At 37.3% G+C, this 57671-nt stretch carries 60 protein-coding genes and 1 tRNA gene (2 of these 61 running past the window's edge); 41 read left to right on the top strand and 20 right to left on the bottom strand.

The features are described from left to right. Together I5776_RS02135 and I5776_RS02140 are read left to right on the top strand one after the other, a co-directional pair. Positions 1 to 145 carry the 3' portion of an SOS response-associated peptidase gene (locus tag I5776_RS02135; protein WP_066227521.1) on the top strand. It extends 521 nt beyond the left edge of the window, so 145 of the gene's 666 nt are visible here — the last part of the coding sequence; its start codon lies beyond the left edge, outside the window; it ends in the stop codon at positions 143 to 145. A 15-nt stretch (positions 146 to 160) separates the two neighbouring features. Continuing rightward, positions 161 to 565 carry a VanZ family protein gene (locus I5776_RS02140; RefSeq protein WP_066227518.1) on the top strand — a complete coding sequence of 135 codons (405 nt, stop codon included), beginning with the start codon at positions 161 to 163 and terminating at the stop codon, positions 563 to 565. Positions 566 to 592: 27 nt separating this feature from the next. Here the strand turns inward: I5776_RS02140 and I5776_RS02145 are convergent, their stop codons facing one another. From I5776_RS02145 to I5776_RS02155, 3 genes are read right to left on the bottom strand one after another with little or no spacing between them, the layout of a single operon-like run. Further along, entirely contained in the window at positions 593 to 1456 is an 864-nt protein-coding gene (locus tag I5776_RS02145; protein ID WP_202778759.1) for a hypothetical protein, read from the bottom strand. Between the two features lie 24 nt (positions 1457 to 1480). Further along, positions 1481 to 1894, bottom strand: coding sequence for a DUF6114 domain-containing protein (locus I5776_RS02150; RefSeq protein ID WP_246483882.1), 414 nt, complete (start codon positions 1892 to 1894; stop codon positions 1481 to 1483). 30 nt (positions 1895 to 1924) lie between these two features. After that, a complete protein-coding gene (locus tag I5776_RS02155; protein ID WP_202778760.1) occupies positions 1925 to 2530 on the bottom strand; it encodes a DUF6230 family protein in 606 nt (201 codons plus the stop codon). Between the two features lie 332 nt (positions 2531 to 2862). Between I5776_RS02155 and I5776_RS02160 the strand changes: the two genes are divergently transcribed. The 6 genes from I5776_RS02160 (at position 2863) to I5776_RS02185 (ending at position 7275) form a co-directional block, all read left to right on the top strand. Then, positions 2863 to 4359: a LuxR C-terminal-related transcriptional regulator gene (locus I5776_RS02160; RefSeq protein WP_425490323.1), complete on the top strand. Its 1497-nt coding sequence runs from the start codon at positions 2863 to 2865 to the stop codon at positions 4357 to 4359. Between the two features lie 96 nt (positions 4360 to 4455). Beyond that, on the top strand, positions 4456 to 4674 hold the full coding sequence (locus tag I5776_RS02165) for a DUF1659 domain-containing protein (protein WP_107957908.1): 219 nt from the start codon (positions 4456 to 4458) through the stop codon (positions 4672 to 4674). Positions 4675 to 4873: 199 nt separating this feature from the next. Then, positions 4874 to 5089, top strand: a complete 216-nt coding sequence (locus tag I5776_RS02170; RefSeq protein WP_107957910.1) for a DUF2922 domain-containing protein — start codon at positions 4874 to 4876, stop codon at positions 5087 to 5089. Between the two features lie 92 nt (positions 5090 to 5181). Continuing rightward, positions 5182 to 5325, top strand: a complete 144-nt coding sequence (locus I5776_RS02175; protein ID WP_107957912.1) for a YvrJ family protein — start codon at positions 5182 to 5184, stop codon at positions 5323 to 5325. Positions 5326 to 5521: 196 nt separating this feature from the next. Further along, positions 5522 to 6790 (top strand): metal-dependent hydrolase family protein, encoded by a 1269-nt coding sequence (locus I5776_RS02180; protein WP_202778762.1) that lies wholly within the window; start codon positions 5522 to 5524, stop codon positions 6788 to 6790. A 59-nt stretch (positions 6791 to 6849) separates the two neighbouring features. Beyond that, complete coding sequence (locus I5776_RS02185) at positions 6850 to 7275, top strand: hypothetical protein (RefSeq protein ID WP_202778763.1); 426 nt, start codon at positions 6850 to 6852, stop codon at positions 7273 to 7275. An 85-nt stretch (positions 7276 to 7360) separates the two neighbouring features. Here the strand turns inward: I5776_RS02185 and nagE are convergent, their stop codons facing one another. After that, entirely contained in the window at positions 7361 to 9322 is a 1962-nt protein-coding gene (gene nagE / locus I5776_RS02190; protein WP_202778764.1) for an N-acetylglucosamine-specific PTS transporter subunit IIBC, read from the bottom strand. A gap of 122 nt (positions 9323 to 9444) precedes the next feature. Beyond that, the gene (locus I5776_RS02195; RefSeq protein WP_202778765.1) at positions 9445 to 9618 is read right to left on the bottom strand and encodes a hypothetical protein; all 174 of its coding nucleotides are present in this window, start codon (positions 9616 to 9618) and stop codon (positions 9445 to 9447) included. A 141-nt stretch (positions 9619 to 9759) separates the two neighbouring features. Between I5776_RS02195 and I5776_RS02200 the strand changes: the two genes are divergently transcribed. Together I5776_RS02200 and I5776_RS02205 are read left to right on the top strand one after the other, a co-directional pair. Next, a tRNA-Ser gene (locus tag I5776_RS02200) sits at positions 9760 to 9849 on the top strand. Positions 9850 to 10173: 324 nt separating this feature from the next. Continuing rightward, a complete protein-coding gene (locus tag I5776_RS02205) occupies positions 10174 to 10929 on the top strand; it encodes a GTP pyrophosphokinase (protein WP_202778766.1) in 756 nt (251 codons plus the stop codon). Positions 10930 to 11021: 92 nt separating this feature from the next. On the opposite strand, the gene I5776_RS02210 is transcribed toward I5776_RS02205, so the two are convergent. After that, positions 11022 to 12191 (bottom strand): hypothetical protein, encoded by a 1170-nt coding sequence (locus I5776_RS02210; protein ID WP_202778767.1) that lies wholly within the window; start codon positions 12189 to 12191, stop codon positions 11022 to 11024. Positions 12192 to 12478: 287 nt separating this feature from the next. Between I5776_RS02210 and I5776_RS02215 the strand changes: the two genes are divergently transcribed. Both I5776_RS02215 and I5776_RS02220 read left to right on the top strand, forming a co-directional pair. Then, positions 12479 to 12826: a lmo0954 family membrane protein gene (locus I5776_RS02215; RefSeq protein ID WP_202778768.1), complete on the top strand. Its 348-nt coding sequence runs from the start codon at positions 12479 to 12481 to the stop codon at positions 12824 to 12826. Between the two features lie 20 nt (positions 12827 to 12846). Beyond that, positions 12847 to 13479, top strand: coding sequence for a PspA/IM30 family protein (locus I5776_RS02220; RefSeq protein WP_202778769.1), 633 nt, complete (start codon positions 12847 to 12849; stop codon positions 13477 to 13479). Between the two features lie 35 nt (positions 13480 to 13514). Here I5776_RS02220 and I5776_RS02225 read toward each other — a convergent pair whose 3' ends face one another. Then, on the bottom strand, positions 13515 to 13967 hold the full coding sequence (locus I5776_RS02225; protein WP_202778770.1) for a zinc metalloprotease: 453 nt from the start codon (positions 13965 to 13967) through the stop codon (positions 13515 to 13517). Between the two features lie 159 nt (positions 13968 to 14126). On the opposite strand from I5776_RS02225, the gene I5776_RS02230 reads away from it, so the two are divergent. The 5 genes from I5776_RS02230 (at position 14127) to I5776_RS02250 (ending at position 19148) form a co-directional block, all read left to right on the top strand. Continuing rightward, a complete protein-coding gene (locus I5776_RS02230) occupies positions 14127 to 15263 on the top strand; it encodes an acyl-CoA dehydrogenase family protein (RefSeq protein WP_202778771.1) in 1137 nt (378 codons plus the stop codon). 181 nt (positions 15264 to 15444) lie between these two features. Next, the gene (locus I5776_RS02235) at positions 15445 to 15534 is read left to right on the top strand and encodes a YjcZ family sporulation protein (protein ID WP_084347325.1); all 90 of its coding nucleotides are present in this window, start codon (positions 15445 to 15447) and stop codon (positions 15532 to 15534) included. 30 nt (positions 15535 to 15564) lie between these two features. Beyond that, positions 15565 to 15720 carry a YjcZ family sporulation protein gene (locus I5776_RS02240; protein ID WP_202778772.1) on the top strand — a complete coding sequence of 52 codons (156 nt, stop codon included), beginning with the start codon at positions 15565 to 15567 and terminating at the stop codon, positions 15718 to 15720. A 148-nt stretch (positions 15721 to 15868) separates the two neighbouring features. Next, positions 15869 to 16051 (top strand): cold-shock protein, encoded by a 183-nt coding sequence (locus tag I5776_RS02245; protein ID WP_066225803.1) that lies wholly within the window; start codon positions 15869 to 15871, stop codon positions 16049 to 16051. 457 nt (positions 16052 to 16508) lie between these two features. Then, positions 16509 to 19148 (top strand): DUF5689 domain-containing protein, encoded by a 2640-nt coding sequence (locus I5776_RS02250; RefSeq protein WP_202778773.1) that lies wholly within the window; start codon positions 16509 to 16511, stop codon positions 19146 to 19148. Positions 19149 to 19314: 166 nt separating this feature from the next. On the opposite strand, the gene I5776_RS21340 is transcribed toward I5776_RS02250, so the two are convergent. Both I5776_RS21340 and I5776_RS02255 read right to left on the bottom strand, forming a co-directional pair. Further along, positions 19315 to 19440, bottom strand: a complete 126-nt coding sequence (locus I5776_RS21340) for a DUF6254 family protein (RefSeq protein ID WP_246483883.1) — start codon at positions 19438 to 19440, stop codon at positions 19315 to 19317. Next, a complete protein-coding gene (locus I5776_RS02255; RefSeq protein WP_202778774.1) occupies positions 19437 to 19667 on the bottom strand; it encodes a hypothetical protein in 231 nt (76 codons plus the stop codon). The genes I5776_RS21340 and I5776_RS02255 overlap by 4 nt, the downstream gene beginning before the upstream one ends. Before the next feature lie 125 nt (positions 19668 to 19792). Here I5776_RS02255 and I5776_RS02260 point away from each other — a divergent pair, with 125 nt between their 5' ends. Beyond that, complete coding sequence (locus I5776_RS02260) at positions 19793 to 20650, top strand: CvfB family protein (protein WP_202778775.1); 858 nt, start codon at positions 19793 to 19795, stop codon at positions 20648 to 20650. A gap of 164 nt (positions 20651 to 20814) precedes the next feature. After that, positions 20815 to 22599 carry an oligoendopeptidase F gene (pepF, locus tag I5776_RS02265; protein WP_202778776.1) on the top strand — a complete coding sequence of 595 codons (1785 nt, stop codon included), beginning with the start codon at positions 20815 to 20817 and terminating at the stop codon, positions 22597 to 22599. 265 nt (positions 22600 to 22864) lie between these two features. Here the strand turns inward: pepF and I5776_RS02270 are convergent, their stop codons facing one another. Further along, the gene (locus tag I5776_RS02270) at positions 22865 to 23641 is read right to left on the bottom strand and encodes a class I SAM-dependent methyltransferase (protein ID WP_202778777.1); all 777 of its coding nucleotides are present in this window, start codon (positions 23639 to 23641) and stop codon (positions 22865 to 22867) included. Positions 23642 to 23964: 323 nt separating this feature from the next. Here I5776_RS02270 and katA point away from each other — a divergent pair, with 323 nt between their 5' ends. Next, on the top strand, positions 23965 to 25356 hold the full coding sequence (gene katA, locus I5776_RS02275; protein ID WP_425490367.1) for a catalase KatA: 1392 nt from the start codon (positions 23965 to 23967) through the stop codon (positions 25354 to 25356). 423 nt (positions 25357 to 25779) lie between these two features. Then, the gene (megL, locus tag I5776_RS02280) at positions 25780 to 26961 is read left to right on the top strand and encodes a methionine gamma-lyase (protein WP_202778779.1); all 1182 of its coding nucleotides are present in this window, start codon (positions 25780 to 25782) and stop codon (positions 26959 to 26961) included. Between the two features lie 864 nt (positions 26962 to 27825). Here the strand turns inward: megL and I5776_RS02285 are convergent. Then, entirely contained in the window at positions 27826 to 28665 is an 840-nt protein-coding gene (locus I5776_RS02285) for an aldo/keto reductase (protein WP_202778780.1), read from the bottom strand. A 49-nt stretch (positions 28666 to 28714) separates the two neighbouring features. Beyond that, entirely contained in the window at positions 28715 to 29914 is a 1200-nt protein-coding gene (locus I5776_RS02290) for an MFS transporter (protein WP_202778781.1), read from the bottom strand. A 186-nt stretch (positions 29915 to 30100) separates the two neighbouring features. On the opposite strand from I5776_RS02290, the gene I5776_RS02295 reads away from it, so the two are divergent. The 4 genes from I5776_RS02295 (at position 30101) to liaG (ending at position 33037) form a co-directional block, all read left to right on the top strand. Then, the gene (locus tag I5776_RS02295; protein WP_202778782.1) at positions 30101 to 30472 is read left to right on the top strand and encodes a winged helix-turn-helix transcriptional regulator; all 372 of its coding nucleotides are present in this window, start codon (positions 30101 to 30103) and stop codon (positions 30470 to 30472) included. Between the two features lie 61 nt (positions 30473 to 30533). After that, on the top strand, positions 30534 to 31502 hold the full coding sequence (locus I5776_RS02300) for a 2-hydroxyacid dehydrogenase (RefSeq protein WP_202778783.1): 969 nt from the start codon (positions 30534 to 30536) through the stop codon (positions 31500 to 31502). Between the two features lie 12 nt (positions 31503 to 31514). Further along, positions 31515 to 31979 (top strand): NUDIX hydrolase, encoded by a 465-nt coding sequence (locus I5776_RS02305; protein ID WP_202778784.1) that lies wholly within the window; start codon positions 31515 to 31517, stop codon positions 31977 to 31979. Between the two features lie 200 nt (positions 31980 to 32179). Next, entirely contained in the window at positions 32180 to 33037 is an 858-nt protein-coding gene (liaG, locus tag I5776_RS02310; protein WP_202778785.1) for a LiaG family protein, read from the top strand. A gap of 74 nt (positions 33038 to 33111) precedes the next feature. Here liaG and I5776_RS02315 read toward each other — a convergent pair whose 3' ends face one another. Continuing rightward, complete coding sequence (locus I5776_RS02315; RefSeq protein ID WP_202778786.1) at positions 33112 to 34578, bottom strand: MDR family MFS transporter; 1467 nt, start codon at positions 34576 to 34578, stop codon at positions 33112 to 33114. Positions 34579 to 35227: 649 nt separating this feature from the next. Between I5776_RS02315 and I5776_RS02320 the strand changes: the two genes are divergently transcribed. Both I5776_RS02320 and hflX read left to right on the top strand, forming a co-directional pair. Then, on the top strand, positions 35228 to 39589 hold the full coding sequence (locus I5776_RS02320) for a S8 family serine peptidase (RefSeq protein ID WP_202778787.1): 4362 nt from the start codon (positions 35228 to 35230) through the stop codon (positions 39587 to 39589). Positions 39590 to 40051: 462 nt separating this feature from the next. Beyond that, positions 40052 to 41308, top strand: a complete 1257-nt coding sequence (gene hflX, locus I5776_RS02325) for a GTPase HflX (RefSeq protein WP_425490324.1) — start codon at positions 40052 to 40054, stop codon at positions 41306 to 41308. Between the two features lie 315 nt (positions 41309 to 41623). On the opposite strand, the gene I5776_RS02330 is transcribed toward hflX, so the two are convergent. The 3 genes from I5776_RS02330 to I5776_RS02340 all read right to left on the bottom strand — a co-directional run bounded on the left by I5776_RS02330 (position 41624) and on the right by I5776_RS02340 (position 43999). Then, on the bottom strand, positions 41624 to 42319 hold the full coding sequence (locus I5776_RS02330; RefSeq protein WP_202778788.1) for a hypothetical protein: 696 nt from the start codon (positions 42317 to 42319) through the stop codon (positions 41624 to 41626). A gap of 27 nt (positions 42320 to 42346) precedes the next feature. After that, positions 42347 to 42724 (bottom strand): DUF4440 domain-containing protein, encoded by a 378-nt coding sequence (locus tag I5776_RS02335; protein WP_202778789.1) that lies wholly within the window; start codon positions 42722 to 42724, stop codon positions 42347 to 42349. A 231-nt stretch (positions 42725 to 42955) separates the two neighbouring features. Continuing rightward, positions 42956 to 43999, bottom strand: a complete 1044-nt coding sequence (locus I5776_RS02340) for a YeiH family protein (RefSeq protein WP_246483884.1) — start codon at positions 43997 to 43999, stop codon at positions 42956 to 42958. A 116-nt stretch (positions 44000 to 44115) separates the two neighbouring features. Between I5776_RS02340 and I5776_RS02345 the strand changes: the two genes are divergently transcribed. Beyond that, positions 44116 to 45021, top strand: a complete 906-nt coding sequence (locus I5776_RS02345) for a LysR family transcriptional regulator (protein ID WP_202778790.1) — start codon at positions 44116 to 44118, stop codon at positions 45019 to 45021. 405 nt (positions 45022 to 45426) lie between these two features. On the opposite strand, the gene cyoE is transcribed toward I5776_RS02345, so the two are convergent. Then, a complete protein-coding gene (gene cyoE / locus I5776_RS02350) occupies positions 45427 to 46368 on the bottom strand; it encodes a heme o synthase (protein WP_202778791.1) in 942 nt (313 codons plus the stop codon). Positions 46369 to 46624: 256 nt separating this feature from the next. On the opposite strand from cyoE, the gene I5776_RS02355 reads away from it, so the two are divergent. The 5 genes from I5776_RS02355 (at position 46625) to I5776_RS02375 (ending at position 49028) form a co-directional block, all read left to right on the top strand. Next, on the top strand, positions 46625 to 46900 hold the full coding sequence (locus tag I5776_RS02355; RefSeq protein ID WP_202778792.1) for a DnaA N-terminal domain-containing protein: 276 nt from the start codon (positions 46625 to 46627) through the stop codon (positions 46898 to 46900). A gap of 31 nt (positions 46901 to 46931) precedes the next feature. Beyond that, the gene (locus tag I5776_RS02360; RefSeq protein ID WP_202778793.1) at positions 46932 to 47396 is read left to right on the top strand and encodes a GNAT family N-acetyltransferase; all 465 of its coding nucleotides are present in this window, start codon (positions 46932 to 46934) and stop codon (positions 47394 to 47396) included. Positions 47397 to 47554: 158 nt separating this feature from the next. Next, positions 47555 to 48040 (top strand): tetratricopeptide repeat protein, encoded by a 486-nt coding sequence (locus I5776_RS02365; RefSeq protein ID WP_202778794.1) that lies wholly within the window; start codon positions 47555 to 47557, stop codon positions 48038 to 48040. A gap of 13 nt (positions 48041 to 48053) precedes the next feature. Next, positions 48054 to 48680 carry a class I SAM-dependent methyltransferase gene (locus tag I5776_RS02370; RefSeq protein WP_202778795.1) on the top strand — a complete coding sequence of 209 codons (627 nt, stop codon included), beginning with the start codon at positions 48054 to 48056 and terminating at the stop codon, positions 48678 to 48680. 24 nt (positions 48681 to 48704) lie between these two features. Then, positions 48705 to 49028, top strand: a complete 324-nt coding sequence (locus I5776_RS02375; protein ID WP_202778796.1) for an NIPSNAP family protein — start codon at positions 48705 to 48707, stop codon at positions 49026 to 49028. 29 nt (positions 49029 to 49057) lie between these two features. On the opposite strand, the gene I5776_RS02380 is transcribed toward I5776_RS02375, so the two are convergent. Further along, on the bottom strand, positions 49058 to 49453 hold the full coding sequence (locus I5776_RS02380) for a DUF3888 domain-containing protein (protein WP_202778797.1): 396 nt from the start codon (positions 49451 to 49453) through the stop codon (positions 49058 to 49060). Positions 49454 to 49522: 69 nt separating this feature from the next. On the opposite strand from I5776_RS02380, the gene I5776_RS02385 reads away from it, so the two are divergent. After that, a complete protein-coding gene (locus I5776_RS02385; protein ID WP_202778798.1) occupies positions 49523 to 50533 on the top strand; it encodes a S66 family peptidase in 1011 nt (336 codons plus the stop codon). 247 nt (positions 50534 to 50780) lie between these two features. Here I5776_RS02385 and I5776_RS02390 read toward each other — a convergent pair whose 3' ends face one another. After that, on the bottom strand, positions 50781 to 50957 hold the full coding sequence (locus tag I5776_RS02390; protein ID WP_246483885.1) for a DUF4083 family protein: 177 nt from the start codon (positions 50955 to 50957) through the stop codon (positions 50781 to 50783). A gap of 127 nt (positions 50958 to 51084) precedes the next feature. Here I5776_RS02390 and I5776_RS02395 point away from each other — a divergent pair, with 127 nt between their 5' ends. The 6 genes from I5776_RS02395 (at position 51085) to I5776_RS02420 (ending at position 55692) form a co-directional block, all read left to right on the top strand. Next, positions 51085 to 51909 carry an aminoglycoside adenylyltransferase domain-containing protein gene (locus I5776_RS02395; protein ID WP_202778800.1) on the top strand — a complete coding sequence of 275 codons (825 nt, stop codon included), beginning with the start codon at positions 51085 to 51087 and terminating at the stop codon, positions 51907 to 51909. 296 nt (positions 51910 to 52205) lie between these two features. Next, positions 52206 to 53339 carry a cation:proton antiporter gene (locus I5776_RS02400; RefSeq protein WP_202778801.1) on the top strand — a complete coding sequence of 378 codons (1134 nt, stop codon included), beginning with the start codon at positions 52206 to 52208 and terminating at the stop codon, positions 53337 to 53339. A 201-nt stretch (positions 53340 to 53540) separates the two neighbouring features. Then, positions 53541 to 54590 carry an LLM class flavin-dependent oxidoreductase gene (locus tag I5776_RS02405; protein ID WP_202778802.1) on the top strand — a complete coding sequence of 350 codons (1050 nt, stop codon included), beginning with the start codon at positions 53541 to 53543 and terminating at the stop codon, positions 54588 to 54590. A gap of 116 nt (positions 54591 to 54706) precedes the next feature. Beyond that, positions 54707 to 54979, top strand: coding sequence for a hypothetical protein (locus I5776_RS02410; RefSeq protein ID WP_213085693.1), 273 nt, complete (start codon positions 54707 to 54709; stop codon positions 54977 to 54979). 39 nt (positions 54980 to 55018) lie between these two features. Further along, the gene (locus I5776_RS02415) at positions 55019 to 55504 is read left to right on the top strand and encodes a GNAT family N-acetyltransferase (protein ID WP_202778804.1); all 486 of its coding nucleotides are present in this window, start codon (positions 55019 to 55021) and stop codon (positions 55502 to 55504) included. Between the two features lie 50 nt (positions 55505 to 55554). Next, entirely contained in the window at positions 55555 to 55692 is a 138-nt protein-coding gene (locus I5776_RS02420) for a DUF3951 domain-containing protein (RefSeq protein WP_202778805.1), read from the top strand. A gap of 102 nt (positions 55693 to 55794) precedes the next feature. On the opposite strand, the gene I5776_RS02425 is transcribed toward I5776_RS02420, so the two are convergent. After that, positions 55795 to 56592, bottom strand: a complete 798-nt coding sequence (locus tag I5776_RS02425) for an HAD-IIB family hydrolase (protein WP_202778806.1) — start codon at positions 56590 to 56592, stop codon at positions 55795 to 55797. A gap of 518 nt (positions 56593 to 57110) precedes the next feature. Here I5776_RS02425 and I5776_RS02430 point away from each other — a divergent pair. Beyond that, a protein-coding gene (locus I5776_RS02430; protein WP_202778807.1) for a pentapeptide repeat-containing protein crosses the window boundary here: on the top strand, positions 57111 to 57671 show its 5' portion. The gene runs 267 nt beyond the window's last position; the window shows 561 of its 828 coding nt (coding positions 1-561); the start codon lies at positions 57111 to 57113; the stop codon falls past the right edge of the window.

Here is a 57671-nt window from a genome sequence, read left to right on the forward strand (position 1 = left end):
CTGGCTGGACCGGTCCCTTCAAGATGAAAAACAACTCAAATCCCTTTTAGTACCGTTTGCTCCAACATTAATGGAGGCCAACACCATATCAGAACTAGTAAATAGTCCAAAGAATGATGGGGCGAAAATACTAAATTCACTATAAGAAAAGGTTGATAGAATGAAAAAACAAACAATTTGGTGGGTATTAGCCATCATCATGTGTATCATAATTTATAATTTTACGGCTGCACCGGAATCTACTGGCTCCAACACCTTGAAGATAATTGAAAGAATAACGGGATTAAAAGGTGAAGCAGCAGGCGTATTGAATTTTATTATTCGAAAGCTTGCCCATATTAGTGTATTTGGATTATTGGGGATCTTTTTATATAATGCCTTTCGCAAAAATAAGATATTCTTTGCATGGTTTTTGACGACGCTTTATGCAGCAAGCGATGAGTACCATCAATCACTTGTTCCAAATCGTACGGCTTCCGTCTGTGATGTATTATTGGATTCTGGTGGGGCATTACTAGCCATGCTAATTATTCGGGCAATTTTTAAAGGAAAACAAAAGGAGTAGTTCATGACGAATCTACTCCAAAAGTGATTATGGATTGTTACTCGGGTCAGTTACAATTGTGTTATTATCATCTGTTCCGCCATTTTTAGGGTTATCCGTCTGCTGACTTTTTTCATCGCTATTTTGTGTGCCATCCGTTGGGGGATCCTCGTCTTGTTGTGAATCCTCTTTTGGCTGATCGGCGGCATCATCCTTTTGAGAATTATCCTCATTTTTTTCCTTGGGTTCTTCCTTTTTGCTGTTATCTTCTGTTTTTGTTTCATCCTTTTGTGTATCTTTGTTCGGATCATTTGTTTCTTCACCTTCCGGATCTTTCTTTCCATTTAGAAGATCATCCATCGTAATTGGAAAGGTGTGCTGATCCGGATTTTCTTTAAGAAGTGCTGTTAATTTTTCATTCAACAGTTTTAAATGTTCTTCACTGTCTGAAGTTGTTTGGAAGTTATTTTGGGCAAATCGTACATCCAAATTTGGTAAAGAAGCAAGATCTGCTGTTTGCTTATGTGCGACAAGTCGGATATTTTTGAGGCCAACTTCACCAACACGGGGAATATAAATTTCATCAAATGTCAGCTTCGTCACGTCTGCACACATTTTACTTAACTCATCAGGTCCATTTGATGTCATTTGCATAGTAATACCGGCGTTTATCTTTGTTAATCTCATCCCGTAAATCGTCGATTTCTCAAAGCAAAGGCGTAGCATGACTTTTTTCGGAGAATGGGATGTCTCACCGGTGACAATACTAGGCAAGCTTATGATACCTTCAACACGGTCCGCCTCAATGATAAAACCCTCTGAAGATGTCGATTCAGCAATAGATGGATGTATCCAAGTTGCATTAAAAACGATATAAAGGATAAGTATAAAAGGGAGTGTTCTCTTTAACATAGCTATCACCAAATTTCAAATGATTCATTTACTTGCCGCAATTTCTTGAATTGTTTGATCCTCTTCTATTTGTTCTTTATTTGTTGAAACCGGTACAATTCTCCAGGCGATAGATAAGGAACCGCCAATAATTCCTAGAATCGTCCCGATGAAAAAACCGCCTAATGCTCCCATAATAGATAAAACAGATAAAAAAATGGTTAAAATTCCAAATACGATATGAAATTTCGGAAAAATGAAGCCTAAAATCCCTAAAAGGACAACTAAGCCTCCGAAAATTATTCCAATTACTACTAAATTACCAGGGGCAAATGCGATTTGAATTAACTGTAAAGGTACATATAAAATAATGAGTCCAGAAAGGAGCGACAAAGTCGCCCCCCAAAATGGTCGGCTCATTCTCCAATTTTTAAAACGTTGTCTAATCGTTTGTTTCATTCACTTTCAACTCCTAATCAGAGCCAATGATTATTTGCCTTTTTTTATAAACTCAACTTTCAATCCAGGCAGTTTTGCTACTTGTTGGAAAAGATAATGTGTCTCAAGACTGCCGTCCTTAATAGTGACTGTTGTTGCCCCTTGAGTAAAAGCTTTGCTGGCAGCTTCCGGGTCACTTGCTTCAACATAATTCTCGCTAATATTCATATCTGTAAATTGAGCATTTCCTTGAACAAGCGCTGCTTTTTGGATAAGACCAGTTAATTCAACAGGAACACTACCGTTACCAGCAGTAATCATAACCGTGTAATCACCGAGAAGTGGGAGTGAGACTTCTTTTGAAATTTTTAAACCTTTAATGGTGACTTCTTTGATATCATTTACAAATACTGGTTTCACATGATCGGCACCTTTGCTTGGATCACCGTATAGGGATCCATACAATTTAAATCCTTTCCCTTGCATCTCATCAAACGATACATTGAACTTTCCGATACCACCCATCGGCATTGCATAGGCAACACCTGTTGCTCCAAACACTGTTAGTAGTGTCCCAAGAAATAAAAAACCCGCTAATAGTGCAATTAAGAAATGCTTTTTTGATGTTTTCCCCTGTAAGACCATTGCCTCATTCATTTAGATCTTCACCCCTTCTTCGTGTTTAACGTATTAACTGGATAATCAGGTCTCTGTTTTGGTAAACACCCCCTTTGCAAGCGGTTTCACACCTTTTTTCTTAAATTTTATTCAAAAAAGTGTGAATACTGAATTCCTATATATGTAGGAAAATCAATTTTTCATTCCCTACAAATGTCGTGTTCCAGTTAATGACAATTTTCGAGAAGTTATGTCAAATTTAATCTAATTTTCGTGTAAGAAAAAGGACTTAAGTAAGGAACGTTATGATACTATAAAATATAGACGGAATGTTCAAAAAATATATCGATGCAGGAAAGTAAGGGGAGAGAATGGTGAATCTCACACTAAATAATCATATGAAACTAGTGTTGAAGAATGGCGTTGAACTTTTATGTGATCATCAAGACCAAATTATTAAAGAATGGGCAGGCATTTTGGAATACATGAAAATTCATCATAAAAAATCTGCGCACGCATTTGAGTTCGCTTTTTCATTCTTTTCTCAATTCCTAAAAATGAGTGAACAAAATATCGACCATTTAATTAGTGATATACGGACCGAGTGGTTTCAACAATTTCATAGACCGCCAGAACCAAATTTATTAATTTTTATTTTGTCACTATTAGAAAATGCTGTACATAAAGTAATTAAATTAAATACGACCCGTTCATTTCATTTGCATCCTTCTGTCCAGTTTTTGTTTTCAAAAATTTGCGAAGAAATGCTTGCATCTACAAAACATGACAAGTTTCATATCGATTCACTATGTGAACAGATGGTTCGATCAGAGCAATTAGATATTGAATGGATAGCTAGAGTGGAGCATGTGGAAAATGGGTATCAATTAAAAAAAATTACAGGTTTATCAATGAAAACAAAATTCCAAGTAATAGCATCATCATGGTTCCAAATCACTGAAGAAATATTGCAAAAAACAGGAGGGAAAAAGGGAAGAAGCGATGTTTTTCCTATCCCTTGGAAAAATGAAACTTTGCTCTTTTGTATCAATAATCATGATGGATCGTCTATCGTTCCGTTTTTGACATATGCAATGCATGTGCTGCAAATTGAAGAAGAAAACTATCAAATACATTGGAAAGATGCGGTTATTTTATTTAATGAATGGATAATGCGTTCGAAAAATTTGGATGAGGCAATTAAAAATATTGCCTACGGATATGCACATTATTTGCCATTTGAGAGATGTGCAATTTTTCGCTATTCAAACATCGAAGAAAAAGGACAGGGACTCTTCGGCTATCATTTTAATGATGAAGAAATTCGGAGTATTAAAGAAAATATTGATAATTTTCCTTCATTATATAAAAGTTTAGCACGATTAAATCCTGCAAATGAAGCATTAAAGAATTTTCAGCCCATGTATTTTTCACATGCATCGGAGGAATTTCCTTATCGCTATGTTCAAACGTTCCAACTAGAATCCGTGGTTGTTGCACCGATTTATGTCCCCGCTGATGGTAAGCTTATTGGTGCTGCTTTTTTAGATAGAGGCCCAGGAAAGTTTTTTGATGTTGACAGCAATACATTTGCGGCATTATTAAAATTTGGTCAAGGTGCAGGAGAACTTTTATCAAAATTTACTGAACCTGAACATTGGCCATCAAAAGATCCATTGCTATCTTCAAGGGAAATTAGTGTGTTGGAATTACTTGCGGAAGGAGCCTCCACAACGGAAGCCGCGGAGGCACTTCATTTAAGTGAATATACGGTACGTGATTATGTATCAAATATTATGAAGCGATTAAATGCTAGAAATAGAACGGAAGCTGCTGTTAAGGCAATTCGATTAGGAATTATAAAGTAGAAGTTAAAAACTCATCAATTTTGGTGAGTTTTTTTGTGCAGGGGTGCCTTATTTTCCCTTTCATTTATATATATAAGGTGAAAGGAGGTGAGGCACATGGCAGATATCCTTTTAAAGGGTTCAAGTTTAAGACTTGTATTTAATAACGGTGTAGATGATAATGGCAAGCCGGTGTTTAAAACAAAAACATTCAATAATATCCGTCTGGAGGCAACGCCGGAGGAAATGTTGAAGGTCGCACAAGCAATTGACTCATTATCTCAAAAAGACTTATTTAATGTAGAGCGAAACGATAGCTCTGATGTAAAGGCGTAAGTTATTTTAACAGGTAAGAAAGTATAAATTTTGCAGAATTAATCTTTCTAATAAATATCTGCTTTGTCTAGCTCCAGCGCCTATCGACTAGAAAACTTCAGAACTTTTCCCTACGATAAGTCAAAGTCCCTTCAGTTTTTACGTCGATGAGCAAGGCGCTTGCGCTTTTCTTATAATTCATTGCTAAGGAGGTGAAAAGATGAAAACATTGGAGCTTCAATTTACTACATCCGAAAATAAAACAGCTCGAATTTCCATCGAGGAGCCAATCGAACCGGTGGATACGAACAAAGTAAAAGCAGCGATGGAAGAAATTATTGCATCAAACGTGTTCATTAGTTCAACTGGCTCCGCCTATACCGAAATAAAAGGTGTAAGGCTGATCGAAAATAATGTAACAGAGTATAATCTATAACAATCTTTAGTTTTCATATAAGGGAAAGGCCTGAATTCCGCTAGGAAAGGCCTTTCGTGTTTCACAATTAATGTAATGGAGGAGGGAAGAAAATGGATCAGCTATTACCCTTCATTAGTGAAGTCGGCTTTCCTATTATTGTTACGCTGTACCTACTCTATCGTATTGAAACGAAATTAGATGCAGTTGTACAATCAATCGTAAGCTTGCCCGAGCGTTTGAAGAGAATAGAGTAGAGAAAAAAGCTTGAGAGGGAAAAGACAACCTTTCAAGCTTTTCTGCTATAGTTTACCGCGTTTTTGAATTAATTTTTTATTGGTATAAAGGAAAGTTTAGATTTACGAAAAAAAATGAAATTTTAAGAAGGATTTTCTTTTATTTTTATTGAATATTATAAATGTTAATAAAATTTAAAAGACTGGAGTGCTTATGATGACTTACATACTAGTGAAAAACGGAACGCTTATCGATGGAAAAGGCGGGCAACCCATTCAAAATGCTGCAGTACTGATTAAAGACAATAAAATTGTCCAAGTAGGAAAACTTGAAGATATTAATCTTCCTACTGAAGAAGTAGATGTAGTTGATGCGGAAAATGGATACATTCTTCCGGGCTTAATTGATACACATGTCCATTTAATGATGGAATTTACCGATATAAGAAAATCTTTAGCTACACCATTTGCATATAAGTTTTATCAAGCAATTGGATATATGAAAAAGACCATTGATGCAGGGATAACTACTGTTCGTGATGCGGGATTCACAGATCTAGGGGTGAAACAGGCAGTGGAGGACGGACTTGTACTTGGACCACGTATGCAAGTAAGTATTAATCCACTAACGATTACCGGTGGTCATGGGGATAACTGGACACGCTCGGGAATTGATACAACTAGTCTTTCCTACCCTGGAATGCCAAGCGGATTTTGTGATGGTCCTGAACAAGTACGTCAAAAAGTAAGAGAAATGTTGCGAGCGGGTGCTGATATCATAAAGGTTCATGCAACAGGTGGAGTAATGAGCCCAACAGATCATCCGGAGTTTACACAATTTTCGCAAGAGGAACTAAGGATTATCGTTGAAGAGGCAAGATTCCGTCGTGGCATTAAAGTAATGGCTCATGCACAAGGTGCAGAAGGAATCAAAAATGCTGTCCGCGCTGGAATTCATTCCATTGAGCATGGAATTTACCTAGATGATGAAGCGATTGAATTGATGTTGAAACATGGAACTTACCTAGTTCCAACTTTACTAGCACCGGTCGCGGTATTAGAGCAAGGAAAAAATAGTGACAATATGCCAGAGCATGCCATCCAAAAGTCGTTAGAAGTGGTAGATATACACCATGAAAGTGTTTCGAAGGCATTTAAAGCTGGTGTGAAAATCGCAATGGGTACTGATGCAGGGGTGATGCCGCACGGAAGTAATCTTCGTGAATTAAATCTGATGTGCAGCATTGGTATGACTCCTATGGAATCAATCGTTGCGACGACAAAAGTAGCTGCGGAATGCCTTGGCTGGGAAGATAAGCTCGGCACAGTTGAGGAAGGAAAACTAGCAGATCTCGTCATTACCAAAGTGGACCCACTTGCAAATATTTCTTCACTTGAAGATCAAACGAATATTGTTACTGTAATGAAAGATGGACAAATAGTGAAAGATTTAAGAGTGGGAACATCGAATTTAGTCACTCAGTAATATTAATATCAATTTTACTTATGAGAGGTCCTTTATTATTATAAAGGGCTTTTTCATACATGAATTATGTAAAAATATATAACGCTTATTCTACACCCTTCGTTAACTATGAAGGGTTTTTTGATCCATACAATTCGGAATTAGTTATCGATGGCTATAAGGATGGAACCAGTCAAAAAAAGAAGGGAACCGATCAAAAAGAAGAAGGGAACCAATCAAAAAAAGAAGAAGACCGATCAAATCAAGCGGAACCGATCAAAAAGAAGAAGAGACCGATCAAAAAAAGAGGGGAACCAATCAAAAAAGGAAGAAGACCGATCAAATCAAGCGGAACCGATCAAAAAGAAGAAGAGACCGATCAAAAAAAGAAAGGAACCAATCAAAAAAAGAAGAAGACCGATCAAATCAAGCAAAACCGATCAAAAAGAAGAAGACCGATCAAAAAAAGAACTACCAGTACCGTGCGCAAGTTATCTATTTTTTGAATAGCTAGATATACTTAAGTTGATGCTTTTTTTTCAATCCATAAACGATATAAAAAAGCAAAAGCATTTGCTTTTGCTGTTCTCATTATACGATTTCAAAGAAGTTCGTATCACCGTGTTGGATTTTTCCTTCTTTTAATAATTTTACACTTTGTCCTTCTTTCAAGTTTGTAAAGATAATAGGTGTGACTAAAGATGGTACTTTACCTTTGATGGCGTCAATATCAATGACAGCGATTTTCTGTCCTAAAGAAATTTTATCGCCACTGTTTACTAGGACATCAAAGCCCTCTCCTTTTAGGTTAACCGTATCAAGTCCCATATGAATTAATACCTCTAGACCATCTTCCGTTTCTAATCCAATTGCATGTTTTGTTGGGAAAACGGATGTTACTACTCCGTTGAATGGTGCAAAAACTTCACCATTTTGTGGGTCAATTCCAAAACCGTCACCCATCATTTTTTGTGAGAAAACTTGGTCAGGTACGTTATTGATCGTCATTAGTAATCCCGTTAATGGAGCGGCAAATTCAATACTATCAATATTTTTATTTGTACTTTCAGATTTCTGTGTAGCATGACTAGGTGCAGCTGTTGTCGGAACGGGTGGATGATCCATAGTGTATAACTTTTTTAACGCATTTGCGGCAAATTCAACATCAGGACCGACAATAATTTGAACACTCGATTTACTAGTCTTCATAACACCGCGTGCGCCAAATCGTTTAATCATGCTTTCATCAATTGTTGCACTATCTTTAACATCTAGTCGTAAGCGAGTTGCACAATTATCGATATTTGTTAAATTGGCTTTTCCGCCTAATCCTGCTAGGAAACCAGAAGCCATACGAGTATATTTATCATCTCCGGATACTGTTTCATCGTCTGCATCCATCTCATCTTCATCTTCACGTCCAGGCGTTTTCAAGTCACGCCATTTAATAAAGAAATAGAAGACAACGAAATATATGACTGCATAAATCACACCGACTAAAAGTAATAGAATCGGCTTTTGGGCGATTCCAAAGTTTAAGATATAATCGATTAAGCTTGCTGAGAAACTAAACGATGTATGAATGCCTAACAAATACGTAATGGCAAACGATGATGCTGTGAGTAAAGCGTGAATGGCATAGAGCAATGGTGAAATGAACATAAATGAAAATTCAATTGGTTCTGTTACACCAGTTACAAAAGATGTTAACGCCATTCCAAGTAATAATCCTGCCACTTTTTTGCGGCGATCACTTTTTGAAGCCATAATCATTGCAATACAAGCTGCAGGTAATCCAAACATCATAATTGGGAAGAAACCAGTCGTAAAGACTCCTGCTGTCTTATCTCCGTGAAGGAATCGAGTGATATCCCCATGATAAACGGCTCCAGCTGCATCTGTAAAGGTTCCAAAATCAAACCATACTAATGTATTAATAATATGATGTAAACCTAATGGAATAAGAAGACGGTTCAAGAAACCAAATACTCCGTATCCGAAAGCACCGCTACTCGTAATCCAGTGAGCCAAGGCATCAATTCCATCTTGTACATATGGCCATACGTATCCGAAAACAATACCTATAATAACGCTTACTAGAGCGGTTACAATTGGGATGAACCTTCGTCCGCCAAAGAATGCCAGCCATGTCGGCATCTTAATATCATGAAAACGGTTGTAAAGTAACCCAGCAGCAATACCGGAAATAATTCCACCGAGAACACCCATATTAACCGCTGGATTAATCGCATGCGTTGTAAAAACTAAAACCATATAACCAATGGCACCTGCGAGTGCGGCGGCCCCATTATTATCCTTTGCAAAGCCGATAGATACGCCAATGGCAAATAGTAATGCAAGATTACTAAAGACTGCCCCTGGATCATGGGCTGCATCTAGTGTCATACTACCGAAAAATGCATTTCCCGCTTCTGCAATAAATTTAATATTTAGTAAATCTGGTTGTCCAAGTCGCAGGAGCAAACCAGCCGCAGGTAACACAGCAATCGGAAGCATTAGTGATTTACCGATTTTTTGTAAAAATGAAAGCATAACGCCCCTCCTAAAATTAAGCTAATTACTATTTTAGATTAGTACAGAGTCATTAAGATGTCTATACCAATTGTTTATAATAAATTATTTTAATATAATATAAAAGGTAAATAAAATGGGAGCTACTCTTTCTTAGGCTCCCGTTTATCCATTTCTTGAATAATATCGATTAAGTCTCCAATTGCACGTTCTCGTATATAATCATGATTCTCCTCTAATTGTACCGCAACACTAATTAACATTCTTTTAATATATGTCCAGTCTTCTTTAAAGGATAGAAAATCGATATTTTCCATCTAGGATTCCTCCTTTTAATATGTAATGTAATTAACGATAATGTAACCGAAATATTGATTTACTATTCCAATAAAAAATATCGGAAGTTTAAGTATTTCGTTTGTCATAGGCTTCGGTTTTCCTATATAATAAAAGTAAATGGAGGAGTACCCAAGAGGCTGAAGGGGACGCACTCGAAATGCGTTAGGGGTTAACCGCCTGCGTGGGTTCAAATCCCACCTTCTCCGCCATGCAAATTACAATGTAATCTCAAATAACAATAAAAGTTATTAAACCTACTATTTCATTTAGTAAGGTTTATTTTTTTGCTCAAAATGAAATGACACTGTGTCATGATAGCTGTTGACAAATGACATTGTGTCATCTATTATAAAAATATACTACAGTGACACTGTGTCATATGAGTGGATTAATGATGAAGGAAAAGTCAATTTACCTAAAAAATTTAAAAAAACTCATAGCTAAACTACAGAAACAAGGAATAAATGTCACATTGTGTAAAAAACCGGTTAGAACCTAATACTTGCGACAACATGGAAAAAGGGGAAATAGAAATGGAGCTAGTCGAAACCAACAATTTAAATGGAATGGAATCCTTGAAAAGGGAAATCCTTCGCTTCATGATGGGATATAAATTTGCTTTAGATGAAGTAAATACGAAAATTGATATATTAAAGCAAGAATTTCAATTAATACATGATTATAATCCAATCGAGCATGTGAAATCACGGATAAAATCCCCAAAAAGCATCTTGAGAAAGGTGCAGAAAAAAGGGTATGATTTTTCGTTGCCTATAATTAAAGAAAAAATCCGTGATATTGCTGGGATTCGTATTACATGTTCGTTTATATCGGATATATATGAAATTAGCAATATGCTACAAAAACAAAGAGATGTAGAAGTGATTGAAGTAAAAGATTATATAAAGAATTCTAAAGAAAATGGCTATCAAAGCCTCCATTTAATTATCAAAATTCCAATCTTTATGTCGGATAGGGAAGAACATGTATATGTTGAAATTCAAATTCGAACGATTGCAATGGATTTTTGGGCAAGTTTGGAGCATAAAATTTACTATAAATATAATAAAGAGGTTCCGCAAAAAATTAAAGACGATTTAAAGGAAGCAGCAATATCTGCTACCATATTAGATAAGAAAATGGAAAGTATCCATAAGGAAATGGATCAAATTAAACAAAGCGCCAAAGAAGAGGAAGATTTGCAGGAATTATTGATAAATAATGAAAGATTCCATCTCCCATATGACTTTTTAACAGCGGATATTATGGGGAAAAGAAAAGACAATTAATGAACATGCCAAAATCGCTAGACGATGGACAATCTATTGAAAAATAAGGTAAAAAGGACAACCTTTCTGTGTGAAAAGGTTGTCCTTTCGTATTATAAGGTTCCCATTAATACACTTGCAAGTATAACCGAAGCCACGGTTACGGTTGTAAATCCGCCTATTAATAGCGGAGTAAGGATTTGGGAAAAGATCCATTTCTCCTCTTGTTTATTTCGAGCAATGGAACGACTAATTTCCTCACAAATCATATAGTCACCTGGAAAACCGAATAATGCTGTTAAAGCGACGGGAATCCCTAAGTATTTATCCCACTTAAAGATTTTCGAACCAACAATGCCTCCAATAATAATCCCAATGGCTCCGACGAGTAAAATAAGAAGAACAGCAGGTAAGTTTTTGATAAAAATAGATAAGGTAACTGAGTTTAATGATGGCAAGAGGACAAAGATTAATCCGGCTGTGGCGATTCCAAAGGAGTTTGCCCTTTGCATCATGTTTTCTCGGAAAAATCCAGTTAGTATTCCGATAAACCCGATAGCTAATGCCCATAAACTATAGTGAATGCCTGTCCAATTTCCGAGTAAAACAGCTAATCCTCCACCAATAAATAATTGAAATAATAAAACGATTGGTGTGGCATATTTTTCGGAAACCCATGATTTAGCGGCAGGTTCTGCCTGCTCCACCGTAGCTGCAGTTTCTTTCAATACTTCTTCCGATGGCCTCTCATCACGTAATTTCAACGCATATTTTCGAAGGAAATTTGATGCAAGTGGCAACCCTATTAAGCTTTGTACAGCAAGAACGAGAGCGGGAATCACGATAATTGATGTTAGTCCAATTTCTTGAAGCTTTTCCGAGGTAATAACAAATGCAATGAGCCCTCCTGTTAATGGCCCAATTCCCGAAACTGCCGTTTGATAACCAAGAATAGGTGCAACAACTAATAAGATTAAGATAGTAGCAAAAATAATTCCAATAATGGATACGACGACAGATTTATATTGTGTTTTTAATGTTTTTAATGGAATAAGAGTCCCCATATGAACGATTAAAGGAGCAATCAATATCCCTCCTACAGCAGTTAAAGGAGTTTTTTCTAAAATGTTGTTTGGAAAAATGCCTGTCCAAAGGGCGATTAAGTAACCGAAAAAGACAACAAACAACATCGGAATTCTCGCTCGACTAGCAATTGAAATTAATTCACCGATAATGAGCAAAGCGAGTACAAACACAGTTGCAATAATAGGTTCATTTAGCATGCAAATCCTCCACTCTTTCTTGTTGTTCGTTAAGTAATATTGGTCAATTTAAAGAACGCAACACCTCTCTGTTTCTGTTAATTTTGAATTAATAAATAATTTTGAAATTAAATTTATTTTATATTCTTCAAAGAAAAAGTCAACCCTTTCGGAAATAAAAATATAAAGAAATTTCTGAAAACGTTTCCACCAATTAAGCCTTAAGTCCGATAAAAAAATAAAGCTCTGGATTGTTAATTGATTGAGAGGATTTCATTATCATTAAAGTATCGAAAGGGGAAATGAAAATGAAAAAAATCTTGATGTTTATTTTAGCAGGTGTGTTAGGCATTGTCGCTTTAACTAGTATAGGAAATATTATCGGATTAGTAATTAGTGTGGCGATTGCCTACTTTTCACTCAAGCAATTTCTTAAATCCGATTCATTTGGAGGGAAATTGTTATGGGCGATTATTGGGGTAGTTGCTATAGGAGCTACTTTTTCAAATTTACCAGCACTTGCGGGGATATTAGCTTTGTACCTTCTTTATGTAGGGTATAAAAATTGGAAAAAGGAAGAGAAGCCCACCCAATCATCGAAAGACCCGTTTACAAGCTTTGATCAACAATGGAATGACATTAAAGGAAAATTTTAATACAGAAGGAGATTATAAAAATGACAACATTATTTGAAAAAATTAAAAATACCGTATTAGCTGATATTAACGCAGTAATGGATAAGAAGGAAGAGAAAAATCCAATCGCATTATTAAATCAGTATCTTCGCGAAAGTGAAAACGAAACAAATAAAGTGGGTAAATTAATTGAAAGACAGTATATATTGAAAGAAGAATTCTACCGTGAATTACAACAAGCTGAATTTATGGAGGAAAAAAGAAAGAAACAAGCGGCAATCGCATTAGCGGCGAATGAAGAATCCCTTTATGAAACAGCGATTCATGAAGAAGCGATGTATAAAGATCAAGTCATTCGTTTAAAAGAGGCTTACACTCAAGTGACCATCCAATTAGAAGACCTTGAAAAGAGACATCGTGAAATGAAGCTGAAATTAAAGGATATGCATTTTAAACGGATGGAATTGATGGGAAAAGAAAATACGATGAAGGCGAACGCGAAAGTAAACACAGTTCTTGATCAATCAGTTGTTGGTAAATCTACCAATCGTTTCGAGGAAACAGAACGGTACATGGAGCAACTTGAAACCAAAATCAATACGGGATACGAACAAAGTATGTTCGATGCGAGAATCCAAGAGTTAGAAAAAGCAGCTGAAAAGCAAGAAATGTAAGTAAAAAGGTTGATTGACGGCATGAATGAATGTTGTTAATCAACCTTTTTTGTTAGTAGTTTTTGCAAAATTGTATAACCATCTGATTGTTTTCCGCCGATCTTGAAAGGGATAAGATTAACTAAAAATAACCATAAGTTAAATAAAGCAAAAAGCTGCCAAATATTTTGAGAGTGTATTGGTATCCACCACTGAAAAATAAACCAAACGACACCATTAAGTAATGGTCCGAAAGCGGTAATAACTATTTGCTCCAATTTTGAGAAATAAGGCTCCCGTTCACTAAATGTATGTGCCCCAAGTATATATAGAAGATAAACATTTATTGTCCATTTATAACAGTGGATGGAATAGATTTTCCTGCCGGAACCTATATTCATTTCAATTTTATCTGCCCTCATTAGTAATGAACCGAGTGCATGTCCAAACTCGTGAATGAATATGGTGATAGGAGCAGCGATAAATAAGAATAAAAATAGTAGGACCATGTTAAACTCCCTTCTTTATTTTATTTTATCATTATACAAACGGATAACTTGAAAACTATTTGTCTATTTAATAATTTATTAATTCCGACCTATTCAGTAGAAATTGAATTTAAGAATCGTTAAAATAAAGATATAGTCTTGATGAGAGAGGTGTAGTCAATGGATTTACTAGCTTTACAAACGATAGATGAACGGTTGATTGCAATTAGGGAATTCATACCCATTTTTAAAAAGCGGGCAGCAAAAAATGATCAAGAAGGACGCTTTCCATTCGAAAATATCCGTGACTTAAAGAGAATCAAATATACACAACTTACGGCACCTAAGATGTATGGCGGGGGAGAGATCCCTTTATATGATTTTGTGCGATTTCAAGAAGAAATCGCCATTGGTGATGGAGCAACTGCTTTATCGATAGGCTGGCATATGGGACTAATGATGAATTTAGCGAAAAACCGTCCATGGGAGGAAAAGCTATTTTCCTATATTTGTCGGAAAGTGAGTGAGGGAGAGTTACTTAATGTGTGTGCAACAGAGGAGCAAACGGGAAGTCCGACAAGAGGGGGTAAACCGCTCACAACCGCGGTTCAGCTTGGCGATCAATGGATAATTAATGGAAGAAAGACATTTTCAACGATGTCGCCAATGCTTGATTTTTTTGTTGTTTCTGCAACTATTGAGGAAACAAATGATGTTGCCTTCTTTTTAATCCCTCGTGACTTAGATGGCGTTTTCATTGAGGAAACATGGGACAGTGTAGCCATGCGAGCATCAGGTAGTCATGATTTAGTGTTAGATAATGTGAAAATTCCATTAAACTACTTAACTGAAAAACTTTCGAATCGTAAAAAGGCAGTAACGGGATACCTGCTTCATATTCCCGCCTGTTATTTAGGAATAGCAGAAGCGGCAAAACGTGAGGCAGTTTTTTTCGCAAAAAATTACACTCCGAATAGTTTGTCGCACCCCATTTTTGAGTTACCTGCCATCCAACAGAAGATTGGAGAAATTGAACTGCAACTTATGCAATCGCGTCATTTTCTATATTCGGTAGCGAAAATGTGGGATGAATCATCTCCAGAAATACAAAACCAAATGGCACCGGAACTCGGGGCAGTTAAATTAGCAGTGACGAATCATGCTGTGGAAATCGTTGATCTAGCGATGCGAATTGTCGGTGCAAGAAGTTTATCAGAAAAAAGTCCCCTGCAACGATATTATCGAGATGTTAGAGCGGGACTACATAATCCGCCAATGGATGATATGACCTTGTTGATGTTAGCAAAAAGGGTCTAAAAAAATACAAAACAGGGCAGTTTTCCTATGGAAGGCTGTCCATTTTTTTTATCGATTGTTCCTACTTCTAATTGGCGTTTTTAAAGGTAGCCTAAATTTTTAAAAAATGGTCATATCCCCAATCGCACGGAGTCATTTTTCCATAGTCTATAAGTGTAAAGGAAAGGGGAGGTGGTTATAAATGGGTGGAGCAGGATTTGGAACAGGATTTGCATTGCTCGTCGTCCTATTTATTTTGTTAATAATTGTTGGAGCAGCGTATCTGTACTAACAAAATTATGTTAAAGGAGTGGATCGATTGATGTTTGGTTACGGAGGCTTCGGTGGCGGTTGTGGCTGCGGCGGTTATGGAGGAGCTGGATATGGCTACGGTGGTGGATTCGGAAGAGGTGGCGGATTCGCGCTAATCGTTGTGTTATTCATCCTACTTATTATTGTTGGAGCAGCTTGGCTATAAACGTAGAGAAAATTAAGGGAAGTCGGCGAAAACGCCGATTTCCTTTTTGCTTTACACTTTTTAGCAAAGTTCAAAAAGAATTCAATAATATATCTTAAATTTCTTAAATAGGATATACTAATAGTAGTACATAGAAGGGAGAATCGTTATGGCATATTTTAAAGGCCAGAAAGAGCCTGTTCCCGAAGTCGAAACAAATGTTTGGTCCTGTACAAGTGATAGCTGCCAGGGATGGATGAGAGAAGCATTCAGTTTAGATGAAAAACCGAAATGCCCGCTTTGTCATTCAGACATGGACAAAGAAACAAGAATTCTGCCGGTTATTGAGTAAGGCTATTTTCGTAAAACATTTTGCATTTGAATGAAAGAAGTGATACTTAATTTGGATGTTAAGGGAGTTTACGAAAATATGCCCTGAAGACAAACAATATTAGGATTTATCATTCAATACGAAATAACGATAAGAAATAATCGGGTTTAGGATTATTTCTTTTTGAGAAAACAGTCCTTAATAACAATTTTTCAATTAGCATAATAGCACATACAATAACGGAAAAGAAAAACAGTCTCGTTTACAAAATGAGACTGTTTTTTTTGTGTGTTCCAGTATAGTTTTCTCAGACCTATTATAATAGACCTAGCAATTAATCGAATCTTTACGTTTTTCAGGCGTTTTGCCCTATATGTGAATGAAAAAAATGTTGATAAAGTAGTCTTAGGTATGTCACATTTCTATGATTCTAGTAGAAAAATGTGTCATATTACTAAATTCCTATGGGAGGTAACATATGAAGAAGGTAAAAAGCCTGTTTTTAAAGGTTGTCATGGCAATTCTTGTAGTAGGAACTTTGCCATCCCTGTCCGGGTTACAAGCTGTACATGCTGAGGGTCCGAATGATCCAGCACCGGAGATTAAACCTACAAATGATAATGGGAAAAAGGTATTGTTTGATAATACCCACGGTCAAACAGCTGGGGCAGCTGACTGGGTCATAGATGGGGGATTTTCTGATTTTGGAAATGCCATTGCAAAAAAAGGTTACTCTGTAAAAGAACTTCGTAAGACGACACCAATTACGTATGATGATTTGAAAACATATGATGTATTTGTGATTGGAGAAGCAAATATTCCGTATAAAAAATCTGAACAAAATGCAATGATTCAATATGTACAAGCAGGCGGAAGTATTTTCTTTATTGCTGATCACTACAATGCGGATCGTAACAAAAACCGTTGGGATGCTTCTGAGGTGTTCAATGGATATCGTCGTGGTGCCTTCGAAAATCCTGCCAAAGGAATGACGACTGAAGAAGCTAACTCACAAGCCATGCAAGGTGTAGAAAGCTCTGATTGGTTATCTGATAACTTTGGGCTTCGTTTTCGCTATAATGCGGTCGGTGATGTAAATGCAACAACAATCGTTTCTCCTAATAATACTTTCGGTATTACAAGTGGCGTTGATTCTGTTGCAGTACATGCAGGTTCCACCGTAGCTATTACAGATCCGACACGTGCAAAAGGTCTAGTTTACCTTCCATCATTATCTTCTAAAGATAAATGGAATAATGCTGTTGATCAAGGTGTATATTTTGGCGGCGGTGTGGATGAGGGCGCCTATGCAGCGATTTCAAAACTTGGAAAAGGAAAAGCTGCATTTATTGGTGATTCTTCCCCAGTTGAGGATGCTACTCCAAAATATGTACGTGAAGAAAACGGTTCAAAGAAAACAACGTATGATGGTTTTAAAGAACAAGATGATGCTGTTCTTTTAACAAATATAATTGACTGGTTAGCTGTAGATGAAGATTATACAAGTTTCGAAGGGAAAATTCCCTTAGATAAAGAATCTCCAATATTAGATATGGAAATTCCGAGTCAGTCTACAGAACCGCAGGCAGAGCCTTGGTCTCCTCCTGCCGCAGGTTATAAATGGTATGATTCTAGCACATTTGCTGCAGGATCTTATGGATCATCTAAGCCTGCTGAAGTAAATGCAGAATATTCATTTGTTCATCAAGCTGTGTTGCCAAATCAACAAGAATTCCAAATTCGTGTATCCGTTGATCATTTGGCTCCAGGACAAACTGTTTCTGGGTTAAAGGCGGGAATTTATTTAACCGGTGGAGAGCAAATTGCGAAATTCCAAAATGAGGACGGCACGTGGCCAACTTCTTATAATTATAGCTCGGAATTTTCCGTTACAGCTGATAAAACGGGCCATGCAAGTAAAGATTTAACTGTAAAAATCAATCCTGCTAAATCAGGTGCTGCTAGCTTACGATTAAAAAGTGGCAGCAAGAATATCATTACAGAAGCGGTAACGGTTGATAATGTGAATGCTGAGCCGCTTCCGGATGATAAGCCGAACTTACCAGAAAAAGTTTCAATTCAAGATGCAAGAACTGCACAGGTAGGAAAAACGGTGACGATTGAAGGTGTTGTTACTTCTAAACCGGGTGCCTTTGGGGGACAAGGGTTCTATTTACAGGATGACACTGCTGGAATTTATGTTTTCCAAAATGAAGCGGGCTATCAAGTAGGTGATGTTCTAAAAATCACAGCATCAACAGAAGTGTTTAATAATGAACTTGAGCTATCGAATCCAGTAGCGATAGAAAAAACAGGGACAAAGCCTGTACCTAAAGCCAAAATTGTGGCCGAATTAGAAGACGCAAATCAAGGACAACTTGTGCAATTAGAAAATGTCAAAATCGCAAATTTAGCGGTTGCCGGTCGTGCATTTGAATTCGATGCAACTAAGGATGGAAAGACAACGCGAATTCGTGTAGATGAGCGTACAGGTGTTACCTATGATGAGTTTTCGAAAAAATATAAGAATGGCGATGTGCTCAATATAACAGGTATTTCATCCGTTTTTAAAGATTTATATCAGCTAAAACCATTAAGTTTTGATCATTTTACAAGTGCTGATGTTACCGGGCCTGTAATTAAAGATATCGATCCATTAAGCATCTATTCGTACGAATCTTTTGAACAAACTATAGATGTAACAGACGAAGGCAGCGGTGTAGCTAATGTTACAATTACATTGGATGGAAATGAAGTGTCGAATCCAGTTAAAGTTGAACCTTTCACATTAGCACGTGGAAATCATACGATCGTTGTAAAAGCAGTCGATCAAGCGGGTAATGAAAGTGTTAAGGAATTTACGTTAGTTGTACAGATGGATTTGAATCATTTAGACGAATATCTTGATACAGGATATGAAAAAGGATTCATTACTAATAAAGGGATTTATAAAAGTCTTTCAGTCAAGGCACAGACAGCACAAAGAGCGAAATTGAAAATTGTTAGATGCACTCTTTTAAATTCTCTTGAGCTTGAGGTAAGATTGCATAGCGGCAGAAAGATCGATAAAGACTATGCAAAATCGCTTATCGATGTCATTAACTATTTAAAAAAGTAACAGTAAAAAGTCAGCCTGAAGGGCTGACTTTTTCGCGATTGAAGAGTAGGTGCAAATAATCGACAACATTTCCAGCTAAGTTTATTAATCAAACGTTTGATTAAAAATAAGCGAAAGTGCAATTCAACAGGACTTTTTAAGAATGCTCCATGAAAAACATGTCGAATCACTTTCTCTTAGTTGGTGTAACCTCTTCTGCAATTTCCTCAAGTGATTTAATTTTTCCATGAGGGTTTTGTGATTGTTTTCGAACGGTCCATTGTCGTTCTTTCTGTCCTTTTGATTGTGTCATTGTTCTTCCTCGCCTTCTTTGCCAGGTATTTTTCCATCAAACCATTTTGAGAAGCGTTCCATTTCGGGATCAGCTTTTAAAGACGTAACATGAAACGGATTATCCGCCACTTTTTTATCGACTCGAAGTCCCAATTGAGGACCGCCGAATGAGTCATTTTCAATTCCTTCATATTTGGAATCAAAATGAGGATCGGCATTGACATGAATATTCTTCTCTCTGTTCATCGGCATCACTCACTTTAGAATTTTCAAATCTATTTTGCGACTGAAATGGATTCTTTATTCTTAATTGGGGAAAAACAATGTTATAATTACTTCCATACATTTATTGAGGAAAGTAGGATATACATATGACAAGTCTTGAAGCGGGAACGGTAGTAACATTGGATGTGGATCGTGAAGCACCTTTTGGGTATTTTTTAACAAACGGGGAGGAGGATGTGCTCCTTCATGATAGTGAGGTTCCGGATGAGTTTGATCCAGATGAAGCACAGACAGTTTTTTTATTTCAGGATCATCAAGGGAGATTAGCTGCTACCATGACGATTCCGACTGTACAGATTGGAAAATATGATTGGGTTGAGGTCGTTGAAGTGAAGGAATCACTTGGTGTGTTTGTATCAATCGGGATTGTAAAAGACATTCTCGTATCGAAGGATGATCTTCCAGCACTTCATAGCCTTTGGCCGGCAATCGGTGATCGACTGTACTGCTCGTTGAAAACGGATAAAAACGGCCGCTTATTCGGGAAGTTAGCGACTGAGGATGCCATGCGGGCTATAGCTGAGAAAGCAACTAGGAAGGATTTTAATAAAAATATTACTGGCTGGGCATACCGCTTATTGAAAATTGGAACTTTCCTTTTAACAGATGAAAACTATATCGGATTTATTCATGAAACACAACGTAAACAAGAACCGCGTCTAGGACAAAAAGTGGAAGGACGGATTATTGATGTGAAAGAAGACGGCACGATCAATGTATCACTTCTTAGCCGTGGTCATGAAGCATTAGATGAAGATGCGGAAAAGGTTTTTTCCTATTTGCAAAGCCGCGGTGGAAAAATGCCTTATTGGGATAAAAGCAACCCAGAAGACATCACAGCTCGTTTCGACATGAGCAAAGCTGCTTTCAAACGTGCATTAGGCAGATTGATGAAAGAAGGAAAGATTTATCAAGAAGATGGATGGAGTTTTATAAAAGAATAATTCACCCGATGTAAAGGCAAATCATTTGATTTGTCTTTTTTAAAACAAGTGAACAAAAAATAGGAAAATGTACTTACGAAAAATTCTAACTATTTGAATTGTTATCGGTTATAGTAAATAGTATCAAACGTAAAAAGATTTACGAGAAATAAGGGAGTGTTTTGATGAATACCTATGCATCAAGAAGTGATGTGCCAGAGGGTGAAAAGTGGAAATTGGAGGATCTTTACCCTTCTATCGAAGCGTGGGAAGCAGATGTACAAGAGATCGGACATATGGCAGAAGGATTAAAGAAATACGATGGGAATATCCATAATGGCCAAACCTTATTATCCTATTTATCAAAAAACGAAAAGGTATCCTTTTTATTTAACAAAGTAGCTGCCTATGCAATGTTACAAGTAGATATTGATACACGTGATTCATTTGCCCAATCACTACAAGATCGGACAAAGCAACTAGGTGTAAAATTAAGTGCGGCAACTTCTTTTTTTATGCCATTTCTATTAAATTTAGAAGAAGCAACGTTAAAAAAGTATATCGATGAAGAAGAAGGATTAAATTATTTTGAAAGAGACTTATTTGAAGCCTATCGCTATAAAGCACATGTGTTAACAAAGGAGAAAGAAGAAGTCATTTCTCAATTAGGGGAAGCACTTTCATCACCTAGTCATACATATAGCATGATAAATAATGCCGATATCAAATTTGGAGATGTGACAAATGAAGACGGAGAAAAAGTTGAACTGACACGTGGGATGTACTCCAAACTGATTGAAAATAAGGATCGGGACAAACGTAGGGAAGCATATAAGGCTTATTACCAACCGTATGTTCAATTAAAGAATTCGATTGCGTCTACTTTAGCGGCAGCTGTGAAAAATAATGTTACGATTGCACGGATACGTAATTATCCATCCGCATTGGAAAAGGCGTTGTTTAGCGATTTTGTTCCAAAGGAAGTATACGAAAATTTAATTGCAACGACTAAAGAACATTTAGCACCTATGCATCGCTACTCTCAAATACGTAAGGAAATGCTCGGTGTAGAGGAACTTCGTCAATTTGATTTATCTGTTCCTTTAGTGGAGGGAGTTGAACAAGACATCTGCTTTGAACAAGCATATGCTACGATGCTTAAGGCGTTGTCACCGCTAGGGGAAGAGTATACGAGAACACTGGAGTCATTTAAAGATGCGAGGTACATTGATGTAAGGGAGACACCCGGAAAACGTACAGGCGCCTATAATTTAGGTGTATATGGCGTGCATCCATTTGTCTTATTAAATCATCATGATGACTTAAACAGCTTATTTACACTCGTGCATGAAATGGGTCATGCGATGCACAGTCACTTCTCACATAAAACTCAACCACAAATTACAGCGAAGTATAGCATTTTTGTGGCGGAAGTTGCATCAACAGTAAATGAAGTATTGCTTATTCACTATTTGCTTGAACAAGTAAATGATGAAAAAATGCGGAAATACTTGCTTAATCATTTTATTGATAAATTTAAAGGTACGCTATTTACACAGGTGATGTTTGCCGAGTTTGAAAAAATTACTCATGAAAAAGCAGAAAATGGGCAACCATTAAATGCAAATGTGTTCAGTGAGATCTATGAATCGTTATTTCGGGAATATAATGGAGATGGTGTTGTTTTTGATGATGAGGTGAAATATGGTTGGTCGAGAATTCCACACTTCTATCGGCCATTTTACGTTTATAAATATGCAACCGGATTTGCATCTGCTATCCATTTAGCGGATCGAATTTTAAAAGGTGACCAAGAAACATTAGCATCCTATCTTGAATTTTTGAAAAGTGGGAGTTCGGCTTATCCGCTTGAGTTACTGAAGAAAACAGGTGTCGACTTAACATCCCCAGAACCGATTCAAAATGCGTTGAAGCAATTCGGTGAATTGGTGGAGGAATTTGCGAAGTAGCATTATGACCAAATCGTTTACTGATTTGGTCTTTTTGTGTTAAATCATTTTTTGTGAAAGTGAAACGGACACTAGTTCCGCTATCTATGACAAAATGGGCTAATTCCTAATGTTCACGGACATGAGATCCGCTATATCGAAAAAAAGCAGTGATTTCCTTGTGTTTTTCGTAAATAGCGTACCCAGTGTCCTTTTAAACCCTAAATTAGCTCGCTTTTTAAAAATAAGGGATTTGGTGTCCGCTAAAAATTAGTCAGTTATTAGTCTAGTACTTATCCGCTTTCCAAATCGTCCAACGATCTTTTTCAACAATTGGTTGATGGTCCGGAAACTTTTCCTCAAGATAATCAATTAGGTCTTGCAATTGATTATCATTTAGCTCATGTAGGATGGAGCGGCCAGTTCGATTTATTAGATCATTAAAAAGTTCCTGCTTAGTCCCGTACTTCCTTCTTGTTTCCCACAAAGTATGTTCAGTAACTGTGTCAAATCCTGTATGCTTTAATGCTTTATGAACCTTCTTAGCTGAATGTCTTCGTGAGATATCCTTTTCTATTAGCTGTGGATATTTTGCAAAAAAGTACCCTCTAATATGTTCAGAGCTTCCATCTACTAAGCAATCATCTGGTGTACGATCTTGAATAATACAGGTGCCGCCTTGTTTTAATAAGCGAAAAATTTCTTTGAAAGAAGGTTCAATGTCTTCTAGATGATGAATAACGGCACGTATTAGCACGATATCGTATTGTTCACTAGGCAATTCCGTTTGCGACGCGTTGCCCAACTTGAAATCAATATTTTTATAGGTTTGCAAATTAACTTTTGCCGCGGAAAGAATCTTTTTGGAAAAATCTAAGGCAGTTATATGTGATGCCCCCATTTCAGCTAGGGCTTTTGAGTAAATCCCTCCACCACAACCGATATCAAGCACACTTTTTCCTTTAATATCACATATTTTCTTAATAAATTGTATCCAAGATGTATCCGCTTCTCTTCTTGCGTAGGTGAATTGGTCATTTGGATTCTGAAAATTGATTGGCATCGTCAATCCCTCCCTGTTCTTGTTTTTAGAGTATCCCTTAACATCCGATTAGTAAATTTTATTATTTTTATAGATACCCATAAGTATTTGTTATTTTGGACATAATTTTTGTGCGGATGAATAACATGTGTAGTGGGACAGAGAGAGATAATTATTTAGTATTTCTTACTAAATTATAATTATTATAAAAAAGGATTGATTTTATTTTAATAAGTGTTATTATAGTTTCATAGTCAAAATAACTTGATGAGGTGATTTGATTGAGTACAAATAAAAAGCTTACGACAAGTTGGGGTGCACCAGTAGGAGATAATCAAAATTCAATGACAGCCGGCTCCCGCGGACCAACATTAATTCAAGATGTACATTTGCTAGAAAAATTAGCTCATTTTAATAGAGAACGTGTACCGGAACGTGTTGTTCATGCCAAAGGGGCGGGTGCACACGGATATTTTGAAGTAACAAATGATGTTTCACAATATACAAAAGCAAAAGTATTTAATGGTGTGGGTAAACGTACACCATTATTCATCCGCTTCTCAACAGTAGCTGGTGAAAATGGTTCTTCTGATACAGTTCGTGATCCTCGTGGCTTTGCAGTTAAATTTTATACAGAGGATGGAAACTACGATATCGTAGGGAATAATACCCCTGTTTTCTTTATTCGTGATGCAATCAAATTCCCTGATTTCATTCATACGCAAAAACGTGATCCTCAAACACATTTAAAAAACCCAACAGCGATTTGGGATTTCTGGTCATTATCACCCGAATCTTTACATCAGGTCACGATTTTGATGTCTGACCGTGGAATACCTGCAACATTCCGCCATATGCATGGATATGGCAGCCATACATTTAAATGGGTAAATGAAGATGGAGAAGGGGCATGGATTAAATATCACTTTAGAACTGAACAAGGCGTGAAAAACTTATCACCAGATTTAGCGACTAAATTAGCAGGTGAAAATCCTGATTATCATACGGAAGATTTATTTAATGCGATTGAAAAAGGCGACTTCCCAGAATGGAAGTTATATGTACAAATTATGCCTCTAGAGGACGCCAATACGTATCGCTTTGATCCATTTGATGTGACGAAGGTATGGTCACAAAAAGACTATCCATTAATTGAAGTCGGTCGAATGGTGCTTGATCGTAATCCAGAAAACTATTTTGCAGAAGTCGAACAAGCGACATTCTCACCTGGAACATTAGTACCTGGTGTTGATGTATCACCAGATAAGATGTTACAAGGACGTTTATTTGCATATGCCGATGCCCATCGTTACCGTGTAGGCGCGAATCATAATCAATTACCAATCAACCGTCCAAAAAATGAAGTGAATAACTATCAACGCGATGGTCAAATGCGTTTCGGAAATAATGGCGGAGGCTCTGTATATTACGAACCAAATAGTTTCGATGGTCCGGCGGAGTCACCAGAAGATAAACAAGCTGCTTATGCCGTTTCTGGATATGCAGATGCTGTTTCTTATGACGAATTCGACCATTACACTCAAGCGGGTGATTTATATCGATTGTTAAGTGAGGAAGAGCGTACTCGCTTAGTCGCAAATATCGTTGATGCAATGAAGCCTGTGGAAATAGAAGATATTAAGCTTCGTCAAGTTCAACATTTTTATAAAGCAGATCCAGAGTACGGGACTCGTATAGCTGAAGGTCTAGGATTACCTTTACCTCAAGAAGTTTAATAGCATTTTAAAAATAGTAATATAGCAATTCTCAATTTAATTCTCAAATTCTCAGGTTAGAGTAGGTATCCGTTCGCAGGCGGGTACCTATTTTTAAACAGTGCATATTTATATAAGGTGACGGAATAAAAAAATGTCAAAGTTCGTTGGATAAAAGGAGTGTTCGAATATGTTAAACAAAACGATTTGTCCTATATGTCATACTAAAATAAAATACTTGAAGCATAGTATCCTTTGCAAATGTGGGATGAAATGTAAAACCAAAAAGACAATTGCTTAGATATAAATGATCAGTTGAATAAACCAACCAAAACATAATCTTATCAAAGTCCACTCCTTCCAAGTTGTGAAAACGCTTCCATTATTTTTTTGATTAGCATATGATAGATATATAGCTTCATATTTTTAGGGGAGGTTACACGAATGGGGAAGCAAAAGAGGTTTGAAACAGAGGTTATTCATAATGGATATGATTCGCTGCAGCATCAAGGCAGCCTTGTTCCGCCGCTATTTCAAACGTCCACCTTTACTTTTCCGTCTGCGGAAGAAGGAGAACGTAGATTTGCGGGAGAGTCGGAGGGGTATATTTATTCACGTTTAGGAAATCCAACCGTAAAAGTACTTGAGGAGAGAATGGCTGCCTTGGAAAAAGGGGAGGTGGCACTTGCCTTTGGATCAGGAATGGCTGCAGTTTCTGCAACCCTATTTTACTTAACGAAAACTGGTGATCACATTCTTTGTTCGGAAGGAATATATGGCTGTACATTTGGGTTGCTGCAATTAATGAATAAGAAACATCAAATTCAGCATGATCTTATCCATTTTGCCGATGAAGAAACGGTTCGCGCAGCGATTCGCGATAATACAACCTGTATTTATATTGAAACACCGATTAATCCGACGATGAAGCTCGTAGATTTAGAGATGGTTTCTCGGGTTGCAAAGGAAAAAGGCATCCCGGTCGTCGTTGATAATACGTTCTGTTCTCCGTACTTACAGCAGCCATTAACTTTAGGATGTGATTATGTCATCCATAGTGCAACGAAATATATTGGCGGGCACGGTGATGTAATTGCAGGGATTGTCGTTGGCAGAAGAGAAGAAATGGGAGAAATGGCAATGACAACGCTGAAGGATATTGGGGGAATCATTAGCCCCTTCGATGCATGGCTTCTCATTAGAGGGTTAAAAACATTACCAGTAAGGTTGGATCGCCATTGTGAAAATGCGAAAAAAATAGCAGTCCAATTAAAACAGCATCCGAAAGTAAAGATGATGTATTTTCCAGGGGATCCGGATTTTCCACAATATGAGCTAGCTAAGCGTCAAATGAGATATCCCGGGGGAATGATTAGCTTTGAAATTGATGGAACGAAGGAAGAGGCGCAAGCGTTTTTAAATCATTGTCAACTAATTAAAATTGCCGTTAGTTTAGGTGATTCAGAATCACTTATCCAGCATCCGGCGACTATGACACATGCTGTTGTACCTGAAAAGGAACGTTTGGCAATGGGAATTACGGACCAACTCATTCGTCTGTCTGTAGGCCTCGAAGCGTGGGAAGATATTTGGGAGGATTTACAGCAAGCGTTGGATCGGTTGTGAAATAGCTAAAAGAAGCAGAGCAGAACGGGTTCACTTTTGAGGTGCAAACATTGTAAAACACATAGGAAAACGCACTTGAATTCACACTATGATTCACAGTGCGTTTTTTACTGATTTATCAACATTTTGGTGAATTTTAATTGTTAATTGTTTCCTAAATCACATAGTAAAAACACGGAGTATGAAATAATTATTGGAGGGTGTGTGAGTTTTTTTGTGATTTAGTATGTGGATTATGTTGCGATTACAGGGGTTGTTGGATTTAATTTTAATGGGTAAATTTCACGGGCACACAGATTCCTACATGATTAGCGGTCTTAGAAGACCCCACAGATGCATTTTTACCTCGCGAAGGCTACCTGAAATGTATCCAAATGAGGTTAACTAGATTTCTTACCTTAATTGAAGAAACCAGTGATATTTAATAAGCGGAGATTTTCCGCTTAAACTACAGAATAGAGTCCTAGTTCAGGGATATAAGCGGAGATTTTCCGGTTAGGCAAAGAAAAAATACTCATTTTTACGTTTTTCGAGTCAATAGGCGGAATTTCTCCGTCTATTAGGTCATTTTCAGTGAAATTTATTAATTAAGGGAAATTTCTCCGCTTATTTTTCAAACTTGCTAGGGCATATACTGAACTTATACAACTGGTTTAGTAAAATAAAAAAAAGGCATGGGATATTTGTATCCCCACACCTTTTTGACTGTGCAATATACTGTGAATTGCGTTGTGAAATGTATGTGATTAGGTTTGTGATTAGCGTTTTGCACCTAACAAGTGAACCCGTTATCCTAGGAATTGCTCTGCTTTTCTATTGCAATTTGTCCGCATATGGATAATAGATTACTTAAACTCAAGCTTTTTAGAAATCAAAATTATCGGGATCTGGACCCACTCGATGGTTTTCATTTAAACGATCAATTTGTTTCATATCATCGGCTGATAATTCAAAATCAAAGATGGTAGAGTTTTCAATGATTCGGTGCTCCTTTGTTGATTTAGGTATTATTACAATACCATTTTGCAAATCCCAGCGTAAAATCACTTGGGCGACTGATTTTTTATACTTTGTTCCTATTTCTTGTAATGTAGAATTATCTAGTAACTGGCCTTGCATTAAAGGTGACCAAGCTTCCAACTGAATATGATGTTGCTTGCAAAATGCGTGAAGTTCTTTTTGGGATAAACGCGGGTGCAGTTCCACTTGGTTCACCATTGGTTTAATTTCTGCATTCTCCATTAAGTTTTGCAGATGATGAATTTGGAAGTTGCTTACACCGATTGCTTTAATCTTTCCTTCTTTATAAAGTGTTTCTAATGCTTTCCAAGAACCTTTATATTTTCCCTCAACAGGCCAGTGAATAAGATAAAGGTCTAAATAATCTAATCCAAGTTTAGTTAGACTTGTATTAAATGCTTCAAGTGTTTTTTCGTATCCTAAGTCCGCATTCCAAACTTTGGATGTAACAAATAATTCTTCGCGAGATATACCGGCTGCTTTTAATCCTTCACGAATTCCGGTGCCAACACCTTCTTCATTTTCATATACAGCAGCCGTATCGATACTACGATATCCATTTTTGATTGCAGCTGAAACTGAATGAATGGTGTCATCATTTGGTACTTTAAATACACCAAGTCCTATCCAAGGCATTTTTACACCATTATGCAATGTTGTTGTATCTTGTAAATTTTTTATCATTTTAAATAACCTCCTACAATATGTTGAAAAAATTATGAATCAATTTGTTTTAGTGAATGATATTTCTTTGATCTTTTCTTTCTAGCGTGCGACTAATTCCAGTGAGAATTACCGCACCTACAACCATTAATGATCCTATCCAAGCGGTGTGAATGATTCCCATGGAATGAATGATGATGCCTCCCAAATAAGAGCCAATTGCTATCCCTGCATTAAATGCAGCAATATTAATTGCTGATGCGACATCAATTGCAGATGGCACAAATCGTTCAGCCAACATGACTACATAAACTTGTAGGCCGGGTACATTCATGAAAGCTAATAATCCCATAAAAAGAATAGTTATTAATCCAGCTAGTTTATTTGGTGCTGTGAATGTTAATACAAAAAGAACGACAGCTTGAACAATAAACATATAGAATAATGCACCAATGGGGTTTCGATTGGATAATTTTCCGCCGATCATGTTACCAATGGCAATCATAATTCCGTAAATTAGTAAAATGGCAGCAACAGTACCTTCCTTAAATCCGGTAATTTCTTGTAATAATGGAGAAAGATAAGTAAAGACAACAAATGTTCCTCCATACCCTAAGGCAGTAATTATAAATAACAAAAGTAGACGACTATTGGTAACTAATTTAAGTTGATCACGAAAGCTTGTCCGAGTAACGGATTTTCTTAAATCAGATGGTATTAAAATGCTGTTTGCGATAAAAGCAATTACACCGACGATAATTATTACAATGAAGGCGATTCTCCATCCGAATTGTTGACCAATAAATGTACCAAATGGAACACCAGTTACTGTTGCAACCGTAAGTCCTGTAAACATAATAGAAATTGCACTTGCCCTGCGGTTTTCAGGTACTAAATCAGCTGCAATGGTCGAACCGATAGACATAAATACACCATGTGAAAATGCTGAAATAACCCTTGCAATTAGCAATACAACAATAGTAGTAGCACAGCATGCAATGCTATTGCCGATGATAAAAACAACCATAATCCAAAGTAATAAGGCTTTCCGAGGCATCCTTGAGGTAAAAGCTGTAAGGATTGGTGCTCCGAAAGTAACGCCTAATGCATATAATGAAACAGTTAAACCTGCGGTCGTAACAGGAATGTGTAAATCATCCGCAATAAGTGGCAATAACCCCACACTTATAAATTCAGTTGTACCAATCGCAAATGCACTTACTGCTAGAGCTAATAGTGCGAATGTACTTCTTCTTTTATCTAGTGACACAATTCTCTCCTCCTCTATATAAAAAGTGAATGAAAACACAAATATGTGTGTGAATAGAAAAAATTAACCGGCAAATGATATTATGAGATATATTGACCGTAATGAAAAGTACGCACTTTTTTGTAATATAGATACTAAAAGGTAATATAGGCACTTAAAAGTACCTATAAGATGAGGAGGATTACAATGCAGAAAAAGAAATACAATATATCCGTTGAAGCAACATTAGAAGTGATTGGCGGGAAGTGGAAATGTGTGATTCTTTGCCATTTAACACATGGGAAGAAGCGAACGAGTGAATTAAAACGGTTGATGCCAAATATTACACAAAAGATGTTGACGCAGCAATTAAGAGAACTGGAGGAGGATGGCGTTATCAATCGCATCGTATATCAACAAATCCCTCCAAAAGTGGAATATGAGCTAAGTGAATATGGACGGAGTTTAGAAGGTATATTGAATGCTTTATGTGATTGGGGTGAAAAACATATTACGAAGGTGTATGGGGACACATTTTCCGTGCTGGAAGAAAATATTTTAAATGATCATTTAAAATGATAAAGGAAAATTCCATTTGTTTCTAGAAGGTATGAAGGATACATCAAATGGGGTGTGATTAATGAAACCAAAAATATATATTACTCGTAAAATACCACAAGTTATTTATGATCAATTTACTGAGATTGCAGATGTTCGCATGTGGGAAGAAGCAGAGATTCCAGTCCCTCGGGAAATTCTATTACAGGAAGTTCGTGCAATCGATGGTTTATTGTGTCTTCTAACAGAAACAATCGATGAAGAAGTAATCCGACAGGCAACGAAGTTAAAAATTATCAGTAATATGGCTGTAGGATTTAATAATATTGATGTTTCATTTGCTAAGAAACAAGGCGTGATTGTGACAAATACACCGGGAGTGCTCACTGAAACGACTGCGGATCTTACTTTTGCATTAATGATGGCGACGGCAAGAAGAATAGTCGAAGCATCCGATTATTTACGGAATGGTGAATGGAAAACATGGTCACCGATGCAACTAACTGGTCGGGACATTTATGGTGCCACGCTCGGTATAATTGGTATGGGAAGGATCGGACAGGCACTTGCTAGAAGAGCAAAAGGGTTTAAAATGAACATACTTTATTATAATCGTGCGCGTAAGCTAGAAGTAGAAAAGGAATTAGGTATTGAATACTGTGATTTTGAAACTCTTCTTCGCCGATCCGATTTTGTTAGCCTATTACTACCGTATAGTTCAGAGGTCCATCACTTAATTGGTGAAAATGAATTTAAACTGATGAAAGAGACCGCAATTTTAATTAACACTGCACGGGGTGGAATTGTTGATGAAACTGCTTTATATCATGCATTGAAAAACGGCGAATTATGGGCTGCAGGCTTAGATGTTTTTGAAAGTGAACCGATTGATTTAGAGTCACCGCTGTTATCATTGCCGAATGTGGTGACCCTTCCTCATATTGGAAGTGCAAGTGAAGCGACAAGATTAAAAATGGCTGAAATCGCAGCCAATAATATCATTCAAGTGTTAAAAGGCGGCCAGCCGCTAACACCTGTGAAAATAAAATAAAGAGGTTGGACGATGGGATATATTGAAGAACTACGAAAGCTTGTTGGAACAAGACCATTAAATTTAGTAGGGTCTGTTGTTGTTATGGTGGATGATAAAGGGAAGATTTTGTTACAGCAAAGGAAGTTTCCAAAAGAATCATGGGGGCTTCCCGGAGGGTTGATGGAGTTAGGAGAATCAACGGAGGAAACAGCGCGGCGGGAAGTGTATGAGGAGACGAGATTGGTCGTCGAAGATTTGCAGCTTATTAATGTGTACTCGGGTAAAAATTATTATATGAAGGCGGCTAACGGAGATGAATTCTACTCAGTTACTATTGCCTATTATTCAACAACCTTTCATGGAGAAATGCAAGCGGATAAAACGGAAATTAATGACTGCTTATTTATAGACCCACATCAATTACCGGAGAAAATTGTCAGAAGTCATCGAGAAATTATTGAGGAGTATTTATGTTTAAGTAAAAAGCTATATTAAAGTAAAAAGCTGAATTTGCAACTAAGTTGATTTGAGAGTGAGTACCTGCAGCGGAAATCAACATCCAAGTTTAATGTAGCCAATTAAAAAAGGAGCTACTAAGCCTCAAGTCTGAACGATTATTCATTCTAAAGTGCATTGTTGGAAGAATGTCCACTCCTATATGATGTATATATAAAGAAGGGAAAGGACGATATGCAATGAAAAAATTATTATTATTTTTACTCGTTCTCGTCGGTTTATATTTTATCGGCTCGAGTATAAAAGAGGCATCTTGGTTTCCGTTTGGTAAAGGGGATTCACATACTCAATCGATAAAGCAAATTGATCTACTTGATTTAAAGGTTGATAGCTCAAATACGGTTATTATTCCTGAAGACCGGGATGAGATTAAAGCGGAACTTGAGGGCAAAGGAAAATTAACTGTCAATCGAAGAGGAGACGCTATCCGAATTGAAGTAAAACGGAAATGGTTCCAACAATTTGGATTTTGGAACAAAAGCAAACTAACGGTGCATGTTCCCCGTGAGTATAATCGCGATATGAATGTGACGATTGGATCCGGTAAGTTAGCGATGGTAGGTACTTCAAAAAAGGATCCAATGAAGTTAAACAAAATGAACGTAAATATGGGTTCAGGTAAGTTAACTCTAGAAAACCTAGATGTAAAACAATATAAACATAATGGCTCATCGGGTATGGCTAACCTAACTTCTATCTCCACTCAAACGGGGGAAATTAATATGAGCTCCGGTATAGTCAATGTGGATGGCTATGAAGGAAAACTTGATGCGACGCTATCTTCGGGTAAATTAAATGTGCAAATGGATAAGCTTGAAGATTCCATTGATGTTCATGTAAGTTCAGGCTTAGCTAAGCTTGATTTACCTGATAATGCAGATTTCACCTTGAAAGGAAAAGTAAGCAGTGGAGATATTTCTTGCGATTTCCCACTCGAAAGCCAAGAAGTAGGCAATCATAAAGTGAACGGTAAACATGGTACAGGTAAGCATAAAATTGATGTCACGGTGTCTAGTGGAAAAGTAGATATCTATTGATGAGATTGAATCAGAAATCTTCATAAACAAACTAAAAGGCTGGTATCAATGTAGATACCAGCCTTCCTTTTGATTTATCCTCTTTCTTCCGCTTTTAATTTTGGAGATAAAAATGAAACAAGGAAACCTAATAAGGCAATCACCATCATTGCAATAAATAGATGATGCAACCCAAACACGAGAATTTCCCGTAAAGAGGCACGTGCTTGTTCGGGGAGTCCCTGAGCTAAGTTAGGATTAATCAATTGATTAAGATTTTCCGTTTTTAAATGGGATTGCGCAGTTTTGGTTACAAGTGTCGAATTAAAGTAAGTTCCTAGGAGTGCTACGCCGACAGATTGACCTAATGTACGGAAAAATGTATTGGATGCCGTAGCTGCTCCACGCATTGACCAATCAACTGCAGACTGTGAGCTTACCATTGTTATTGTCATAACCATTCCAAAGCCAACCCCGATTAAAGCAGCTAATAAATAGAAAAACAGCTCAGGTGTGTTAATTGAGAAAAACATTAACCAAATCGCCGATATAACGATAATTGCCATACCGACTGCAACCGTTACTCGTACACCTTGACGAAGAAGCATTCGCCCACCAAGAAATGACCCGATCATCCATGTAAGAGACATCGGTGCGAGCATTAAGCCAGATATAGTTGCCCCATGGCCAATGACCCCTTGCACCCACATCGGAAAATAAACGGTAATTCCAATTAATATACAACTTGCAAGAAAACCAACCCCGTTAGCAACTGAAATCGCACGTAAACGGAAAAGCTGCAAAGGAATCATCGGTTCTTTTGCTTTCGACTCGATGAAAACAAATAAAGCAAGCAAGATAATCGCGCTTATAAGCATCAGAATGATTGATGGAGAAGTCCAGTTATGTGTATCGCCGCCACGTTGCAAAGCATAAAGCAAGGCGAGCATTCCGACTGAAAAAGTAATCGCTCCGGCAAAATCAATTTTTTTCTTCGTTTTTTCGATATTTTCCTTCAATGAAAAGCCTACCATGAGCATAGCAGCAATTCCAAATGGAACATTAATATAGAATATCCAGTGCCATGATAGCTGGTCAACGAAAAAGCCACCGACAAGTGGACCGATGACACCGGCAATTCCCCAAGCGGCCCCCATAAACCCTAGTACCTTTGCTCGTTTTTCATATGGATAGATGTCCCCGATAATGGTTGTTGTGACAGGCATAATGGCACCTGCACCAATCCCTTGAATCGCACGATAAATGATTAATTGTTCCATCGTTTGCGAAAGTCCACAAAGTGCCGAACCAATAAGGAAAATAATTGTGCCAAGTGTAAAAATGAATTTTCTGCCGTATAAATCAGATAGCTTTCCGAAAATCGGAACGGTTACAGCTGAGGTAAGTAAATATATTGCAAAAACCCAATTCATTAATTCGATCCCTTTTAAATCACTGACAATTGTCGGCATCGCCGTACTGACGATGGTTCCTTCAATGGCTGTTAAAAAGGTCGCAACAAAAAGGGCAATTGTTACAGTTCGTGTATTTGTTTTCTTCATTCCTGTCCTCCATTTTCTTTATTGCTACTGACTAGTATCATTCGAGACCTTCCAATTTGTCAAATAAATCGTCTATGTAACGTTTTAAAAGCTACAAGTATACGAAAGGAGCTTATATAAAATACCAGTTATATGTCAAAAGAAGGATACCTTTTAATGAAACATCCTCAAAAGTAGTTCGTATTCCTAAAGCATATTACCCTTTTATATCTACCTCAAGGACTTTTGAATTAATTTAAATAATGAATATTGGTTCATAAACATTCCTACTAGGTTGATATATATATTTTTTTGGGGGTTGAAATGAATTTTTTTTAGCATAGTAACGAGTCCCTATATGGTTTTTAAAAAGAAGGGTTATTTTGCCAATATTTTAGCCGTGAATCAAAAAATCACTCCTAGAAATATTTAGTACTTTTGCCTCTGCTGAAAAATTTCCATTCATACGAAATGACTAAATTCTGAAAATTCAGACCTACCTCGACAAGTTTAGACAAATTTTTTAAAATCCGAGCGATATATTTAAATTGACAACTAAGAACCTTCAACAAGTAAGTCTAGAGAAAGGAGGATACAGTTGTCATTTCTATTGTCAAAGGCTTTTTTCATGAACGAAAAGAGCAAATTATTTTGAAGGGGAGGAAAAAGAATGCCGAGGAAGAAAAAGGTTGTGAAGGCCACAAGTGTATTGGCCACAGTGTTAATGTCAGTTTCGCTTTTAACACCAAGTTTTGCGAATGCTGCTTCATTATCAGTAACGAAAAAACCACATACATCGGTTTTGGATTCGAGTGTTACGAAGTCGAAAATTAGTGATGCACTTCTTAAAAAGTTCAACACAGCCGATGAAAAGGTAACCTTTTTAATCAAATTTAAGGAACAGGCTGATACAGCTAAAGTTGCTAAAAAAGCGGCAACCAATGCCAAAAAGGCGAAGCTGTCAGGAATTAAAACAAAGCTTGCAAAACGATCAGCGGTTGTCTCCGAATTAAGAGCGACTGCGATAGAAACACAAGACGATGTGATTAAGTATTTAAAAAAGGAAAAGAAAAACGGCAATGTAAAGAATTTTGAATCCTTCTATATTGTCAATGGGATGGCAATAACAGCTACGAAGGAAGTCATGCAAAAGCTTGCTGGCTTTGAAGCGGTAGCGAAAGTCCTCCCGAACGAAACGCGTCAGCTATATAAAACAGGTGTAGCTGCACCGAATAAACAGGATCAAAAAGCTGAAAAGAATACAAAAGCTGAAAAAAGTGCAAAAACAGCTGAGAAAAAAGCTGGCACTAACAATATTGAATGGAATATTGATCGCGTAGGTGCACCACAAGTTTGGGATATGGGAATTGATGGATCGGGAACGGTCATCGCCAATATCGATACAGGTGTACAATGGGATCACCCGGCATTAAAAGAAAAATATCGTGGTTACAATGCAGCAAACCCAAATAGCCCAAATCATGAAATGAACTGGTTTGATGCAACTGCAGGTCAGTCTACTCCGTATGATGACCAAGGACATGGTACACATACAATGGGAACAATGGTCGGTTCTGAGCCTAATGGGGCGAACCAAATTGGTGTAGCTCCTGGAGCAAAGTGGATTGCGGTAAAAGCGTTCACAGCTACGGGTGGCACAGACGCAGATCTACTAGAAGCTGCTGAATGGATTCTTGCTCCAAAGGATGCACAAGGGAATCCACATCCTGAAATGGCGCCAGATGTTGTCAATAACTCATGGGGCGGCGGCCGTGGAATTGATGAATGGTATCGCGAAATGGTTCAAAACTGGCGAGCAGCGGAAATTTTCCCAGAATTCTCTGCGGGGAACACAGACATATTTGAACCTGGTGGACCAGGATCAATCGCAAATCCAGCAAACTATCCTGAAAGCTTTGCGACTGGTGCAACAGATATCAACAATAAATTAGGAAGCTTCTCCTTACAAGGTCCTTCTCCATATGGTGAAGTAAAGCCTGACATTGCTGCTCCTGGAGTAAATATCCGTTCTTCCGTACCTGGCGGCGTTTATGAAGGCGGCTGGAATGGAACTTCGATGGCTGGACCGCATGTATCAGCAGTAGTTGCGTTGTTGCGTCAAGTAAATTCAGCTTTAACTGTTGATCAAATTGAGGGAATTTTAATGAACACTGCAACACCTTTAACAGATTCCACTTTCCCTGAAAGTCCAAACAATGGATATGGACACGGATTAGTGAATGCATTTGATGCAGTTTCATCCATTATGAATGGTCTAGGAAAAGTGAAAGGTCAAGTAACGAAAGACGGGGATGACAATGAAGCTCCAACTTTCGAACATAGTGCACCAACTGAAACATATGCAGGAATGGATTTACCTTTAACAGTCCAAGTAAGTGATAATATTAGCGTATCTTCAGTTACTTTGGAATATAAAGAAGGAAATGAATGGAAGAGCATTGATGCACAAAGAAAATCAGGTGATTTTAAATCTGGAGAATATTCCGCGAAGATTCCTGGGGATAAAATTGCTACTCCTTCTTTAACGTATCGTTGGAAAATGAATGACTTTGGTAATAATGAAGTGACAAGTAATGAATACAGTGTAGAAGTGAAACCTGGAATCACTGTTGGCTATTCTCAAGACTTTGAATCTACACCAACGGGCTGGAGCTCTTTTGGAACAAAAGATTCATGGCAATGGGGTGTACCAACATCTGGGCCAAGAAGTGCAGCATCTGGTGAAAAAGTGTACGCAACAAATCTTGCTGGAAACTATGATAATAGTGCAAACATGACGTTGGTAATGCCGCCAATCGATCTTCCTGAAGGAAATTCATACCTTCAATTCAAAAACTGGCATGAGTTAGAAACAAACTATGATTTTGGTCATGTATTCGTATCAACGGACAGAGAAAACTGGACACAGCTCGTTCGTGTAAATGGTACAACGACTGCATGGACAGATCGCGAAGTTGACCTATCAGCTTATGCAGGACAACGAATCTACATTGGCTTTAATGTTACATCTGACGGAAGTGTACCAAAACAAGGTTGGTATATAGATGATGTGAAGCTTTCTGCCAATTCAATTAGCAGTAAAATCTCCAAAGGCAACATGAATCTTGGCGTAGAAAAAGGCGATGACAAGGATTCCCTGAAAAAAGAAAAGGTAAATCCAGCTTCAATAAAGCTAGAATTACCTAAAAAGGATGCCCCTCCGGCGAAAGAGGAACAAGTTAATCCTACACTATTACCGATGAATGCTCAAGTAAGTGTAGTAGAAACTGGACGTTCAGTGACAACGAATCCAGCTAACGGCGAATATGAAATGACACATGCAGCTGGCGACTATACTTTACAAGCAGATGCATATGGATTCCGTTCTGAACAGCAACGTGTAACAATTGAAAATGATGGGGTAGCAACAGCTAACTTTGTGTTAGATGAGCTACCGAAAGGAAACATTAGTGGTACAGTGAAAAACAAATCAACTGGTGAACCTTTACAAGGAGCAACGGTTCTACTTGTTGAAGACGCTGCGGTGACCCCTGTACAAACAGATGAAAATGGACACTATGAGTTAACGGCCTACGAAGGCACATACACATTAAAAATTATTGCTCCATTCTATCACGGCCAAGAAAAACAAGTGACTGTTGAAGGTGGAGAAACAGCGGATGTTAATGTGGATTTAGTACCAATCATTAGCTATCCAGGCGGCGAAATTGGTTATGATGATGGAACTGCTGAAAATGCTCGCGCGTTCTATGATGCGGGTAATGGATGGGCAGTGAAAATGTCACTTCCAGAAGGCAAAAAGACTGCAATCGTTACAGCTGGCGTGTTCCGTTTCTGGGATACTGAATGGCCTGTACCAGGTGGAACTGAGTTCAAAGTAGAAGTTTGGGATGCAACAGGAACTAATGGCGCTCCGGGTAAGAAGATTGCCGGTCCAATCAATGCGACTGCACTTCGTAACGGAGAATGGACAGTTGTTGACCTTTCTGGTGAAGGAATCTCAGTAAATGGTGATTTCTACATGGTTTACATTCAAAGTAAAATTAACACTGCTTCACCGGGCTTAGCAACGGATGAAAGTAGTACGAATGCAAAACGCAGCTGGCAATATGTTGGTGGAGCATGGTCCCAATCACCAGCTGATGAAGGTAACTATATGATTCGTGCCCGTGTAAGCTATGAAGTGGATGTACCATCAATTACCTCACCAAAAGATGGTTCATTTACAAATGAAGGAACAGTAACTGTTGAAGGAACTGCATCTCCATCAACGGATGTACACATTCTTAACAATGGTGAAGATGTGAAGACGGTTCAAGCGACTGATAAGGGAACATTCTCTGCAGACGTTGCATTAACTGAAGGAGAAAATGTCCTTACAGCAAAAGCAACGGTCGAATCAGGATCAACTGATGAATCTGCACCTGTAAAAGTGGTGTATGATAAAACGAAGCCGAATTTGACAATCGATAGTCCGAAGAATGATTCTAAAACAAATAAGGAAACAGTAACGGTTGAAGGTAAGGTCAGCGATGCCAACCTTGATTGGGTTAAAATCAATGGTCAAAAAGCAACTGTAACTGATGGTAAATATTCTAAACGTGTGATGCTTGAAAATGGTGAAAACGTCATTAAAGTCGTTGCTCAAGACAAAGCAGGCAATAAGGTTACGAAGAAGGTAACTGTTCATGCACAGTACGATGCACCTGCAATCGAAAATCTATTGCCAAATGCCGATAAAAACTTAAAGAAGGGTGATTCAATCAAAATTGAATTTGATAGTGCACCTGGATTAAAAGCAACATTCGCAATTCACATGCCGTTAACAAACGTAACCAGTGACAATGCAACCGAATTGCCAATGATGGAAACATCATCTGGTCATTATGTTGGCTACTGGACTGTACCAAATGGTACAAAAGCAGATGGAGCGGTCGTTGAAGTAAAAGTGAAAGATGATTATGGTAATGTAGCAACAAAATTAGCGAGCGGTAAGCTTTATATTAAGTAATCTACTCCGAGTCCCCCCTGACTCGAAAATAGATGTTGCCTAGCAAGGAAACCCCCCTTGCTAGGTTTTTTGTGTTATTGTGAAAATTGACTTTTCTTTATATTGTTATCTATCTGTTGATGTGGTAATATTAAGATAACTTTTTAGAACGGAGGGGTAGCCTTGAAGTACGTAAGAATCCGATTTAAGGCGTTGTGCCGCTAATTAAATAGCGCAAGACTCTGCTAATCCTGTGCAGAGTAATCGGATTGGTCTGCCTACTTTTAGGAACCCTATTTTATTGAAACATTCATAGTATAAAGAGGGAGGAACGATTCTGCCCTCTTTTTTATTGTCTTTTTTAGGAACTGCTAATAGGGGTGCTCTCTTATTTTTGGGGAATTATATACATTATCCGATACTCATGTATGTACAGCGAGCAGATTTGTATGTTTATTTTATGGAAATGAAGGGGGCAATATTATGGAACTGAGGGAAAAAGCAATATTAGTAGGGGTCAATTTAAATCATCAAGACAACTTTGACTATTCAATGGAAGAGCTTCGAAATTTAACGGAAGCATGTGATATCGAAGTCGTTGGGGAAATTACGCAAAATCTTCAAAGAATTAATAAATCACATTATGTAGGGACGGGAAAAATTGATGAAATTCGGGCGCTTGGAGAAATGGTAGAGGCGAATGTCATTATTTTTAATGATGAATTATCTCCATCTCAAATCCGAAATTTAGAAGCGGATATCGACTGTAAGGTCATTGATCGAACGATTTTAATACTAGATATTTTTGCGGAACGAGCGCGAACAAAAGAGGCACAGCTTCAAGTAGAAGTTGCCCAGCTGCAATATATGCTTCCTCGCTTAGTCGGTCTTCGCGCATCTCTAGGGCGTCAAGGTGGCGGATCAGGATTGAAAAACAGAGGTGCCGGAGAAACAAAGCTAGAGCTTGATCGCCGGAAAATTGAGGCGAAAATCGTTGCGTTAAATAAAGAATTGGAACATCTAGTTGCTCATCGGAAAACCCAACGTAAACAACGGAAGAAAAATGATGTGCCGGTTGTTTCCCTTGTTGGTTATACAAACTCAGGCAAGTCTACAATCATGAATGCAATGGTGGAGAAATTTAACCCGTTAGAAAATAAACAGGTTTTTGAAAAGGATATGCTTTTTGCAACTTTGGAGACTTCCGTTCGAAGCATTTCCTTAGCTGACCAAAAATCATTTTTACTAACAGATACCGTCGGATTTGTCAGTAAGCTTCCCCACCATCTTGTTAAAGCATTTCGTTCGACCTTGGAGGAAGTAGCAGAAAGTGACTTATTGATTCATGTTGTTGATTATTCCAATCCGAATTATGAACGGCTTATGGACATTACAAATGAAACGTTAAAGGATATTGGAATTGAAAATATTCCAACCATCTATGCGTACAATAAATCAGATTTAATGGATGTTCACATACCGATGACTCGAGGGGAAGATGTATTTTTATCCGCCAAACAACGAATTGGAATCGATGAACTAATTGAGATGATTAGGAAGGAAATTTTCACGGATTATATTCAGTGTGAAATGTTAGTTCCGTATGATCAAGGAAGGATTATTTCTTATTTTAAAGATCATGCAAATGTGATGACTATGAGTTATGAGGAAAATGGTACGAAACTTGTGCTGGAATGTAAAGCGAGTGATTTTGATAGATATAAGGAATTTGTGATTTAAAGTACCTTTCGTAAACATTGCTGCTTTTTTACGAAAAGATGCCTAGATGTCAGACGATATTACTAAAACAATGTGGGGTTGTCAGATGAGTATAAAACTCTTAGCTGGCTACCCCATATTTTTTAGATTAAATTAACTTAGGAAAAATAGTTATTGACTGACTAAATCAAAGTTTCCATCTTTAAAAGGAAGCGGGATGTTCCATCATCGATTTGAGCAACAGAAGCCTCCCCTCCGAATGTTCGATTGCCAAGAAATGCCTAGAATCTCTAGGGGTAAAAGTCGTTCAAATCGAAGATGATATTTACTCCTCCATTAGTAAAGCCCTTCTTTAAGGAGAATATCTTCTCCGGTTAAATCTACAGCAAACCATGTAGTTGCATCCTCATCATTATTATTCGGTTTCCAAGCAGTGACAAAATGAACTTGGCAAATTTCATCTTGTGTTAAAGGGGGCAAAGGGACTGTTAATCCATTTGTTATGTAATTAACTAATCCATATAATGCAATATCATCAGTTGATGGAAAACGATCTGGGATTCGATCCTTCTTTTTTGCTCTGGCTGCTAATGCGACACCATCCTGTGTTCCGAGAGTTAATTTGTACTTCTTATTTTCCAAAGTAATAGCATCTAAACATTCACCGCTATCTGGACCAGTCTCGATTTCGTAAGGATGATTGGGTTGTAGATGCGTAATAAATTCGCAATTCATTTTTTCAGTAAGGGATTTCACCCTCCATACAGCGCCTACTGCCTTGTCCAAATAAAAAGGAAAGGGGAGGTGAATCGTTGGCTCACAAAATACTAATTCAGCTATAAAGTCAGAATGACGATATTGGATTGCAATTCCCCCATTAGATAGCCGGTAGTATTGGCGAGAGCAATCAGCCTCGGAAAGGAATATTTGATTAATGATTATGTCAAATGTAATTGCTCCTAATGGTGTCGGAATGACATGTTCACAAAAATTTATCGATTGAATAGTCAATCTTGAGCTGAAAAGTTCCAACAATAACACCCCTCGTTTTATAAGCTTTTACACGAGTTCAATATATTCACGAAGCAACTTCCACTCTTTGCTTTCCTTTTGCCAAATAAACATACAATTAGCATGATGAGCAATCCCATTAATAATTGCTTTTTCCGTTCCAAGTACGAGTATCTGTTCACCATTTTTTCGTTCAGTAAGAGAAAGGGGCTCAAAGCTTTTTATTGTATCACCGTTATATTGATTAATGACCTCTTTTAGGTCATAGTGATAATCGTATTGATCGGGCTCCAGTAAGCCGCCATGTGCCCAATATCCTTTAAAAGATTTTGACATAAACGAACGAATGAGATTTTCATCTTTCGTTTTGAATGCTTCGTTCCAAGCATCAAAATAATTTGCCAATGCCTCCTGAAATGTATTCACCAACAATCACCTCTTTCACTATTGATATATATTACTCTTCTAATAATATTTCTAAATTCCTTCTTCTTTTGATTGATATTAATTCATGATGATAAAGAGTACAAAAAACACCATTTCTCTCCATGAATTGGATAGAAATGGTGTTATGCATCGTAATTAAACAACTGTCCATCCCAGGTGGAAAATTGGCCAAAGTGTCTTTTTTCGGTACCTGACACCATGTGAAAATTTTCACACGATAAAGTAAACGAGGACGCTTAAACAAATAGATGTGATGACCATCGCGATGAGTGGTCGTAAGGCTTTTGTTCGAAGGTCTTTTAGGCTAACGTTTAGGCCAAGGCCGACCATGGCGGCAGTTAGGCACCATGTTGTTACATTTGAAACGCCATTCATGAAGCCGTCGGATACTTGAATGTGACTTCCAAGAACATAGCTTCCGAATAAGCTCATAATGATAAATCCAATTAAGAACCAAGGGAATTCAATATTATTCCCATTCGCAGCAGCTTCTTTTCCGTGTTTTTTCCGATTTATAAAATACATGAAAATAAAACACAATGGCACAAGTAGAAAGACGCGTCCTAGTTTGGCTAGAAGACCGATTGCCAAGGAATCCTCTCCACCCGGTGCAGCAGCTAATGCAACATGGGCAATTTCGTGTAAACTCGTACCAGACCAAATCCCATACTCAACCGGAGTTAATGGTAATACAGGGCGGAGAATCGTATAAGCAATGGCAAAGATTGTTCCAACTAAAGCAATTATTCCAACTCCAATCGCTGTATCTTCGTCCTTTGATTTAATGATTGGGGCGATAGCTGCAATCGCAGCAGCACCGCACACTCCGGTTCCGACACCTAATAAAAGGGAAATCGTTTTATCTGCTTTAAACACTTTAGCAAGCCACATCGTAAAGAGAATGGCAAAGGCGATTACGCCTACATCACGAATAAGGAGCCCGATTCCGTCTTGAAACACTGTATTAATATTTAATTTTAATCCGTATAAAATAATAGCGAATCTCAAAAGCTTCTTTGAAGAAAAATTAATTCCGGGCCGAATCGCTTCGGGATATCCAAAAAATTGTCGGAATACAACGGCAATCACAATTGCGGATGCAAGCTGACCGACATGGTCAAATCCGGGGACTTTTGCTAAAAAGAAGCCAAGTAAAGCGATAAAAAAGGTAAATGCAATGCCACCGATCCAAAGGAGGGAAGACGAATTTCGCTTCGGTTCCATCGGTTCAAGCACTTTTACTCTTTCTTCCATGTCAACACCTCCAAAATTATTCTATACCATTACGATAATTCATCATTGACGATAAGGAAAATAAATATATATGATGTTCATAATAAGTAAAACTTATATGGAGGAGGAAAGCTATGATGGATCAGCATTTACTCGTGTTTGTCACGGTAGTAGATAAGGGGAATTTTTCTCGTGCGGCCGAAGAACTTCATATGACACAGCCTGCAGTGAGTCAATATATTCAATCACTGGAACGATCCTATGGGGCTAAGCTGCTCGACCGGAGTAATAAATTTGTTCGCTTAAATAAAGCGGGAGAAATTGTGTATTATCATGCAAAGGAAATTTTAGGACTTTATACAAAAATGCAGGGCCTTATTGATGATTTAACGAACCGGGCAAGTGGACCGCTGTCGATTGGAGCGAGTTATACATTCGGTGAATATGTGCTGCCACACTTAATTGCCAAACTCCATCAACAATTTCCACTCATTAAACCAAGGATAAAGATAGGGAATACGAAGGAAATCTCCGAGTTGGTCATTGGTCATCAACTGGATGTCGGAATTATTGAGGGAGAATATAAGGACCCGCATCTTTCAATTGAATCTTTTACAGAAGATATGATGTATGTTGTTGCCTCTTCCACTCATCCTTTATCTATGCAAAAACAAGAAATACAAATTTCCGATTTAGAGAAGGAAACATGGATTATCCGCGAAATAGGCTCCGGAACGCGCGAAGCAACAGAAACCATTTTCAAACGGTTATCCATTACTCCAAAAGATACGATGGAATTCGGCAGCACCCAATTAATAAAAGAAACCGTAGAATCGGGATTAGGCATTACTCTATTGTCTCAACTCGCGATAAGAAAGGAAATTTCAATGGAGGTGTTAAAAATCCTCCCCGTGAAAGATACTCCTTTTAAAAGAAACTTTTCAATCGTCTTACGAACCTCCTTTCAAACGAAAGCACTGGAAGTATTTATAAGGTTATTAAAGGAGCAGTTTAAAAAAGGGGTTTCGCTTAATGATAAGTAGTTCTGTTTCGGTGGAGAAACATATCAATTAGTGATGTTCTTTTTGAGGATAATCAAAATAAGCGGATATTTTCCGGTAAAACAGCAGAAAGGAGCTCGGTTCGGGGAATATAAGCGGAGTTTTTCCGATTAAGCAAAGAAAAATTACTTGATTTAACGTTTTCCGAGTTAATAGTCGGAATCTTTCCGGCTATTTAAGGTATTTTCAGTGCTATTTCTTAAATAAGAGAAATTTTTCCGCTTATCAAACTTGATTTAAAGTCTAAATAAGCTTGTGCAACTTATCCATTAATTAACAAAAGCTTGAGAAAAAATCCCAAGCTTTTGTGCTAATTATAATGTTATTTGTGCTGCGATTTTAGATTTTATCCACGTTATCAAAACTACTTATCTTAACGAGACGGCCCTATAAAAATGTACTTCCAATAAAGGAATAAACAATGATGGTCGCAAAAAGAATAGTGAGATGATTAAGTGAAAAAATAAACATTGTTGTCGCCCATTTTTTAGTTGTCATTTTTTTATAGCCAACAATACTTAAAATAAGCCAGGCGATACTTAAAATGAGTGCGACCAACATAATCCCGATGCTAAATGTAATAAAAAGAAAGCTTGAAGCAATTAAAGCAATCAAGTAAATATTTGTTTGTATATAAGTTCGTTTAAATCCTTTAACGACAGGGAGCATTGGAACATTTGCTGCTTTATAATCATCATACTTACGAATGGCAATTGCATAAAAATGCGGCATTTGCCAAAGAACCATGATGACAAATAATCCAAGAAGTGCTGGATGCATCAAGTCAGTTGTAATCGCTGCCCAGCCGATAAGTGGAGGCATCGCACCTGAAATGCTTCCGACTTCTGTATTATAAATGGTATGGCGCTTCGTCCACATTGTATAAGGTACAACATAGAAAAATAAACCGAGAAGCCCAAAGAGTGCGGCAAGTGGTGTTGTAAATGCAAGAGAAACTAGTCCGACTACGGACATGATGATACCAAGCAAGAGAACAGTCTTTGGTTGCAAGGCACCCGTCACTGTTGGCCGATTCTTCGTCCGTTCCATAATGGAATCAATATCTCGATCATATAAATTATTAAAGGCACCTGCAGCACCTATCACAAGAGCTGATCCAATCATTGCTAATATGATCTCAGGAATTTTCTCAAGCGGGCTATAATCATTTATAAATAAAGCCAATGTTAACCCTGCGAACATGGCTAATAAGTTTGATTTAATAATACCGGTCTTAACCGTCTGTGCCAAAATGGTCGTTAGCGACTGTTCAGGGACTGTGCTAGACGTACTTTGGACACTTTTATCGATCTTTACATCGCTTCGCATAGTTATCCTCTTTCCTTTTTTCAAGGTTATCTGCTATATAAGTTTATCATAATTCAAAGTATAAAAGTTTGTTCAGCTTTGAACAATTTTTAACAGATGTGAAAATGTGGATTGTTGAAAAGTGTAAACAAATCCTTTTCTTATCGTAGGAAAAAGGAATAATCCACCATATTGTCGAATGTATGATGTAGCAAAATTATTGAAGTGTACTAGAGATATGGAGAATGGTAAACGTAATTTGAAAGGAGCGAGAACATTGACCCATTCAAAAAAAATACATACAGAAAAAGTCGGGCTTTGGGAAGAAGTCCTAGATGAATTGAAGTTATCTCTCGAACCTAATGCGATTAAAACGTGGTTTAGTAAAGCAACAATCGATAGATTAAGCGAAAATGAAATGATCGTACGTGCGGCGAATGATTTCTCAGCAGACTGGATTAGGAAACACTTTCAAGCTGATCTCGAAAAGGCAGTATGCAAAGTATTGAATCAGAAGGTTCGTGTTCAAATTTCTGTACAATCATCAAATTGAACGAGATAAATTAACCGGGGAGGCATGTCGAATGAATCATTTGTCGATTCGAAGAGTATATCTAGAGGATATCGATGAATTAATCGATTTAATGTTTCAATACATCGTTGATTTTTATAAACGACCACGGCCGGAAGAGAAAGACCTTCGAAATCTAATTAAGCATTTATTGGAAAGCCCCGAAGTTGGCGTACAGTTTGTTGCGGAATCCGAAGGAAAACTTGTCGGGTTCTCCACATTATACTTCACTTTTAGTACGACAAGGGTGAAGAAAGTTGCGATATTAAATGATTTATTTGTCGCTCCCTCAATGAGGGGATTGAAGGTCGGAGAGCAATTATTTAAAGAAAGTTTAGCCTATACAAAGGCCAATGACTATGCGGCAATGTCATGGCAAACCGCATATGATAATCTAATAGGTCAGTCCTTATATGAAAAAATGGGCGGTCAGCAAACGAATGATGAATGGATTAATTATGAGATTAGTAATATGTAATACCGAAAGGGGAAATGAAGCGTTAATTTCCCTAAGTTAAAAGTTAAAAAAGTATAAGAACGCCTTAATGCATATAGATTTTACGAGAAGAAGGGCAAATATGTATAGGGAAGCGCCAGATGCATATAGATCTTTCAATTTGGAGGCAAAATATGTATATGAAACACGAATTGGGAAAAGCAATCCAACTAAGGGAAGAGGGACATTTAATAGATTCGAATGAATTACTGATTCGATTAGCTAAAGAGCAGGCCGATGATCCTATAATAAACTATCAATGTGCGTGGAGTTTTGATGTTTTAGGAAAAGAACGTGAAGCTGTTCCTTATTATGAAAAGGCAATTTCATTAGGACTTGAAGGGGAAGATTTAGAAGGGGCATTGCTAGGCTTAGGAAGTACGTATCGGACTTTAGGTGAATATGAAAAATCAAAACGTACATTTTTAAAAGGTATCGAGTTATTTCCAAATAACCATGCGATTCGGGTATTTTACGCGATGACCTTGTACAACCTAAAAGACCATAATCAAGCGATGGAAATTCTTTTAAAATCTATAGGAGAGACATCGAATGATCCCCAATTGGTAACTTATAAACGAGCGATTAAGTTCTACTCAGATAAATTAGATCAGGTTTGGGATTGAAAGGAGCAGTTGCATGTTAAGTAAGCAAGGTTTTGATTTATGGGCAAATGATTATGATCAAACAGTTCAACTAAGTGAGGAAAATAATCAGTATCCCTTTGCTGGCTACAAAGAGATTCTTAATACAATTTTTAATGAAGTGATGCAAAAACCTTCGTCTCATATTTTGGATATTGGGTTCGGAACAGGAGTTTTAACAACGAAATTATATGAACATGGACAACATATTGACGGAATCGATTTTTCCGCGAAAATGATTGAAATTGCTAAAGAAAAGATGCCTCATGCACATTTAATAGAATGTGATTTTTCACAAGGTTTACCAGATGAGATTAAAGTGAAACGGTATGATTCGATTATCAGCACCTATGCATTACATCATTTAACAGACGAGAATAAGGTGGCGTTCATTAAGGAACTGCTTCCATTACTGAATGATCATGGGGAGATTTACATTGGAGATATCGCTTTTGAAACACGTGAAAAGCTGGAGGACTGTAGGCAGGAAAGTTTAGCTTACTGGGATCCTGATGAGTATTATTTCGTTAATGAAGAAATTGCATTAGCTTTAAGTGATGTGTGCAAATGTGAGTTTCACGCGATATCGCATTGTGGCGGGGTGTTTATTATTTCTCGTTAGAATAGTAGTAAAGGAGAAATAAAAATGATATATCGAAGAAAAACATACAAAATTAAACCTGAAAAATTAAATGATTTTAATCAGTTTTTTCATCGTTATCTTTATCCAAATCAACTGAACCATGGGGCAAAATTAATCGGCCGATGGGTGAATGAAGCCGAAGATGAAATTACTGCGATTTGGGAGTACGAGAGTAAGGAACAGTATGAGGCGATTGAACAGGGGATAAGGGGGAGCGAGTTACACGAAAAAGCACAACAAAGAAGGAGGGAGTTAGGGAATCTTTATATCGAAAGCAGGCAAGATTTTCTAACCTCAACGTTAAATTGTGACTCTAAAGTGAAATGAAAGCATAGAAATAGGAGGCCAATTGCCCCCTATTTTTCAGAATGAATGTATTCGATTAATTCTACGGCTTGACCTTGTTCAGCCTGTGGATCGACCTTTAAAAGGACCGTATCGATATGTGGTTGGTTCTTTGCAGGGTCAGTTACCTTGATTGTCATTTTCACCTCATAAATTCTCTTTGGAGGCTTGACGGAGAAGTTGTTGTTAATTGTTAATTTTTGCATTTTGTCTAGTGTCCAAGTTGCCTTCTCGCCATTTTCCTTTTTTACGACTTCCGTCATATAAGGAGAAACGACTTCAGCGAATATTTTATTGAAGTTTGCGGTCATTTTATTTTGTTGACCTTGATTAGCTGGTTCCGCCATTACGATGGAAGCATTTCCGAACACGAGCAAGCATGCAAAAAGAATTGTTATTTTTTTCATTTTCATCACCTCGAAATTAATGTTTCCAGAATGTAGCTTTCTATTCATCTTTTAAAGGAGGTTTTTTATATGAAATACCCCATTTTAGAAAAAGGAGCAACAATTGGCATCACAGCTCCTTCATCGGGAGTGGAAGAAGAATTACATGATTTGATTAAATCGGCATGTAAACGTATGGAGCAGAAAGGTTATACAACTATTTGCGGTGATACTGTTTGGACACAGGACAAAGCAAAATCAGCACCTGCGAAAAAGCGTGCGGCTGAATTTACTGAAATGATACGAAATGAAAAAATACAAGCGATTATACCGCCATGGGGTGGAGAATTATTAATCGAAATCCTCGAATACATTGATTTTGAACAAATGAAAAATAAGTGGGTGCTCGGTTATTCAGATCTTAGTGTTCTATTAATGGCCATCACATTAAAAACGGGAATAGCAACAGCCCATGGAACGAATATCATCGACTTAAGAGGGGAATTGACAGATGAGACAACCGCGATGTGGGAAACGGTTTTATCCACAAAAGCCGGGGAAGAAGTACGTCAATATTCCTCTAACAAGTTTCAAAAGAAATGGCAACATGACAACCCATCCCCATATGTTTTTCATTTAACAGAAGAAACAGAGTGGAAAATAACCTCGGATAAGGACGTGAAAATACAAGGTCGATTGCTTGGCGGATGTATTGATAGTATTCGCCATTTAATCGGAACTCCATACGGTGATGTGGCGGACTTTCGAAAAAAACATACGAATGGCGAACCAATCGTGTGGTACCTAGAAAATTGTGAATCGACAACTACTGATTTACGACGATCATTCGTTCAAATGAAGCTTGCCGGCTGGTTTGAAGACTGTTCAGGAGTCATGTTTGGCAGAAGTTCGGCCAATCACCCAGTTGAAAATTACACAGCTGAAGATTTTTATGAAGAGCTATCTAATGAACTACAAGTACCGATTATATATGACATCGATTGTGGTCATGTCCCACCGCAAATCACTTTTATTAATGGTGCATTTGCTGAAGTAGAAGTGAGGAACGGAAAGGGAATGGTTTTGCAGCGGTTTATTTGAAAGTCGCAAAAGGAAAGAAATATAAAAGTCCTTCTTTATTCGAAGGACTTTTTTCAAAAGAAAGTATTTCATTTCATTACTATGCCTCTTGAGATACAAATACAATCGGAACAACGTAAAAAAGAATTGCAAGTAAAGGTAAAGTAGAAGTAAAAACAGATACCCAAGACATATTCAAACCCTCTCTCAATTTGGAAATTATATTACTTGATCAGAAATTTGAAAACTGACAAAATCGATATAAAAATCAATCTGTCTTATCCTCAAGTAATTCAATCATTCTTTCTAAATTTCTATTAATCTCGTTTAATTGGTTATTTTTTACTTGGAAATTAATTAGCAATCTTCGAATAAAAAGAGCAAATGACAGGACCCCTACTACCAGTAAAAAAAATATGAAGAATATAAAAAAAGATTCCTCCATTGGCATTAATCCTCCTAAAAATTATTGGATAATTATACCACACATGAATCTATTGATGTACAATAAATTTAGAATAATCATTCATTTGGGGAGAATAAGTTTCTAAAATCTAACGGAGGAAAAGTAAATGAATCATATTCCAACAAGGATAAAAGAAGTCTTAAACGTGTATTTTGATTTATTTGTGTCGAAATTACCCCATTTACTTGAATCCTATTATCTCTATGGGTCTACATCATTAGGGGAATATTATGAAGGACAAAGTGATATTGATTTCATTGCCGTTATGAAACGAGAAATGAATGAGGCAGAGATACATATTTTGAAGGAAATACATCATGAAATGCAAAAAGGATTTCCTCATTCGATTTTAGATGGATTGTATCTTCTTAAGGATGATTTAGAAACTGTGAGCAAAACTACCAATTTATGTCCCTATTTTAATGATGGAAAGTTGCAAGGATTTAAGAAGTTTGATCATAACTCAATTGATGCATTTCAATTAAAAAAATACGGAATTACCGTAAAAGGAGAAAAAATTGAAAATGTTAATTTTGATGTGAATTGGGATGTCTTAATAGAAAATATGCGCATGAATCTAAATACATATTGGCGTGGCTGGACGAATGATTGTAAAAAATTCCTCACTTTAAAATACATTGGGATATTTTTTAATTTAGGAATGATTGAATGGGGCGTATTAGGAGTATCCCGTCTTTTTTATACATTCCGGGAAAAGGATATTACCACAAAAGTTGGTGCTGGAGAATATGCATTAAGAACTGTTCCCCAAAAATGGTATAAGATTATCAATGAATCGATGAGATTACGAAAAGGGAATAAAAAATCCTTTTACAAATCCATTTTTGAGAGACGAAAAGAAGCATTAGCCTACATGGAATTCATTATTCAAGAATGCAATCATCTTTTGGTTGAAAATAAAAGAGATTGACGAGTTGCCTCGTTTGATGGGATGTATGAACTAATATAAGAGGAAAGAGCTTCGTTCCTTTTGATGGTCTTTTTGGAAAAAGGTAAAAATCGATTACATTTTCATGTATTTATGGTATAATAATAGTAATCAAATATGAACGACTCTGGAGGAGCCTGTCACCAAGGGATAACTATGTCCTTGGTGACAGGCTCTTTTTGTGTTTTTTTTGAGATTGACTTAATCGGAAAATTTGGCGAAAACTAAAAACACGAATCTAGGGTTATTAGAGAAATTTATGGAAGGTGGTAATGTTCATGGAATTAGTTCTTCAATTAGCAATCATAATTATTGCTTCGAAGTTGGCAGGTAGCCTAAGTGTTAGATTAGGACAGCCTGCGGTTTTGGGCAAACTGTTAATTGGAATTGTCCTCGGACCGTCGGTTTTAGGATTCATTAATGAGACGGATACATTAGCTGAGATTAGCCAGGTGGGTGTCATCTTACTGATGTTTATTGCCGGTTTAGAAACGGATTTAGAAGAATTCAAGCGAACTGGAAAAGCATCTACATTTGTCGGACTTGGTGGGATTATTCTGCCACTTGTTTTAGGTTATGTAGCGGGTGTCTTATTGCATTTATCTACGATGGAATCATGGTTCTTAGGGTTACTCCTTTCGGCGACAAGTGTTAGTATCTCTGTTCAGGCATTAAAGGAAATGAACCAGTTAAAAACCCGTGAAGGAACGACGATTCTAGGGGCAGCGGTCATTGATGATGTCGTAGTGATTATTGCATTGGCTTTCTTAATGAGTTTCATGGGAGGAGACGTTCATTTAACAACGGTAATTTTAAAGAAAGTAGTGTTTTTTATCGGTGCGATTCTTGTTGGGTGGAAAGTAGTTCCGTGGTTCTTAAATAGATTCTCTTCATTAAAGGTAACAGAAACCGTTATTTCATCTGCATTAATTATCTGTTTTGTCTTTGCCTACTTAGCGGAATATACGGGCGTTGCTGCGATTATTGGCGCGTATATCGCTGGTGTTGCAATTAGTGTAACAAAATTTAAGGATGAAGTGTTTGAGAAGGTAGAAACGATTGGATACTCTGTATTTGTACCAGTGTTCTTTACGTCAATCGGAATAACCGCAGAATTTTCGGGGATTTCAAAGCATATTGGGCTCATCATTGGGCTAAGTATTTTGGCGATTCTTACGAAATTAATCGGGGCTTCACTCGGCGCGAAATTCTCCGGATTTGGTTGGAAAAGCTCATTAGGCATAGGATCTGCTATGGTGTCCCGTGGAGAGGTTGCACTTATTATGGCAACGATCGGTATCGAATCGAAGCTGCTTAATCCCGACTTATTTGCGGCTATTGTAGTTGTGATTCTTGTGACAACAATTGTGACTCCGCCAATGATGAAAGTGTTTTTTCAATCGAAAAAGTAACATAATAATTACATTTGAAGACTCTAGTTCAGAATAAATGTGCATATGCGAAGATCGAAACGACAGGAATCTGTCGTTTTTTTTAGTGGAACATATAAGTATGAATAATCCCTAAGTCTGATAAATAGTATTGTACCTATTAAAAACATATAATAGGTTACATCAATTAAATGTCTTTAAGTCGAAGGAGAGTATAAATAAATGGAAATAGGTGTAAGTACGTTTGTGGAAACGACGCCGGATGTAGAGACCGGTGAAGTGATTAGTCACGCACAAAGATTGCGTGAAGTAGTGGATGAAATTGTTTTAGCAGATCAGGTAGGATTGGATATCTTTGGTGTGGGAGAACATCATCGGAAAGATTATGCGGCATCCTCTCCAGCAGTTGTGCTTGCTGCAGCTGCTTCACGGACGGAACGAATCAGATTGACAAGTGCCGTTACAGTTCTATCTTCAGCTGACCCAGTTCGAGTATTTCAAGATTTTGCTACACTTGATGCCATTTCAAATGGACGAGCGGAGATTATGGCAGGACGGGGTTCTTTTATCGAGTCTTTCCCTTTGTTTGGGTATGATTTAGATGACTATAATGAGTTATTCGATGAAAAGCTCGAACTCTTGTTGAAATTGCGCGACTCAGAAATTGTATCCTGGAGAGGTGGACATCGACCTGCTATTCATCAATTGGGTGTCTACCCAAGACCTGTGCAAAATCCATTGCGTGTTTGGATTGGCAGCGGCGGTACGAGAGGATCTGTCGTTCGCGCAGGCATGCTTGGTTTACCGCTTGTACTGGCGATTATTGGTGGTAGTCCATTACATTTTGCTCCACTTGTACAGCTTTATAAGCGGGCAGCAGCCCAAGCTGGTCATGATGTTTCGAAACTTCCTGTAGCATCCCATTCTCACGGCTTTATTGCGGAGGATACGATGACGGCTGCTGATAAATTTTTCCCTTCTACTCAGCAAGCAATGAATGTGCTTGGACGTGAGCGAGGCTGGGGTCATTATGATAGAAACAGCTTCGATGCAGCAAGAAGCTTTGAAGGAGCCCTTTATGTAGGAGATCCTGAAACAGTCGCACAAAAAATTATCCACCTTCGTAAGAACGTAGGAATCACACGTTTTATGTTGCATGTTCCAGTGGGAACAATGCCACATGATGATGTGATGAAAGCTATTGAACTATTAGGGAAAGAAGTAGCCCCGAGGGTGCGAGAAGAAGTTTCAAAATGGGAAGCACAGCAATAAATCGAAAGGGTAAAGACTTAACCTGGGTTTTGGTTAAGTCTTTATTTAATTAAAGTATTTGTTATTTTTTGAAAATACTGTTACGATTACTTCATCGAATAATTGAGGTGATCCAAATGTACTTTTCAGAAGTATTTTATGGTAATTTAACTGTACCTATTGTGTTAGAAGCGATTATTATAGGTATGATCATTTCGCTATCTGTATATTTCTTTTCAAAAAATAAATGGGGAAGCATTTTTATAAGTGTTCCATTTAGCGCGCTTTACCTATTTTTATTCTACCATTATACATTTCACTTATATTTTATTATTTTCGAGATTGTCATTCAGTTTGGGTTAATAAATATTATCAGTATTTTGAGTGAATCAAAAACTTCAAATAGATAACATGACTTATCATCAGGAAATCTTCGGAGGGATGTAAATTTGTTAAATGTAAGAAATGTTAAAATAGATGATTTATCTGAACTTGTAGCAATTGAACATCTTTGTTTTTCAAAAGATGAAGCAGCAACAGAAACCGCATTTAGAAAAAGGATTCAACTCATTCCCGATACTTTTTTTGTGGCAGAAGAGGACGGAGTGCTTGTTGGTATAATTAATGGTCCTGTCATTAGCACATCCTATATAACTGATGATTTGTTTAGCAATATAAAGGAAAATCCAGCTTCAGGCGGTCACCAAAGTATTTTAGGATTAGCAGTGCACCCACATTTTCAAAAACATGGGATTGCCTCCGTATTACTTATGCATTTAGAGAAAGAGTCTCGGGAGAAAAAACGTCAAACAATCACTCTCACTTGTAAGGAAAATTTAATTAAGTTTTACGAAAAAATGGGGTACAACAACGAAGGCGTTTCGGACTCCGAGCATGGAGGAGTCGTTTGGTACAATATGAGTAAAATGCTATAAAAAGTAATATTTGCTTGAATAATGATTTTCTTTCCGAAAGGGTGAAAAGGATGGTCTATTTATTTATCTTTTTTATCGTGCTTATTGTAGGAATGATTATTGTTAAGGCTAAGAGAAAAAGAAAATTACCAAGTAATCGTTATACACCGTTTGATGATATAATCAGCGGAAAATCGGAGAAGGATTAACACTTTTTTCTGAGGGGAAGTCTATTAAAGACTTCCCCATTTTGCTAAACGAATGCACTTATATACGATTCACAAACTTGGGGTTTTGTACATTTTTTTTCATTATTGCAAAGATAATATATGAAGAATTGTCTTTAAAACAGCATCTTCCTCATTGGAACGGGTAATATAATTTGCCGCATCCTTTATTTCTTGAACTGCATTTCGGACAGCAAAGCTGTATGTGCCACGAGACATTAGTTCAATATCGTTATACCCATCTCCAAATACCATTGTTTCTTCAGGAGTGACATGTAATAACTGCTGTAATTGTTCTACAGTAGTGCCTTTGTGAACATTAACGTTGGTTATATCAATCCAAGCAGCTTCCGAAGCAACAATATAAGCGGACTGAAAAAATGGAGATAATTTTTCCTTTGTTTCCATACATCCCAACAATGGATCATGAATCGTAATCTTAACAAAATCGTCAGTTATTTCATTAAAATCAGAGACATGGCTTACTTGGGCATAGGACTTTCTAACAATAGCTGCTTCTTCATGTGATAAATTTTCCTTTACTATCGCACCGTTTTTTGTACAGGCTATAATTGTATGTTCGAGACTAATCTCCTCAAGTAAGCGAATAATTTCCAATCCTAATTTATTACTAAGAAGACATTCATAAACAAATTCTTTATTATGTTTGATTCGAGTTGCACTATCACCTAGTATCCACAAATCATCTGCATCTTCTCCGAATAATTCCTCAACGCGCTCGCACTGCTTTCCGGTAACAGGTGCGAAAACAACGCCCTTATCTTTCATTACCTTTTTTACATCCTTGTATAGCTCCCTATTAAAGTCACCACTATTATTCAAGAACGTTCCGTCCATATCAGATAACACTAATTTAATCATTAGATTTCCCTCCCGCGGTTTTAAATGATTTCCTAATAGATTAACGATTATATACATCCGTTATTTCTATTAAAAATATAAAAGTATTTAGCTATTAATTACACTTGTAGTTCGATATTACATAATTTCACACAATGTTTTTTGGAGCATTTAAAGTAAGTGGAAAATAAGCTCGGTGTTTTTATTAGGCTGAAATATAAAAAAACCTAAACTAGTACCTGTAGAAAGGTATAGTTTAGGTTTTGCCTGCAAAACAGTAACAATCCTAAAATTGTTATAATCTTTTAACAAATAATATCAACTTCTTTGTGGAAGGTCAATACCTTTTGTAACCCCTTTCACCTTTTAATTGTCCTAATCGGGAAAGTAAAATTCATATAGCAATTAAACAATTCTAAATGTTATATTGTAGTTAAACAGACAGATAAAATAGGACTAAATAAACAAGTAACGGTTGTGGATGAGTGTTTTAACCGGAGTACTGATGCTATTTAAATAAAAATTAGGAAGTGTAAGTTTTGTCTCTACAACAAAAAAGTGAAACCAATCATCAATTACATGCAGATTGTACAAATTGTTTTGGCTTGTGCTGTGTGGCTTTGCCATATGCCAAATCTGCTGACTTTGCCAAGGATAAGGCAGGTGGAACACCTTGTTCCAATTTAGATTCAGATTATCGATGTACTATTCATAACAATCTTAGAAATAAGGGATATCGAGGTTGTACGGTATATGAATGTTTTGGTGCAGGTCAAAAAGTATCTCAAATCACATATGGAGGGAATGATTGGCGCAATCATCCTGAAACAGCAGCGGAAATGTATGAAGTTTTTCCGATTATGCAGCAGCTTCATGAAATGCTTAGTTACTTGTATGAAGCCCGCAGTTTAAAAGAAACGAAAGCTATTTATAAAGACTTAGAGATTGCTATTGAAGAAACGGAAAAGCTAACCAATTTTAGCCCGAGATCGATTATTGAGCTTGATGTACCAGCTCATCGAGTAATGATTAATGAGTTGCTTCTCCGTACAAGTGAACTCGTTCGAGCGAAAGCTTCTCAAGGAAAAAGGAGCAAATCC

The sequence above is a fragment of the Heyndrickxia vini genome (genome assembly GCF_016772275.1).
Taxonomy (GTDB): domain Bacteria; phylum Bacillota; class Bacilli; order Bacillales; family Bacillaceae_C; genus Heyndrickxia; species Heyndrickxia vini.

Bases quoted from the DNA above. Each gene is read 5' to 3' on its own strand.
- I5776_RS02145 (WP_202778759.1), bottom strand. From the start codon at position 1,456: ATGTTAAAGAGAACACTCCCTTTTATACTTATCCTTTATATCGTTTTT.
- I5776_RS02320 (WP_202778787.1), top strand. From the start codon at position 35,228: ATGCCGAGGAAGAAAAAGGTTGTGAAGGCCACAAGTGTATTGGCCACA.
- I5776_RS02360 (WP_202778793.1), top strand. From the start codon at position 46,932: ATGAATCATTTGTCGATTCGAAGAGTATATCTAGAGGATATCGATGAA.
- I5776_RS02270 (WP_202778777.1), bottom strand. From the start codon at position 23,641: ATGCCAATCAATTTTCAGAATCCAAATGACCAATTCACCTACGCAAGA.
- nagE (WP_202778764.1), bottom strand. From the start codon at position 9,322: ATGCTTTCATTTTTACAAAAAATCGGTAAATCACTAATGCTTCCGATT.
- I5776_RS02340 (WP_246483884.1), bottom strand. From the start codon at position 43,999: ATGGAAGAAAGAGTAAAAGTGCTTGAACCGATGGAACCGAAGCGAAAT.
- I5776_RS02240 (WP_202778772.1), top strand. From the start codon at position 15,565: ATGTTTGGTTACGGAGGCTTCGGTGGCGGTTGTGGCTGCGGCGGTTAT.
- I5776_RS02390 (WP_246483885.1), bottom strand. From the start codon at position 50,957: ATGGAGGAATCTTTTTTTATATTCTTCATATTTTTTTTACTGGTAGTA.
- I5776_RS02410 (WP_213085693.1), top strand. From the start codon at position 54,707: ATGTACTTTTCAGAAGTATTTTATGGTAATTTAACTGTACCTATTGTG.
- I5776_RS02305 (WP_202778784.1), top strand. From the start codon at position 31,515: ATGGGATATATTGAAGAACTACGAAAGCTTGTTGGAACAAGACCATTA.
- I5776_RS02400 (WP_202778801.1), top strand. From the start codon at position 52,206: ATGGAATTAGTTCTTCAATTAGCAATCATAATTATTGCTTCGAAGTTG.
- I5776_RS02175 (WP_107957912.1), top strand. From the start codon at position 5,182: ATGGATCAGCTATTACCCTTCATTAGTGAAGTCGGCTTTCCTATTATT.
- I5776_RS02155 (WP_202778760.1), bottom strand. From the start codon at position 2,530: ATGAATGAGGCAATGGTCTTACAGGGGAAAACATCAAAAAAGCATTTC.
- I5776_RS02235 (WP_084347325.1), top strand. From the start codon at position 15,445: ATGGGTGGAGCAGGATTTGGAACAGGATTTGCATTGCTCGTCGTCCTA.
- I5776_RS02195 (WP_202778765.1), bottom strand. From the start codon at position 9,618: ATGGAAAATATCGATTTTCTATCCTTTAAAGAAGACTGGACATATATT.
- I5776_RS02260 (WP_202778775.1), top strand. From the start codon at position 19,793: ATGACAAGTCTTGAAGCGGGAACGGTAGTAACATTGGATGTGGATCGT.
- I5776_RS02285 (WP_202778780.1), bottom strand. From the start codon at position 28,665: ATGATAAAAAATTTACAAGATACAACAACATTGCATAATGGTGTAAAA.
- I5776_RS02225 (WP_202778770.1), bottom strand. From the start codon at position 13,967: ATGGTCCTACTATTTTTATTCTTATTTATCGCTGCTCCTATCACCATA.
- I5776_RS02380 (WP_202778797.1), bottom strand. From the start codon at position 49,453: ATGAAAAAAATAACAATTCTTTTTGCATGCTTGCTCGTGTTCGGAAAT.
- I5776_RS02315 (WP_202778786.1), bottom strand. From the start codon at position 34,578: ATGAAGAAAACAAATACACGAACTGTAACAATTGCCCTTTTTGTTGCG.
- I5776_RS02420 (WP_202778805.1), top strand. From the start codon at position 55,555: ATGGTCTATTTATTTATCTTTTTTATCGTGCTTATTGTAGGAATGATT.
- I5776_RS02395 (WP_202778800.1), top strand. From the start codon at position 51,085: ATGAATCATATTCCAACAAGGATAAAAGAAGTCTTAAACGTGTATTTT.
- I5776_RS02295 (WP_202778782.1), top strand. From the start codon at position 30,101: ATGCAGAAAAAGAAATACAATATATCCGTTGAAGCAACATTAGAAGTG.
- I5776_RS02300 (WP_202778783.1), top strand. From the start codon at position 30,534: ATGAAACCAAAAATATATATTACTCGTAAAATACCACAAGTTATTTAT.
- I5776_RS02220 (WP_202778769.1), top strand. From the start codon at position 12,847: ATGACAACATTATTTGAAAAAATTAAAAATACCGTATTAGCTGATATT.
- I5776_RS02405 (WP_202778802.1), top strand. From the start codon at position 53,541: ATGGAAATAGGTGTAAGTACGTTTGTGGAAACGACGCCGGATGTAGAG.
- hflX (WP_425490324.1), top strand. From the start codon at position 40,052: ATGGAACTGAGGGAAAAAGCAATATTAGTAGGGGTCAATTTAAATCAT.
- pepF (WP_202778776.1), top strand. From the start codon at position 20,815: ATGAATACCTATGCATCAAGAAGTGATGTGCCAGAGGGTGAAAAGTGG.
- I5776_RS02185 (WP_202778763.1), top strand. From the start codon at position 6,850: ATGAATTATGTAAAAATATATAACGCTTATTCTACACCCTTCGTTAAC.
- I5776_RS02365 (WP_202778794.1), top strand. From the start codon at position 47,555: ATGAAACACGAATTGGGAAAAGCAATCCAACTAAGGGAAGAGGGACAT.
- I5776_RS02150 (WP_246483882.1), bottom strand. From the start codon at position 1,894: ATGAAACAAACGATTAGACAACGTTTTAAAAATTGGAGAATGAGCCGA.
- liaG (WP_202778785.1), top strand. From the start codon at position 32,180: ATGAAAAAATTATTATTATTTTTACTCGTTCTCGTCGGTTTATATTTT.
- I5776_RS02205 (WP_202778766.1), top strand. From the start codon at position 10,174: ATGGAGCTAGTCGAAACCAACAATTTAAATGGAATGGAATCCTTGAAA.
- I5776_RS02230 (WP_202778771.1), top strand. From the start codon at position 14,127: ATGGATTTACTAGCTTTACAAACGATAGATGAACGGTTGATTGCAATT.
- cyoE (WP_202778791.1), bottom strand. From the start codon at position 46,368: ATGCGAAGCGATGTAAAGATCGATAAAAGTGTCCAAAGTACGTCTAGC.
- I5776_RS02370 (WP_202778795.1), top strand. From the start codon at position 48,054: ATGTTAAGTAAGCAAGGTTTTGATTTATGGGCAAATGATTATGATCAA.
- I5776_RS21340 (WP_246483883.1), bottom strand. From the start codon at position 19,440: ATGACACAATCAAAAGGACAGAAAGAACGACAATGGACCGTTCGAAAA.
- I5776_RS02250 (WP_202778773.1), top strand. From the start codon at position 16,509: ATGAAGAAGGTAAAAAGCCTGTTTTTAAAGGTTGTCATGGCAATTCTT.
- I5776_RS02170 (WP_107957910.1), top strand. From the start codon at position 4,874: ATGAAAACATTGGAGCTTCAATTTACTACATCCGAAAATAAAACAGCT.
- megL (WP_202778779.1), top strand. From the start codon at position 25,780: ATGGGGAAGCAAAAGAGGTTTGAAACAGAGGTTATTCATAATGGATAT.
- I5776_RS02180 (WP_202778762.1), top strand. From the start codon at position 5,522: ATGACTTACATACTAGTGAAAAACGGAACGCTTATCGATGGAAAAGGC.
- I5776_RS02215 (WP_202778768.1), top strand. From the start codon at position 12,479: ATGAAAAAAATCTTGATGTTTATTTTAGCAGGTGTGTTAGGCATTGTC.
- katA (WP_425490367.1), top strand. From the start codon at position 23,965: ATGACAGCCGGCTCCCGCGGACCAACATTAATTCAAGATGTACATTTG.
- I5776_RS02425 (WP_202778806.1), bottom strand. From the start codon at position 56,592: ATGATTAAATTAGTGTTATCTGATATGGACGGAACGTTCTTGAATAAT.
- I5776_RS02255 (WP_202778774.1), bottom strand. From the start codon at position 19,667: ATGAACAGAGAGAAGAATATTCATGTCAATGCCGATCCTCATTTTGAT.
- I5776_RS02160 (WP_425490323.1), top strand. From the start codon at position 2,863: ATGGTGAATCTCACACTAAATAATCATATGAAACTAGTGTTGAAGAAT.
- I5776_RS02140 (WP_066227518.1), top strand. From the start codon at position 161: ATGAAAAAACAAACAATTTGGTGGGTATTAGCCATCATCATGTGTATC.
- I5776_RS02210 (WP_202778767.1), bottom strand. From the start codon at position 12,191: ATGCTAAATGAACCTATTATTGCAACTGTGTTTGTACTCGCTTTGCTC.
- I5776_RS02375 (WP_202778796.1), top strand. From the start codon at position 48,705: ATGATATATCGAAGAAAAACATACAAAATTAAACCTGAAAAATTAAAT.
- I5776_RS02245 (WP_066225803.1), top strand. From the start codon at position 15,869: ATGGCATATTTTAAAGGCCAGAAAGAGCCTGTTCCCGAAGTCGAAACA.
- I5776_RS02165 (WP_107957908.1), top strand. From the start codon at position 4,456: ATGGCAGATATCCTTTTAAAGGGTTCAAGTTTAAGACTTGTATTTAAT.
- I5776_RS02345 (WP_202778790.1), top strand. From the start codon at position 44,116: ATGGATCAGCATTTACTCGTGTTTGTCACGGTAGTAGATAAGGGGAAT.
- I5776_RS02385 (WP_202778798.1), top strand. From the start codon at position 49,523: ATGAAATACCCCATTTTAGAAAAAGGAGCAACAATTGGCATCACAGCT.